54 protein-coding genes (1 of these 54 cut by a window edge) are annotated in these 57,671 nt (G+C 36.8%); 52 read left to right on the top strand and 2 right to left on the bottom strand.

Annotation, left to right across the window (positions count from 1 at the left end; all coding sequences use genetic code 11):
* Positions 1-877, bottom strand: partial view of an Rqc2 family fibronectin-binding protein gene (locus tag NCCP28_RS08955; protein WP_248561142.1) — the 5' portion only. The gene continues 836 nt to the left of window position 1, outside the view; only the first 877 of its 1,713 coding nucleotides appear in the window; it begins with the start codon at positions 875-877; its stop codon lies beyond the left edge, outside the window.
* A gap of 301 nt (positions 878-1,178) precedes the next feature.
* Between NCCP28_RS08955 and NCCP28_RS08960 the strand changes: the two genes are divergently transcribed.
* The 16 genes from NCCP28_RS08960 to spoVM all read left to right on the top strand — a co-directional run bounded on the left by NCCP28_RS08960 (position 1,179) and on the right by spoVM (position 18,634).
* Positions 1,179-3,857 carry a calcium-translocating P-type ATPase, SERCA-type gene (locus NCCP28_RS08960; RefSeq protein ID WP_248561038.1) on the top strand — a complete coding sequence of 893 codons (2,679 nt, stop codon included), beginning with the start codon at positions 1,179-1,181 and terminating at the stop codon, positions 3,855-3,857.
* A 209-nt stretch (positions 3,858-4,066) separates the two neighbouring features.
* Entirely contained in the window at positions 4,067-4,942 is an 876-nt protein-coding gene (locus NCCP28_RS08965; protein WP_248561039.1) for a YicC/YloC family endoribonuclease, read from the top strand.
* A 59-nt stretch (positions 4,943-5,001) separates the two neighbouring features.
* Positions 5,002-5,265, top strand: coding sequence for an extracellular matrix/biofilm regulator RemA (gene remA / locus NCCP28_RS08970; protein ID WP_101175543.1), 264 nt, complete (start codon positions 5,002-5,004; stop codon positions 5,263-5,265).
* 9 nt (positions 5,266-5,274) lie between these two features.
* The gene (gmk, locus tag NCCP28_RS08975) at positions 5,275-5,889 is read left to right on the top strand and encodes a guanylate kinase (protein WP_248561040.1); all 615 of its coding nucleotides are present in this window, start codon (positions 5,275-5,277) and stop codon (positions 5,887-5,889) included.
* A gap of 2 nt (positions 5,890-5,891) precedes the next feature.
* Positions 5,892-6,104: a DNA-directed RNA polymerase subunit omega gene (rpoZ, locus tag NCCP28_RS08980; RefSeq protein WP_248561041.1), complete on the top strand. Its 213-nt coding sequence runs from the start codon at positions 5,892-5,894 to the stop codon at positions 6,102-6,104.
* A gap of 249 nt (positions 6,105-6,353) precedes the next feature.
* Positions 6,354-7,562 carry a bifunctional phosphopantothenoylcysteine decarboxylase/phosphopantothenate--cysteine ligase CoaBC gene (gene coaBC / locus NCCP28_RS08985; protein WP_248561042.1) on the top strand — a complete coding sequence of 403 codons (1,209 nt, stop codon included), beginning with the start codon at positions 6,354-6,356 and terminating at the stop codon, positions 7,560-7,562.
* The gene (gene priA, locus NCCP28_RS08990; protein ID WP_248561043.1) at positions 7,559-9,967 is read left to right on the top strand and encodes a primosomal protein N'; all 2,409 of its coding nucleotides are present in this window, start codon (positions 7,559-7,561) and stop codon (positions 9,965-9,967) included. The genes coaBC and priA overlap by 4 nt, the downstream gene beginning before the upstream one ends.
* Before the next feature lie 162 nt (positions 9,968-10,129).
* Positions 10,130-10,612 carry a peptide deformylase gene (def, locus tag NCCP28_RS08995; RefSeq protein WP_248561044.1) on the top strand — a complete coding sequence of 161 codons (483 nt, stop codon included), beginning with the start codon at positions 10,130-10,132 and terminating at the stop codon, positions 10,610-10,612.
* Positions 10,613-11,557: a methionyl-tRNA formyltransferase gene (gene fmt, locus NCCP28_RS09000; RefSeq protein WP_248561045.1), complete on the top strand. Its 945-nt coding sequence runs from the start codon at positions 10,613-10,615 to the stop codon at positions 11,555-11,557.
* Positions 11,558-11,560: 3 nt separating this feature from the next.
* Positions 11,561-12,907: a 16S rRNA (cytosine(967)-C(5))-methyltransferase RsmB gene (gene rsmB, locus NCCP28_RS09005; RefSeq protein ID WP_248561046.1), complete on the top strand. Its 1,347-nt coding sequence runs from the start codon at positions 11,561-11,563 to the stop codon at positions 12,905-12,907.
* 2 nt (positions 12,908-12,909) lie between these two features.
* Positions 12,910-13,998: a dual-specificity RNA methyltransferase RlmN gene (gene rlmN, locus NCCP28_RS09010; protein WP_248561047.1), complete on the top strand. Its 1,089-nt coding sequence runs from the start codon at positions 12,910-12,912 to the stop codon at positions 13,996-13,998.
* Between the two features lie 6 nt (positions 13,999-14,004).
* Positions 14,005-14,763 carry a Stp1/IreP family PP2C-type Ser/Thr phosphatase gene (locus NCCP28_RS09015; protein WP_248561048.1) on the top strand — a complete coding sequence of 253 codons (759 nt, stop codon included), beginning with the start codon at positions 14,005-14,007 and terminating at the stop codon, positions 14,761-14,763.
* Positions 14,760-16,742, top strand: coding sequence for a Stk1 family PASTA domain-containing Ser/Thr kinase (gene pknB / locus NCCP28_RS09020; RefSeq protein ID WP_248561049.1), 1,983 nt, complete (start codon positions 14,760-14,762; stop codon positions 16,740-16,742). Before NCCP28_RS09015 ends, pknB begins: the two co-directional genes overlap by 4 nt.
* A 13-nt stretch (positions 16,743-16,755) precedes the next feature.
* Positions 16,756-17,640 carry a ribosome small subunit-dependent GTPase A gene (gene rsgA / locus NCCP28_RS09025; RefSeq protein WP_248561050.1) on the top strand — a complete coding sequence of 295 codons (885 nt, stop codon included), beginning with the start codon at positions 16,756-16,758 and terminating at the stop codon, positions 17,638-17,640.
* 176 nt (positions 17,641-17,816) lie between these two features.
* Positions 17,817-18,464 carry a thiamine diphosphokinase gene (locus NCCP28_RS09030; protein ID WP_248561051.1) on the top strand — a complete coding sequence of 216 codons (648 nt, stop codon included), beginning with the start codon at positions 17,817-17,819 and terminating at the stop codon, positions 18,462-18,464.
* A gap of 89 nt (positions 18,465-18,553) precedes the next feature.
* Entirely contained in the window at positions 18,554-18,634 is an 81-nt protein-coding gene (gene spoVM / locus NCCP28_RS09035; protein ID WP_032088878.1) for a stage V sporulation protein SpoVM, read from the top strand.
* A gap of 239 nt (positions 18,635-18,873) precedes the next feature.
* Here the strand turns inward: spoVM and rpmB are convergent, their stop codons facing one another.
* Positions 18,874-19,062 carry a 50S ribosomal protein L28 gene (gene rpmB / locus NCCP28_RS09040; protein WP_007087786.1) on the bottom strand — a complete coding sequence of 63 codons (189 nt, stop codon included), beginning with the start codon at positions 19,060-19,062 and terminating at the stop codon, positions 18,874-18,876.
* Positions 19,063-19,515: 453 nt separating this feature from the next.
* Between rpmB and NCCP28_RS09045 the strand changes: the two genes are divergently transcribed.
* From NCCP28_RS09045 to codY, 36 genes are all read left to right on the top strand, one after another.
* Positions 19,516-19,881 carry an Asp23/Gls24 family envelope stress response protein gene (locus NCCP28_RS09045; protein ID WP_101175530.1) on the top strand — a complete coding sequence of 122 codons (366 nt, stop codon included), beginning with the start codon at positions 19,516-19,518 and terminating at the stop codon, positions 19,879-19,881.
* 17 nt (positions 19,882-19,898) lie between these two features.
* Positions 19,899-21,578, top strand: a complete 1,680-nt coding sequence (locus NCCP28_RS09050) for a DAK2 domain-containing protein (RefSeq protein WP_248561052.1) — start codon at positions 19,899-19,901, stop codon at positions 21,576-21,578.
* A gap of 200 nt (positions 21,579-21,778) precedes the next feature.
* On the top strand, positions 21,779-22,441 hold the full coding sequence (sdaAB, locus tag NCCP28_RS09055) for an L-serine ammonia-lyase, iron-sulfur-dependent subunit beta (protein WP_248561053.1): 663 nt from the start codon (positions 21,779-21,781) through the stop codon (positions 22,439-22,441).
* Positions 22,442-22,495: 54 nt separating this feature from the next.
* Entirely contained in the window at positions 22,496-23,374 is an 879-nt protein-coding gene (gene sdaAA, locus NCCP28_RS09060) for an L-serine ammonia-lyase, iron-sulfur-dependent, subunit alpha (protein WP_248561054.1), read from the top strand.
* A 1-nt stretch (position 23,375) separates the two neighbouring features.
* A complete protein-coding gene (gene recG / locus NCCP28_RS09065) occupies positions 23,376-25,424 on the top strand; it encodes an ATP-dependent DNA helicase RecG (protein WP_248561143.1) in 2,049 nt (682 codons plus the stop codon).
* 266 nt (positions 25,425-25,690) lie between these two features.
* The gene (fapR, locus tag NCCP28_RS09070) at positions 25,691-26,254 is read left to right on the top strand and encodes a transcription factor FapR (protein WP_248561055.1); all 564 of its coding nucleotides are present in this window, start codon (positions 25,691-25,693) and stop codon (positions 26,252-26,254) included.
* A gap of 19 nt (positions 26,255-26,273) precedes the next feature.
* Positions 26,274-27,254: a phosphate acyltransferase PlsX gene (plsX, locus tag NCCP28_RS09075; protein ID WP_248561056.1), complete on the top strand. Its 981-nt coding sequence runs from the start codon at positions 26,274-26,276 to the stop codon at positions 27,252-27,254.
* A gap of 66 nt (positions 27,255-27,320) precedes the next feature.
* Positions 27,321-28,265 carry an ACP S-malonyltransferase gene (fabD, locus tag NCCP28_RS09080; protein ID WP_248561057.1) on the top strand — a complete coding sequence of 315 codons (945 nt, stop codon included), beginning with the start codon at positions 27,321-27,323 and terminating at the stop codon, positions 28,263-28,265.
* Between the two features lies 1 nt (position 28,266).
* Positions 28,267-29,010, top strand: coding sequence for a 3-oxoacyl-[acyl-carrier-protein] reductase (gene fabG / locus NCCP28_RS09085; RefSeq protein ID WP_248561058.1), 744 nt, complete (start codon positions 28,267-28,269; stop codon positions 29,008-29,010).
* A 106-nt stretch (positions 29,011-29,116) separates the two neighbouring features.
* The gene (locus tag NCCP28_RS09090) at positions 29,117-29,347 is read left to right on the top strand and encodes an acyl carrier protein (protein WP_101175522.1); all 231 of its coding nucleotides are present in this window, start codon (positions 29,117-29,119) and stop codon (positions 29,345-29,347) included.
* A gap of 181 nt (positions 29,348-29,528) precedes the next feature.
* Positions 29,529-30,293: a ribonuclease III gene (gene rnc / locus NCCP28_RS09095; protein WP_248561059.1), complete on the top strand. Its 765-nt coding sequence runs from the start codon at positions 29,529-29,531 to the stop codon at positions 30,291-30,293.
* Positions 30,294-30,455: 162 nt separating this feature from the next.
* Complete coding sequence (smc, locus tag NCCP28_RS09100) at positions 30,456-34,022, top strand: chromosome segregation protein SMC (protein ID WP_248561060.1); 3,567 nt, start codon at positions 30,456-30,458, stop codon at positions 34,020-34,022.
* 31 nt (positions 34,023-34,053) lie between these two features.
* Entirely contained in the window at positions 34,054-35,046 is a 993-nt protein-coding gene (gene ftsY / locus NCCP28_RS09105; protein WP_248561061.1) for a signal recognition particle-docking protein FtsY, read from the top strand.
* 308 nt (positions 35,047-35,354) lie between these two features.
* Positions 35,355-35,564, top strand: a complete 210-nt coding sequence (locus tag NCCP28_RS09110; protein WP_248561062.1) for a hypothetical protein — start codon at positions 35,355-35,357, stop codon at positions 35,562-35,564.
* Between the two features lie 461 nt (positions 35,565-36,025).
* Positions 36,026-36,358 carry a putative DNA-binding protein gene (locus tag NCCP28_RS09115; RefSeq protein WP_248561063.1) on the top strand — a complete coding sequence of 111 codons (333 nt, stop codon included), beginning with the start codon at positions 36,026-36,028 and terminating at the stop codon, positions 36,356-36,358.
* A gap of 12 nt (positions 36,359-36,370) precedes the next feature.
* On the top strand, positions 36,371-37,723 hold the full coding sequence (gene ffh / locus NCCP28_RS09120; protein ID WP_248561064.1) for a signal recognition particle protein: 1,353 nt from the start codon (positions 36,371-36,373) through the stop codon (positions 37,721-37,723).
* Positions 37,724-37,854: 131 nt separating this feature from the next.
* On the top strand, positions 37,855-38,127 hold the full coding sequence (gene rpsP / locus NCCP28_RS09125) for a 30S ribosomal protein S16 (RefSeq protein ID WP_248561065.1): 273 nt from the start codon (positions 37,855-37,857) through the stop codon (positions 38,125-38,127).
* A gap of 13 nt (positions 38,128-38,140) precedes the next feature.
* Entirely contained in the window at positions 38,141-38,371 is a 231-nt protein-coding gene (locus NCCP28_RS09130; protein ID WP_248561066.1) for a KH domain-containing protein, read from the top strand.
* A gap of 249 nt (positions 38,372-38,620) precedes the next feature.
* Entirely contained in the window at positions 38,621-39,007 is a 387-nt protein-coding gene (locus tag NCCP28_RS09135) for a YlqD family protein (RefSeq protein WP_248561067.1), read from the top strand.
* A 10-nt stretch (positions 39,008-39,017) separates the two neighbouring features.
* Complete coding sequence (gene rimM, locus NCCP28_RS09140; RefSeq protein WP_248561144.1) at positions 39,018-39,533, top strand: ribosome maturation factor RimM; 516 nt, start codon at positions 39,018-39,020, stop codon at positions 39,531-39,533.
* Positions 39,533-40,270 (top strand): tRNA (guanosine(37)-N1)-methyltransferase TrmD, encoded by a 738-nt coding sequence (gene trmD / locus NCCP28_RS09145; protein ID WP_248561068.1) that lies wholly within the window; start codon positions 39,533-39,535, stop codon positions 40,268-40,270. Before rimM ends, trmD begins: the two co-directional genes overlap by 1 nt.
* 149 nt (positions 40,271-40,419) lie before the next feature.
* Positions 40,420-40,764 (top strand): 50S ribosomal protein L19, encoded by a 345-nt coding sequence (rplS, locus tag NCCP28_RS09150; protein WP_248561069.1) that lies wholly within the window; start codon positions 40,420-40,422, stop codon positions 40,762-40,764.
* A gap of 452 nt (positions 40,765-41,216) precedes the next feature.
* The gene (lepB, locus tag NCCP28_RS09155; protein WP_248561145.1) at positions 41,217-41,771 is read left to right on the top strand and encodes a signal peptidase I; all 555 of its coding nucleotides are present in this window, start codon (positions 41,217-41,219) and stop codon (positions 41,769-41,771) included.
* A gap of 175 nt (positions 41,772-41,946) precedes the next feature.
* Entirely contained in the window at positions 41,947-42,819 is an 873-nt protein-coding gene (gene ylqF, locus NCCP28_RS09160) for a ribosome biogenesis GTPase YlqF (protein ID WP_248561070.1), read from the top strand.
* Positions 42,820-43,200: 381 nt separating this feature from the next.
* Positions 43,201-43,986 (top strand): ribonuclease HII, encoded by a 786-nt coding sequence (locus NCCP28_RS09165; protein ID WP_248561071.1) that lies wholly within the window; start codon positions 43,201-43,203, stop codon positions 43,984-43,986.
* A gap of 64 nt (positions 43,987-44,050) precedes the next feature.
* Complete coding sequence (locus NCCP28_RS09170; RefSeq protein WP_248561072.1) at positions 44,051-45,328, top strand: hypothetical protein; 1,278 nt, start codon at positions 44,051-44,053, stop codon at positions 45,326-45,328.
* The gene (locus NCCP28_RS09175; protein ID WP_248561073.1) at positions 45,325-45,648 is read left to right on the top strand and encodes an EscU/YscU/HrcU family type III secretion system export apparatus switch protein; all 324 of its coding nucleotides are present in this window, start codon (positions 45,325-45,327) and stop codon (positions 45,646-45,648) included. Before NCCP28_RS09170 ends, NCCP28_RS09175 begins: the two co-directional genes overlap by 4 nt.
* 392 nt (positions 45,649-46,040) lie before the next feature.
* Complete coding sequence (gene sucC, locus NCCP28_RS09180; protein ID WP_248561074.1) at positions 46,041-47,210, top strand: ADP-forming succinate--CoA ligase subunit beta; 1,170 nt, start codon at positions 46,041-46,043, stop codon at positions 47,208-47,210.
* Position 47,211: 1 nt separating this feature from the next.
* A complete protein-coding gene (gene sucD, locus NCCP28_RS09185) occupies positions 47,212-48,114 on the top strand; it encodes a succinate--CoA ligase subunit alpha (protein ID WP_248561075.1) in 903 nt (300 codons plus the stop codon).
* Positions 48,115-48,325: 211 nt separating this feature from the next.
* Positions 48,326-49,183 carry a DNA-processing protein DprA gene (gene dprA, locus NCCP28_RS09190; protein ID WP_248561076.1) on the top strand — a complete coding sequence of 286 codons (858 nt, stop codon included), beginning with the start codon at positions 48,326-48,328 and terminating at the stop codon, positions 49,181-49,183.
* A gap of 774 nt (positions 49,184-49,957) precedes the next feature.
* Positions 49,958-52,033: a type I DNA topoisomerase gene (topA, locus tag NCCP28_RS09195; RefSeq protein WP_248561077.1), complete on the top strand. Its 2,076-nt coding sequence runs from the start codon at positions 49,958-49,960 to the stop codon at positions 52,031-52,033.
* 352 nt (positions 52,034-52,385) lie between these two features.
* Complete coding sequence (gene trmFO, locus NCCP28_RS09200; protein ID WP_248561078.1) at positions 52,386-53,699, top strand: FADH(2)-oxidizing methylenetetrahydrofolate--tRNA-(uracil(54)-C(5))-methyltransferase TrmFO; 1,314 nt, start codon at positions 52,386-52,388, stop codon at positions 53,697-53,699.
* 60 nt (positions 53,700-53,759) lie between these two features.
* Positions 53,760-54,665: a tyrosine recombinase XerC gene (gene xerC / locus NCCP28_RS09205; RefSeq protein WP_248561079.1), complete on the top strand. Its 906-nt coding sequence runs from the start codon at positions 53,760-53,762 to the stop codon at positions 54,663-54,665.
* Between the two features lie 27 nt (positions 54,666-54,692).
* Positions 54,693-55,244, top strand: a complete 552-nt coding sequence (gene hslV / locus NCCP28_RS09210) for an ATP-dependent protease subunit HslV (protein ID WP_248561080.1) — start codon at positions 54,693-54,695, stop codon at positions 55,242-55,244.
* 14 nt (positions 55,245-55,258) lie between these two features.
* The gene (gene hslU / locus NCCP28_RS09215) at positions 55,259-56,668 is read left to right on the top strand and encodes an ATP-dependent protease ATPase subunit HslU (protein ID WP_248561081.1); all 1,410 of its coding nucleotides are present in this window, start codon (positions 55,259-55,261) and stop codon (positions 56,666-56,668) included.
* Between the two features lie 121 nt (positions 56,669-56,789).
* Positions 56,790-57,569: a GTP-sensing pleiotropic transcriptional regulator CodY gene (gene codY, locus NCCP28_RS09220; RefSeq protein WP_248561082.1), complete on the top strand. Its 780-nt coding sequence runs from the start codon at positions 56,790-56,792 to the stop codon at positions 57,567-57,569.
* Positions 57,570-57,671: the final 102 nt, after the last annotated feature.

The following is a 57,671-nucleotide window of genomic DNA, read 5'->3' on the forward strand; positions in this document are numbered from 1 at the left end:
CATTGCTTTGCTGTTTTACCCGATCCCGTTCCGCTTTGCCAAAATAAAAACGATCAAGCATTTTGCTTAAGGTGGAAAAATTTTTGCTTTCCCCTTTTAAATGGAGCAAATTTTGAAAATAGAAATATTCTTTGTCTTCTGTTTGTATAATAGAAGGATTATGGTGTGCCTCTTTTATTTCCTTCATTTTAGCAAGAAAGGCCTCGGGCAATGTATCTCGATTAGCCAAACCCGCTTGAAAAACAATTTCTTTTGCCAACAGTGGAGAAATGCCCGAAAACTGCTGTACAATTTGTTTATCTAGTTTCCCGCTGTTAAAGTCCAGTGCTTTTAAAATATCTTCTTTTTCTGCGGAGAGGGGGTCTTTTTTATCCTGTGCAGGCGGCGCTTTGTATTCGTAGCCTGGCAGAATAGCCCGATGGCTGTTAACGGCATAAGAAACATGTTTGATGCTGTCAAGAATCGTATTTTTTTCTTGATCCACTAAAATAATATTGCTGTGGCGTCCCATGATTTCGATCATTAATTTTTTATAGGAAGTATCCCCAATCTCATTTCTGCCTCTTACTTCCAGGACAATAATTCGGTCATGGCCAATCTGATACAAGTTATCAATAAAGTAGCCTTCTAAATGTTTGCGCAAAAGCATACAAAACATTGGAGGCTCTTTTGGGTTTTCATAGGTTTCTTCTGTTAATTGAATGCGAGCATAACTAGGGTGGACAGAAAGCAAAAGTTTTTGATTTTTTCCATTTGCCCGAACAACAAGGACAATTTCATTAGTAAAGGGCTGCTGGATTTTTGTAATGCGGCCGCCTTTTAAATTTTCTAGCAACTCAGCAGTCATTGCTTTTGTAAATAATCCATCAAATGACATGTTTAACATCCTTTTCTTTAATGTATCTATTTGTTTTTCATTAACTATCTTTTTTATTCCTTCTCTTATATTGGCTAAAGATTTATGCTTTGTCAAAAAGAAGTGATCTCTTTCTAGCATTTTTTTTAATTTGGCTGAATATGATTTGTTAAGAGTGGTGTTGGGACAACTTTGCAGTTTAGTTTTGCTTATGCTTTGTTCAGAACAACTACGATTTTTTTCATCGCCAATAGGAAGAACAAAATGTTTGCTTTTTTGATTTGGCGAGCTTGAATTGAAAAGGGGGAAGTGAGATGGCCGGATGAATTATCATGAAATGAACGAAAAAGAAGTAGAACGAACATTAAATACGGATTTTTCGGCTGGACTGACAAATGAAGATGCTAGTAAAAGGCGCAAACAGTTCGGAAAGAATGAACTGGATGAAGGAGAGAAGCAATCAGCACTGCTTTTATTTTTTAGTCAATTTAAAGACTTTATGGTTCTGGTGCTGTTGGCGGCAACATTAATTTCTGGACTTCTCGGAGAATATATTGATGCAATTGCAATTATTGCAATCATCATTTTAAATAGTTTTTTAGGATTTTTTCAAGAAAGACGAGCAGAAAAGTCCTTATCCGCATTAAAGGAGCTTTCACAGCCGCAGGTGCAAGCATTAAGAGACGGGGAATGGGTCAAGATTTTATCAAAAGAATTAGTTCCTGGCGATATTATTAAGTTTGCCAGTGGCGACCGCATTGGGGCAGATGTCCGCATTATTGAATCAAGAAGTTTAGAAGTGGAAGAATCTGCATTAACAGGAGAATCAGTGCCTGTTCAAAAAACGGTATCACCAATAAAAAATGCAAATCTAACACTTGGAGATATGGAAAATATGGGCTTTATGGGCACAATGGTGTCAAGAGGAAGCGGAGTGGGTGTCGTTATTGCCACGGGAATGAAAACGGCGATGGGACAAATTGCAGACCTGCTGCAAAATGCTGAATCACAAACAACGCCGCTGCAGCGACGTTTAGAGCAGCTTGGAAAAATATTAATTGTGACGGCTTTATTGCTAACCGTTCTCGTTGTCGCTATTGGTGTTATTCGAGGAAATGATTTATATGAAATGGTGCTAGCGGGTGTATCACTTGCTGTTGCGGCTATTCCAGAAGGATTGCCAGCCATTGTTACCATTGCTTTATCATTAGGTGTGCAAAAAATGATTCGGAAAAATGCGGTTGTCCGCAAATTGCCAGCTGTTGAAACATTAGGCTGTGCAAGTGTCATCTGTTCTGATAAAACCGGCACATTAACACAAAATAAAATGACCGTTACAAAGGTTTGGAGCGGTGGGAAAACATGGACAGTAGATGGCATTGGTTACGAGCCTCAAGGGAAATACTATCAGGATAAGGAAATCATTGATCCTAAAAAAGATAAAGTGCTGCAGCAGCTATTAACATTCGGCATGCTTTGCAATCATGCAGAAATTCTCCAAAAGGACGATGAATTTGTTTTAAATGGAGATCCAACAGAAGGAGCAATGCTTGTTGCCGGTATGAAAGCAGGATTTACGAGAAAAAAGCTGTTAACTCAATTTGAGATTGTTAATGAATTTCCCTTTGATTCTACAAGAAAAATGATGAGTGTTGTGGTGAAAGATCCTTCTGGAAGACAGTTTATTGTAACAAAAGGGGCACCAGATGTATTAGCGGGAAAAAGTATCTCTATTTTAATGGGAAATAAAACACAAGTTTATGGAAAAGATATAAAAAATATGGTGCAAGAAGCAATTAATGGACTTGCCTCCCAAGCTCTAAGAACCATTGCGATTGGTTTTAAAGAAATATCGCCAAATACGCTTATACTGCATGAACAAGAAGCAGAAAAAGATTTAACCTTTATCGGTCTTCAAGGGATTATTGATCCCCCAAGGCCAGAAGTGAAACAAGCAGTAAAAGAATGTAAAGAAGCAGGCATTAAAACTGTTATGATCACAGGAGACCATGTGATTACAGCAAAAGCAATTGCAACAGAACTTGGCATTGCCAACAAGCGCTCCAAAGTATTAGAGGGAAAAGATTTAGCTAATATGAATTTAAAGGAATTGGAAGGCGTAGTAGATGAAGTCAGTGTGTTTGCAAGGGTATCCCCTGAACATAAGCTGAAAATTGTGCAAGCATTCCAAAATAGAGGCCATATCGTTGCAATGACAGGTGATGGTGTCAATGATGCACCAGCAATTAAAACAGCAGATATAGGCATTGCAATGGGCATAACCGGTACAGATGTTGCCAAGGAAGCTTCTTCTCTTGTACTGATGGATGATAATTTTGCAAGCATTAAGGCTGCAATTATTGAAGGAAGAAATATTTATGAAAATATTCGCAAGTTTATCCGTTATTTATTGGCTTCAAATGTAGGAGAAATATTGGTAATGCTGTTTGCCATGCTTTTGGCGCTGCCTTTGCCGCTTGTTCCTATTCAAATACTGTGGGTTAATTTAGTGACAGATGGCCTTCCGGCGATGGCGCTAGGATTGGATAGACCGGAAGATAATGTGATGAAGCGGAATCCGCGGAACCCAAGCGAAGGAGTATTTGCAAGAGGTTTAGGCTGGAAAGTCATTTCCCGAGGCATCTTAATTGGATTAGCCACCATACTTGCGTTTATATTTGCATATGACAACAATCCTGAAAATTTGCAATATGCACAAACAGTTGCTTTTATTACATTAGTATTGGCCCAGCTGATTCATGTATTTGACTGTCGTAGTGAAAAATCTATTCTTTCCCGTAATCCTTTTGGCAATATATACCTAGTATGGGCAGTTATTTCTTCCTTAGTGCTTGCCCTTATTGTTGTCTATGTACCATTTTTGCAAGAAATTTTCCATACAGTTCCGATTCTTGCAAAAGATTGGCCAATGATTATCGGACTTGCCTCTGTTCCAACTTTTTTACTTGCAGGATCATTTTTGTTAAGTAAATCAAAATAAAATATGTTATAATCCAAAAGGTACTAGAGACAATTTCTATTACCTTTTGTTTTTGTATTAGGTATTATTTATATATACACGGTAAAACATATTTGGAAGCCTTGGATGAAGTTGTTGTGTAGTTAATAGATATGCATAGCAGTTTATTGGATTGTTAAGATTCATGTTAACAATTGCATGGCGAGTTTTAAATAAATGGATGTGTGATTATGGTTAAAAGTATGACTGGATTTGGAAAAAGCGGGAAACAAGGAGATGGTTTCACTGTAAATGTGGAAATAAAAACGGTAAATCATCGTTTTTGTGAACAATTGATTAAACTGCCTAAGCAGTTTTTAATAATAGAAGAACAAATCAAAAAGAATATTTTAAAATATATACATAGAGGCAGAGCAGAAGTATTTATTGCAGTAGAAGGAAATGAGCTGAACAACCAAAAAGTAGAAGTAGACTGGCTGCTGCTTGATCGTTACCACCAATTATTAACCGATATAAAAAATAGATATTCTATACAACAAACAATAACAATCGATGATCTTCTTCAAAATAAAGATTGTTTCCAGCTGGTAGATGCTGAATTAAATAAGGAAGAAATAGAAACAATGATTCTTTTGGCAGTAGAGGATGCTGTTTTGGAATTAGATAAAATGCGAGAAAAAGAAGGAGAAGCTCTAAAAAAGGATATTCTTTTTCTTTTAGAAGGTTTTAAGCAGTCCATCGGCATTCTAGAAAAACTAGCACCCCAAGTTAGTGTCATGTACCGAGAGAAAATCAAAGCAAGAGTAGAAAGTTATTTGCAGGATGTTATGGATGAATCAAGGCTTGCTTCTGAGGTTGCTGTTTTTAGTGAAAAAGCAGATATTAACGAAGAACTTATCCGTCTTAAAAGCCATCTTCAGCAATTTTATGAAATTCTCGAAGAGAAAAAAACGATTGGGCGAAAGCTGGACTTTTTGCTGCAGGAAATGAATAGAGAAGTTAACACAATTGGTTCGAAAGCAAATTCTGCCGAAATCGGCAAAGAAGTAGTCGAAATGAAAAGTTATCTAGAAAAAATAAAAGAACAAATTCAAAACATGGAGTAATATGGGTTTAGAAAGATGCTGACCCGTTAAAAATAAAATAATATGATTGGGGAAAGAACATGTCCATCAAGTTAATAAATATCGGTTTTGGCAATATTGTCTCTGCCAATCGAATTATATCGATTGTAAGTCCTGAATCGGCTCCAATTAAACGTATTATCCAAGATGCACGGGATCGAGGCTCGCTAATTGATGCCACCTATGGAAGAAGAACAAGGGCCGTGATTGTAACAGACAGCGACCATGTTATTCTTTCTGCGGTTCAGCCAGAGACAGTTGCACACAGGCTAAATGATCGCGATGAAATTATGGATGAAGGGTAGGAGAAGACCTTGATAGAAAAAGGGCTGTTAATAGTATTGTCAGGACCTTCCGGTGTAGGAAAGGGAACTGTAAGAAAAGAAATTTTCTCTCAAAAAAATAATGCATTTGAATATTCTATTTCCATGACAACAAGACTTCCGCGTGAAGGGGAGATAGACGGAACGGATTATTTTTTTAAAACCAGAGAAGAATTTGAAGCATTAATCGAACAAGGGAAATTGCTTGAATATGCAGAGTTTGTCGGCAATTATTATGGCACTCCTGTTGATTATGTAAGAGAAACAACAGATAAAGGAAAAGATGTTTTTTTAGAGATCGAAGTAGAAGGAGCTAAACAAGTTCGGGACAAGTTCCCTGACGGGCTATTTATCTTCTTAAGTCCTCCAAGTTTATCGGAATTGAAAAATAGAATTGTAACAAGAGGAACGGAAACAGAAGAAATTATCAATAATCGTATGAATGTAGCAAAAGAAGAGATTGAAATGATGCATCTATATGATTATGTGGTAGAAAATGATACAGTAGAAAATGCATGTGAAAAAATTAAAGCAATTATTATTGCAGAACATTGCAGAAGAGAACGTGTTGAACCAAAATACAAAAAAATGCTGGAGGCAAATTAATTATGTTATATCCATCTATTGATTCATTATTAACAAAAATCGATTCTAAATATTCACTGGTTTCGGTAGCAGCAAAAAGAGCTAGAAAAATGCAATTAAATGCAAAACCGCAGTTAAACAAATATGTTTCCCATAAAAATGTAGGCAAAGCTTTAGAAGAGATTCATGCAGACCAATTAACATACCGTGTGAATTTGGCAGAAGGCGAAGAATAAAAGCACCTTAAAGAATTAGATAATATTATCAGGAAAGGATTGATCGAACAAAGAATTTTTCTTTATCTTCGATCAGTCTTTTTTCATGAAAATAAAAACTGCCTTAGCTGGGAAAAAGACCAGTATATTCAAAGAATCGACTATCTATTATCCAAGCGTTTATGGTAATGTACTGTTATTGAATAATAGGAGCAAAATTATTTTTTGCAGAATAAAAGCAGCTTTCAGTAGGGAGAAAGGAGAAGCGTGATGTTAAAGGGAAAAAAAATATTATTATGTATAACAGGAGGAATTGCTGTTTATAAAATGTGTGCTTTAACAAGCAAATTAACACAAAAGGGTGCACATGTAAAAGTAGTCATGTCAGAGTCGGCAACAGAGTTTGTTGCTCCTTTAACCTTTAAAGCATTATCAAAAAATGAAGTGTATACAGATACTTTTGATGAAAAAGATGCAAGGGTTATTGCGCATATTGATTTGGCAGATTGGGCGGATTTGATTTTAGTAGGACCTGCAACAGCGAATACAATCGGCAAATTGGCAAATGGCATTGCTGATAATATGGTGACAACTACATTGCTTGCGGCAATCTCTGATGTTTGGATTGCTCCTGCAATGAATGTACATATGTATGATCACCCAGCCGTACAAAAAAATATTCAAACATTGTATGATTATGGATACCGATTTATCAATCCAGGGGAAGGCTATCTTGCTTGCGGATATATTGGAAAAGGAAGATTAGAAGAGCCAGAGAAAATCATTGCACATATGGAAGAATATTTTTCGAAAGAAAACCAATTTTTAAAAAATCAAAGGGTACTTGTAACAGCAGGACCAACGAGAGAAAAAATAGACCCAGTACGTTTTATTTCGAACAGTTCAACAGGAAAAATGGGCTATAGCGTAGCGCAGCAAGCACTGAATTTGGGAGCAGAGGTTATCCTTGTAACAGGCCCAAGCCATCTGACGCCACCAAAAGGGGCGAAAGTGATTCGTGTTGAAAGTGCAGAGGAAATGTATGAAGCAGTTATCGATCAGTACGATAAGACAGATATTGTCATTAAAACAGCAGCAGTCAGCGACTATAAGCCTGCTTTTGTTTATGAACATAAAGTAAAGAAACAAGAAGGAAAAGAATCTATTGAGTTTGTGCGGACAAAAGATATATTGCTAGAACTAGGCAAAAGAAAAAAGCATCAACTATTAATTGGTTTTGCTGCAGAAACAGAAAATATGGAACAATATGCAAAAGATAAATTGACCAAAAAAAATGCAGATATGATCGTTGCCAATAATGTGAACAGCAAAGATTCTGGATTTGGCACAGATACAAATCGTGTTAGTTTATATTTGAAAAGTGGAGAATCAATAGAATTGCCTCTATTATCAAAAGAGGAAGCAGCTTTTAAAATTTTAGAACAAGCGTACCAGATGAAGGGTATGGTAAATAAATGACAGTAGCAAAAGTGATTGTGGATGTTCCTGCAAAACAAACAGATAGACCGTTTGATTATCTTGTTCCAGATCATTTAGAAGAAATGATCCAGCCAGGCATGCGAGTAATAGTTCCTTTTGGTCCAAGAAAGGTGCAAGGATTTGTTGAAAGATTGGAAAGCGAATCTTCTTTTGCCTCTTTACGAAAAATTAGTGAACCAATGGATCTTGTTCCTGTATTAAATAAGGAATTGCTTGATTTAGCAGAATGGTTGTCCATTCATACACTTTGCTATAAAATATCGGCTTTTCAAGCCATGCTGCCTCCAGCTTTAAAAGCAAAGTATCAGCGGAAAATCAAACTGCTTGCTCAAAAAAAGGCTATTTCAGAATCGCTCCATCCTTTATTTTCTGAACGTTCAGAGATACTGTGGGAAGATGCATTAAAAACAGTTTCCCTTTCTTCTATTCAAAAGGAAGTGAAAAATGGAAATTTAGAAGTAATCTATGAAGTCCAATCCCGTGCCAATAAAAAAAAGATAAAGCATATTTATTCCCGTTTAGATGAGCATGAGCTGAAAATGGCATTAGAATCTCTTAATAAGCAGGCAAATAAGCAGCGAACCGTCATTGAATATTTTTTGAAATATAACCAATCAATCGAACAAAGGCTTTTATTAAGTGAATTGAACACATCTAGTGCTGTAATAAAAGGATTAATAGAAAAGGGCATTTTAGGGGAACAAGAGGTAGAGATGTACCGTGATCCTTATAAAGAAAGAGAATTTGAAAAAACGTTCCCGTTAACTCTGACAGAGGAGCAAATGAAGGTCATTAAACCTATTCATGGTTCGATTGAGGATAAAGAGCACGAAGTTTTTTTATTATATGGTGTGACAGGGAGCGGAAAAACAGAAGTATATTTACAGTCAATTGATAAAGTGCTAAAAAAAGGGGAAGAAGCGATTGTACTCGTTCCAGAAATTGCTTTAACTCCACAAATGGTCAATCGCTTTAAAGGCCGTTTTGGCGATAAAGTGGCTGTCCTTCATAGTGGTCTTTCTGTTGGAGAAAAATACGATGAATGGCGTAAAATCCAGCGTAAAGAAGTGCAAGTAGTAGTTGGAGCACGATCTGCCATTTTTGCCCCATTTGAAAATTTAGGAATTATTATTATTGATGAAGAGCATGAAATGACATATAAACAAGAAGAAAACCCAAAATATCATGCAAAAGATGTTGCCGTTAAAAGAGGATTGACTCATCGTTGTCCAGTTATATTAGGGAGTGCAACACCTTCTTTAGAAAGTTTCGCTAGGGCGCAAAAGGGAGTTTATACCCTGTTGACATTGCAAAAAAGAATGAATAATAATCCCCTTCCACCTGTTGATATTGTTGATATGCGGGAAGAACTTCGCGAAGGCAATCGGTCGATGTTTTCAAGGCTGCTATTAGAAAAGCTTGCTGATCGACTGAAAAAAAAAGAACAGACAGTGTTGTTTTTAAACAAACGGGGCCATTCCTCATTTGTTATGTGCCGAGATTGCGGATATGTTATGAAATGCCCCCATTGTGATATTAGTTTAACGTATCATCAATATAATAACCTGATGAAATGTCATTACTGCGGCTATGAGGAGCCTACAGCAAAAATTTGTCCAGAATGTTCAAGCGAACATATTCGCTACTTTGGAACAGGAACACAAAAGGTAGAAGAAGAATTGACAAAAATCATGCCAGAGGCTCGTGTTATTCGCATGGATGTAGATACAACAAGCCGCAAAGGAGCCCATGAAAAATTATTAAAGCAATTCCAAGAGGGCAACGCAGATATTCTTTTAGGAACACAAATGATTGCAAAAGGCTTGGATTTTCCGAGAATTACGCTTGTTGGTGTGTTATCTGCCGATACGATGCTTCATTTGCCAGATTTTCGCTCCTCAGAAAAAACATTTCAATTGTTGACCCAAGTAAGCGGCCGTGCTGGAAGGCATGAATTAGCAGGAGAGGTAATATTTCAGACATACACTCCGGAGCATTATAGTATTGAGCTGAGCAGCCAGCAAAATTATGATTTATTTTATTCGCGGGAAATGATGATAAGAAAATCTCACTCCTATCCTCCTTATTACTATATTACGCTTATTACCGTCAGTCATGAACAGTTAACAAAGGCAGTCAGTGTAACAGAGCAAATCACAAGAGTCGCCAGACAAAAACTGCTTCCAAATACGGTTGTGCTCGGACCAGTTGCTTCCCCAATTTCCAGAATAAAAAATAGATATCGGTATCAGTGTCTGATAAAATACAAACAGGAGCCTAACTTAAAAACAGTGCTGAAATCTATTTTAGATCATTATCAAGGTGAGATTTCGTCAAATGGACTGCAGATTTCCATCGATGTTAATCCCTTTTTATTAATGTAGAAAAGGTGCCGTCCACTAGGCAGGTTTTGCACTATTGGATTGCCTTTTTTATATGTTGAGACAGCCTCTTTTCATCACAATGCTTGTATTATCCCTTTATTAGGTTTAAAATAGATCGTTATGTGATGAAATAGATAGACATAAATGTTTGGAGGAAATGAAGTGGCAGTAAAAAAAATTGTAATGTTTCCAAATGAAGTATTAGAACGTTCATGTGAAACAGTTACAGTCTTTGATAAAAAATTAGCAAAACTATTAAATGATATGTATGATACGATGATTGCGTTTGATGGAGTAGGTTTAGCTGCACCGCAAATCGGCATAGGAAAAAGAATTGCAGTTGTGGATATAGATGATGAAATGGGAACGATTGAGCTGATTAACCCGATATTGCTTTCTTTTTCAGGTGAACAAATTGGGCCAGAAGGCTGTTTAAGTTTTCCAGGATTGTACGGAGAAGTGAATCGTCCTTTCTCTATTAAAGTACAAGCACAAAACCGCAGAGGAAAAACATTTATTCTGGAAGCAGAAGACTTTTTAGCAAGAGCCATTTTACATGAAATGGATCATTTGGATGGAGTGCTGTTTACATCAAAAGTCATTCGTTATTTAGAGGAAGAAGAGTTAGAAGGAGTGGAATCTTAAATGACAAAAATCGTATTTATGGGGACTCCCGATTTTTCTGTGCCAGTATTGCAGCGAATTTTAGAAGATGGTTATGAAGTAATTGCCGTTGTAACACAGCCAGATCGACCTGTTGGCAGAAAAAAAACGTTAACACCCCCACCTGTTAAAGTGGAAGCAGAAAAACACAATATCCCTGTATATCAGCCAGAAAAAATTCGGCAATCGGAAGAATTAACAGCCATTATTAACTTGCAGCCAGATTTAATTGTAACAGCAGCATTTGGTCAAATACTGCCTAAAGAGTTATTGGAAGCGCCGAAGTTCGGCTGCATCAATGTTCATGCATCTTTGCTTCCTGAACTTCGCGGCGGAGCTCCAATTCATTACAGCATTATTCAAGGAAAAGAAAAAACAGGAATCACTATTATGTATATGGCGGAAAAATTGGATGCAGGCGATATTTTAACGCAAGCAGAAGTTGTCATTGAAGAAAATGATACAGTGGGAACCCTGCATGATAAATTAAGCATAGCGGGAAGCGACCTTCTTTCCGAAACATTGCCAAAGCTTTTAAGTGGATCATTAATTCCTATTCCACAAGATGATGCTCTTGCAACATTTGCCTCTAATATAAAAAGAGCAGATGAACAGATCGATTGGTCAAAAAACGGGGAAGACATATATAATCAGGTGCGGGGAATGAATCCGTGGCCAGTTGCTTTTACAATGTACAAAAAGGAAGTAATGAAAATCTGGTCTGTAAAAAAGGTAGCAAAAGAAAACCATGGCGCTCCTGGAACAATCATTGGGATTGAAGAAGATGGGTTTATCATTGGAACAGGCAATGATACAGCAATCAAAATTATCGAACTTCAGCCTGCGGGCAAAAAGAAAATGACAGCAGAAGTATACTTAAGAGGCGCTGGAGCAAAAATGGAACTACAAGAAACTTTAGGAGCTTAAGAAATGACAAGTAAAAAAAATGTTCGGGAATCAGCTTTAGATATTTTAGAGACGATAAACAATAATCAAGCATACAGCAATCTACTGTTAAACAATGCGATTAAAAAAAATGAAATTCCAGCGAAAGATGTTGGTTTATTAACAGAATTGGTATATGGAACGCTGCAAAGAAAAATGACCTTAGCGTATTATTTGCAGCCGTTTTTGAAAAACAGCAAAAAAATGCAAAGCTGGGTAGTAACATTATTGCAGCTGACACTTTACCAAATTGTTTATTTAGACCGCATTCCCGATCATGCAGCCATTCATGAAGCTGTAGAAATTGCAAAAAAACGTGGGCATAAGGGCATTTCAGGTTTAGTTAATGCCGTTTTAAGAAACATACAAAGACAAGGATTGCCAAAAACAGAATCAATAGAAGATTCAATTGAGCGTATTGCTGTTGAAACAAGCCATCCAAATTGGCTTGTGAAACGATGGGCAGAGCAGTTTGGATTAGAAGAAACACAAAAAATGTGTCAATTAAACTTAACGCCGCCAATACAAACAGCAAGGATTAATACAACAAAAACAACAGTAGAAGAATGTATACGTCTATTGGAAGCAGAAGGCTATAATGTGAAAACTAGTGAGATCATTCCAGAAGGAGTCCACTGTTTAAAAGGAAATTTAGCCAATTCCCGTTGTTTCCAAGATGGACTTTTAACGATACAAGATGAAAGTTCGATGCTTGTCGCCTATGCATTAAATGTGAAAGAACCTTTATCTGTGTTAGATGCATGTGCAGCTCCTGGCGGAAAATCGACTCATATTGGGGAGAAAATGGGCAATAAAGGAAATATCCTATCTGTTGACCTTCATGAACATAAAGTAAAGCTGATCCGACAAAATGCCGAAAGACTTCATCTGGACAATATTGAAACAAAAGCAATGGATGCAAAAAAACTGGCAGATATAGTGGAAGCCAATTCTTTTGATCGAATCCTTATTGATGCCCCTTGTTCTGGTTTAGGTGTTATGAGAAGAAAACCGGATATTAAATATACAAAAGACGAAAAAGATATGGACCGTTTGCAGACGATTCAACTGAAACTTTTAGAAGAAGTCTCTCCTTTATTGAAAAAAGGTGGTTTGTTAATCTATAGCACATGCACCGTTGATCGCAAAGAAAATGAAGAGGTCGTAGCAAGTTTTTTGGCACAACATCAAGAATTTACAAAAGATACAACATTGGCTAGCCGCCTGCCAGAAAGTGTACAAAGTTTTGCAGAAGGTTATCAATTACAAATATTGCCCCAACATTTTGGGTCAGACGGCTTTTATATTGCCGCATTAAAAAAAGAGGTGTAAAAATGGAACAAGTAAGAACATCAAAGAAAGAAGCAGCAACTGAAACATTGCCGTCTATTTATTCTTTGCAATTAGATGAGTTAAAAACATGGCTAAAAGAAAATAATGAAAAAGCATTTAGGGCAGATCAAATATTTGAATGGTTATATAAACAAAGAGTAACGTCTTTTGAAGATATGTCCAATCTGTCGAAAAGTTTGCGTCAATTATTGACAGATAACTTTACGATTACAACATTAAAAACAATTATTGAACAAACTTCAAGTGATGGCACTATTAAATTTTTATTTGAACTTCATGATGGATATTCCATTGAAACGGTATTAATGAGACATGATTATGGCAATTCTGTATGTGTAACAACACAAGTAGGCTGCCGCATTGGCTGTACATTCTGCGCATCTACCCTTGGTGGATTAAAAAGAAACTTAGAAGCAGGAGAAATCGTTGCACAAGTCGTAAAGGTACAACAAGCTCTTGATAAAACGAATGAGCGTGTCAGCTCAGTCGTTATTATGGGAATTGGAGAGCCGTTCGATAATTTTAATAATATGCTGGGGTTCTTAAAAATTATCAATCATGATCAAGCTCTAAATATTGGAGCAAGACATATTACTGTCTCTACAAGTGGAATTGTTCCAAAAATTTACGAATTTGCCGATCAAAATATGCAAATTAATTTTGCTGTATCCCTTCATGCTCCAAATACAGAATTAAGAAGCAGATTAATGCCAATTAATAGAGCATATAAACTGCCTCAATTAATGGAAGCAATCCGCTATTATGTAGAAAAAACAGGCCGCCGTGTAAGTTTTGAATATGGTTTATTCGGAAATGTAAATGACCAAGTAGAACATGCGGAAGAATTGGCTAAACTGGTAAAAGGAATTAAATGCCATGTTAATTTAATTCCAGTAAACTATGTGCCAGAAAGAGACTATGTTCGCACACCAAAGGATCAAATCTTCTTATTTGAAAAAACGTTGAAAAACCATGGAGTAAATGTAACCATTCGCAGAGAGCAAGGCTCCGATATTGATGCTGCTTGTGGCCAGCTTCGTGCTAAGGAGAGACAAGAAGAGACGAGGTGACAAGTTTTGAAACAAGTGTTTAAAACAGATAAAGGAAAAGTACGCCAGCATAATGAAGACAATGGAACTATATGCTTTAATCAAAACGGCCAACGCCTTGCCATCGTAGCAGATGGCATGGGCGGACACCGTGCTGGTGATGTAGCAAGCCGCTTAACGGTTGATAAATTATCAGAGTTTTGGCTGGCTAATGATAAAATTGAGTCAGCAGACGATGCAGAGAATTGGCTGAAAGCAAAAATCCTGGAAGTGAATCAATATGTTTATCAATATTCTGTAAACCATCCTGAATGTGACGGAATGGGCACCACCGTTATTGCTTGTATATGTACAGAAAATTTTTCTACCATTGCACATGTTGGCGACAGCCGCTGCTATCTTTACAATGAAGATGGCTTTAAACAAGTGACAGAGGATCATTCATTAGTAAATGAGTTGGTGAGAATGGGAGAAATATCAAAAGAAGATGCAGAGCATCATCCAAGAAAAAATGTTGTTCTCAGAGCATTAGGTACGGATGAAAATTTAAATGTAGATATTATGACGATTATGTTTGAAGAGGGAGATGTTATTTTAATCTGCTCTGATGGCTTATCGAATAAAGTACCAGAAGTCGAATTAATGACTGTTCTAACAAAACAAGCTTCCCTTGATGAAAAAGCATCCATGCTGATTCAGTCAGCCAATGACAGCGGCGGTGAAGATAATATTACAGTTATTATCTTAGAGCATTTGGATATCCATCAAGCAGGTGAAGCCCCATGATGGTTGGCAAAAGAATAAACGGCCGCTATAAAGTAATGGATATGATTGGCGGCGGTGGAATGGCGAATGTCTATCTGGCTCACGATATGATCTTGGATAGGGATGTTGCTGTAAAAATGCTTCGTCTAGATTTTGTAAACGATGAAGAGTTTATTAGACGCTTTCACAGGGAAGCGCAATCTGCTACAAGCTTAACCCATCCTAATATTGTCACTATTTATGATGTAGGGGAAGAAGGTTCCATCTATTATATCGTGATGGAATATGTAGAAGGCTACACATTAAAACAATACATACAAAAACACTCCCCTATACCTGTTGAAACAGCAATTGAAATGATGAAACAGCTAACTTCTGCCATAACCCATGCTCATCAAAATAATATTGTTCATCGGGATATTAAGCCCCATAATATTTTGGTTGATAAACAGGGAAATGTAAAAATTACTGATTTTGGCATTGCGATGGCTTTAAGTGCAACAAGTATTACACAAACAAATTCTGTTCTCGGTTCTGTTCATTATCTATCTCCAGAGCAAGCCCGAGGAGGAATGGCCAATAAAAAGTCTGATATTTATTCCCTTGGAATTGTCATGTTTGAATTGTTGACAGGAAGGTTGCCGTTTTCAGGAGAATCAGCTGTCTCTATTGCGCTAAAACATTTGCAGTCAGAAACACCGAGTGTAAGACGGTGGAATGAAACAATTCCTCAATCTGTTGAAAATGTTGTATTAAAAGCGACAGCAAAAGATCCGTTTCATCGTTATGCGAGCGTGGAAGAAATGGAAGAGGATTTAAGGACTGCACTTAATCCAGAAAGAAAAAACGAAAAAAAATTCGTGGAGCCAATTGATGAAGAAGCTACAAAAGCGATCCCGATTATAACAAATGATATATCTTATCAAAATTTAGAAGAAACCATTGTTCATGGCAAAGAAGAGAAAAATCCTCAAGGAAACAAACAAGAAGGACAAGAAAAAATTCAAGCTGCTCCAAAAAAGAAAAAGAAAGATGGAAAAAAGCTGACGGTTGTATTATTGTCTGTTTTTTTTACCCTTTTGTTAGTTGGAGTGCTTGTAATTACTGTTCTTCCAGGACTGTTGCTCCCTAAAGACGTGACTATTCCAGATGTAAGCGGCGAGGAATTAGAAGTTGCTGTTGAATCATTAGAATCAGCAGGATTTGTAATTGGAAAAACAATTCCATTAAACGATGAGGAAATAGACGCCGGCCTAATTATTCGTACAAGTCCTAAAGCAGGAAGAAAAGCGAAAGAAGGCGCTGAAATTGACCTTTATGAAAGTTTAGGAAAAGAAAAGTTCGAGTTGGATAATTATGTTGGAAAACAGTATGAAGATGTTGTGGACCAGCTGACGAAAGAAGGATTTAAAAACATTGATAAACTTGAACAGTTTGATGAAAATGAGCCTGCTGGAACCATTATCGCCCAAAATCTAACTAGCGGACAAGAAGTAGTGCCAGAAGATGCTGAATTGGAACTTACCGTCAGCAAAGGGGCTGAACTTATCTCTTTGCAGGATTTAACTGGATATAATAAAAAAGGTGTGACTGAATACGCTAGTTCGAATGGTATTGTAGTAAACTTTACGGAAGAATACAGTGATACCGTCGGAGAAGGACTAGTAATTTCGCAATCGCCAGTTGCTGATACCAATATAAGAGTAGGCTCTACTCTGGATGTCGTTATTTCAAAAGGGGCAAAAGAAATTCCAACGAAAGAGGTAACTGAGGAGATTACGATTTCCTATGAGCCATTAGTTGAGGGAGAATCTCAAGAAGTATTGATTTATGTACAAGATTTAGATAACAGCATGACAGAACCGTATGAAACGTTGACGATAACGGAAACAACGAAAAAAACATTAACTTTGCGAATAGCAAAAGGAGAAAAAGCAGGCTATAAAGTTATTCGCGATAAAAGTGTTATTATTGATCAAGTAGTGCCATATCCAGATTAAGGAGAGTTAAAGCATGCCAGAAGGCAAAATCGTTAAAGCATTAAGTGGTTTTTATTATGTATTAGATGAAGGCGGAAGTGTGACACAGTGCCGAGGCCGTGGCGTGTTTCGCAAGAATAAAATTACTCCCCTTGTAGGAGATGAGGTAGTTTTTCAAGCAGAAAATGAAACTGACGGCTATATTTTAGAAGTAAAGCAAAGAAAAAATGAATTGGTGCGCCCTCCTGTTGCTAATGTTGACCAAGCAATTCTTGTGTTTTCTAGTGTAGAGCCAAACTTTAGCACCGCTCTTTTAGACCGATTTCTTGTGTTGGTGGAATTTAATCATATTAAACCGATTATCTGTATAACTAAAATGGACTTAGCAACAAAAGAAGAAGGAAAAAAGATGGAGGAATACGCCGAGCATTACCAAAAAATTGGCTACTCTGTTATTCTGACATCATCGGAAACAGATGAAGGAATCCATGATTTAGCTCCTTTTTTGGCGGGGAAAATATCTGTTTTTGCAGGACAATCAGGTGTTGGAAAGTCTTCTTTGCTAAATGCTATTCGTCCAGATTTAGCATTAAAAACAGATGAAATATCGACACATCTAGGCAGGGGAAAGCATACAACAAGACATGTGGAACTTATAACAATTGACAACGGTTTAGTTGCGGATACCCCAGGATTCAGCTCTTTAGAGTTTAGCGATATAGAGCTGGAAGATTTAAATTATTGTTTTCCAGAAATCGAAAAAGCGAGTGAAGACTGTAAATTTAGAGGCTGTCTTCATTTGTCAGAGCCAAAGTGCAAAGTAAAAGAAGAAGTCGCGGCTTTTAGGATTCCAGCTTATCGCTATGAACATTATACAGAATTTATTCAAGAAATAAAGGATCGAAAACCTAAATATTAGGATTTTATCCCAAGGTTTGCTTGCATTAAAGACATATTTATGAAGCGCAGATGGCTGATAAAAGGAAAATCTTCGTTTTTATTTTTGGAGCATGGGGGAGCTGTCCCATGCTTTTTTTTAATACTATAGAGCAATAAAATGCTTGGATGAAAAGGAGAAAGAGAGGGGCGAGGAAAATGAATATATATATTATGGCAGGTGGACCCGAGCAATATGTGCCAGACCTTGGCCGATATACAAATGAGGAATGCATCTGGATTGGAGTTGATAAAGGCGTGCTTTATTTAATCAACCGATCTATTCCCGTGGAGGCAGCTTTCGGTGATTTTGATTCTGTAAGTGAGGAAGAGTGGCAGACAATTTGTGAGCATTCTGCAAATATAAAACAATTTAAACCAGAAAAAGATGAAACAGATATGGAGCTGGCACTAAATTGGGCCATCAAACAGCAGCCAAAAAGAATAGGGTTGTTTGGGGCGACAGGTGGCCGACTTGATCATACAATTGCAAACATGCAGCTGCTATTAAAAGAACGGCTTAGAAATGAGCAAATTCACATAGAGTTAATCGATAATAAAAATAAAGTTCATATTGCAACAAGTGGTGTACATATAATAGAAAGAGAGGAAATATATCCGTATATCTCCTTTTTTCCCTATAGTGAAGAGACTGTAGGTTTAACTTTAGAAGGCTTTAAATATCCTTTAAAGGATAAATATCTTCCGGTCAGCAGTACACTTTGTATCAGCAACGAACTTATTAGTGAATATGGTACTTTTTCTTTTGCTAAAGGCATACTATTGGTAATAAGAAGTCATGATTAACAATAAAAATTCAAGTACTATTTTGCATGTTTTGAATAGGATGTAAATGGTGTTACTGGTTAATTCGCTTTTAAGGAGGGACAGTATTCATGAGATTCTATACCATTAAACTGCCAAAATTTTTAGGAGGACTTGTCCGCGCAATGTTAGGAACATTTAAAAAAGAATAGGATGAATGTTTTTTGCCTTTTTTTGACGTACAACCTTTAAAAGATGAGGCGATAAAGGGGAAAGGAAAGCTTTTTCTTTTCTCTTTTTGAAACAATAATTAGCAGGCGCTAAAAATTAGCAAAAAATAAAAAAGGACATAAGCATGTCCTTTTTTATTTTGTCCAGTTTAGTGATTCCGCCTTTTGTTTTTTCAGCGTGTGTTAACGAACGCTAAAAGACAAGGCGAAAAGCGTGTTAATTAAACGCGCTCTACTTTACCAGATCTAAGTGCTCTAGCAGAAACCCAAACACGTTTAGGTTTTCCATCTACTAAGATACGAACCTTTTGAAGGTTTGCTCCCCAAGTACGCTTGTTAGCATTCATGGCATGGGAACGAGCATTACCTGTAGTTGTTTTTTTACCAGTTACAACACATTTACGTGGCATGTATATTTCCCTCCTTATAACCAAAACTCTTAAATAAAGAGTTTCCAAATTCCTAGTTAACGTTTTAATCCCTTAGAAAATCATAAATAATCCTCATAAAGATACTTTAATAATTTATCATACAACTACTTTGAATGCAATAGTTGTGATAAAACCTTTCAAGAAAATTTCCTTGACATGTTTTTTTTGCATACCTTATAAATAAGATACGGCTTTTCATATATAATAGAAATAGATAGGCGGTAATTCAGTTGAAAATCAAGGAGGCATGAAGCTCTTTGCTATATTAAAGATTTCTTTTTATTTTGTCGAATGCTTTAGGAAGGGGTTTCTTCTGAAAAAGCAAATAATATAAGAGGACAATCGCAGTCTAATTCAACTATCGCTTTTAAAAATTATTATGTTATAGTAAAATATCAGTAGTCAAGGAGCAATTCCAAAGGGGGAAGACTCATGTCCATCGAACTAAAAACAAATTTCGGGCAAATAGATATTTCAACAGAAGTTATTGCAACAATTGCAGGAGGAGCAGCGGTAGACTGCTACGGCATTGTAGGAATGGCGTCGAAGCATCAAATTAAAGATGGTTTGACGGATATTTTGCGTAAAGAAAACTTCACACGTGGAGTAATTGTTCGAAAAGAGAATGAAGAAGAGGTACATATTGATATGTATATTATTGTAAGTTACGGAACGAAAATTTCCGAAGTTGCGCACAATGTTCAATCAAAAGTGAAATATACACTCAATAAGACAGTTGGACTTGCCGTTGACTCGGTTAATATTTACGTTCAAGGAGTTCGTGTGACGAACCCGTAGTGAGGAGGAAACGAATAGTGTCGATTACAGTTTTAGAAGGAAAGAGATTTGCCGAAATGGTTATCCAAGGAGCAAACCATTTATCCTCTAATGCTAAATATGTAGATGCGTTAAATGTTTTTCCAGTACCAGATGGAGATACTGGGACAAATATGAATTTGTCGATGACATCAGGTGCCAAGGAAGTTCAAAATAATATTCAATCACATATAGGTAAAGTAGGGCTAAGTTTATCGAAGGGCTTGCTAATGGGAGCAAGAGGGAATTCTGGAGTTATTCTTTCACAATTATTCCGCGGATTTTCTAAATCGATTGAACAAAAAGAAAGCATTACAGGCAAAGATTTTGCTGAAGCTTTGCAATTTGGAGTGGAAACAGCTTATAAAGCAGTAATGAAGCCTGTGGAAGGAACAATTTTGACGGTTGCAAAAGACGCTGCAAAAAAAGGGCTTCAAGCAGCTGAACAACATGATGATATTATTGTAATATTGGAAGAAGTGGTAAAAGAAGCAAACGCCTCATTAAATCGTACTCCAGATCTGCTTCCTGTTTTGAAAGAAGTGGGAGTAGTAGACAGTGGAGGCCAAGGCTTGGTGTTTGTATATGAAGGATTTCTTGCAGAACTTAAAGGGGAAAAACTGCCGGATAGCATGAAAGCGGTTGTTTCCATGAATGAGCTTGTTAATGCAGAGCATCATAAAAATGTTCATAGTGTGATCAATACAGAAGATATTGAATTTGGCTATTGTACAGAATTTATGGTGCGTTTAGAAGAAGAAAAGTTGGGGAATAAAGCTTTTTCGGAAGAAGAATTCAGAAAAGATTTAAGTTCATATGGAGATTCTCTTTTAGTAATTGCAGATGATGAAGTGGTGAAAATACATATCCACTCCAATGTGCCCGGCGAAGTGTTAACATACGGCCAAAAATACGGCAATCTGATAAAAATGAAAATTGAAAATATGCGGGAGCAGCACAGCACGTTAGTGGAAAATGCAGAAAAGGAAATGCCAGCAGCACATTCAGCTCCAACGGAACAAAAGGAGTATGGAATCGTAACGGTTTCCATGGGCTCTGGAATTGCTGAACTGTTTACAAGCATTGGTGCTCATTATGTAATTGAAGGCGGACAAACAATGAATCCAAGTACGGAGGATATTGTCAATGCCATTCAAAAAGTGCATGCAAAAAAAGTGTTTATTCTTCCCAATAATAAAAATATTATTATGGCGGCAGAACAAGCAGTGGATGTACTAGGCGATCATGTGGTTGTAGTCCCTTCTAAAACGGTGCCGCAAGGGATGGCTGCACTCCTTGCATTTAATCCGAGCGCAGAAATGGATGCTAATACAAAAAGTATGACAAGTGCAATGGAGCATGTAAAAACGGGGCAGATAACATATGCTGTCAGAGATACAAATATTGATGGCCTTACTATTGAAACAGGCGATTTCATGGGGATAGCAGATGGCAAGATTGTTGTAAAAAGCAAAAAAAAGCTTGAATCTGCACAAAAATTATTAACTTCGATGATAGATGAAGATGCAGAAATTTTAACGATCATTAAAGGGGAAGATGCATCTGATGAAGATGCAGCAGCGCTTGCTTCCTTTGTCGAAGAAGAATTTGCTGATGTTGAAGTAGAAATTCATGATGGAAATCAACCTTTATATGCGTTTATTTTTTCTATTGAATAATTAATTTATGTAAACTGTATGCTTAAATAGGAGCATGCAGTTTTTTATTTTGAGAAATAAAGAAAAATGCTACAATATCACATCATGTGATAAGATGAAAGAATAGCTATTTTTAAATAGAAATTTATATTAATATAATGAAATAAAATAAAAGTTAATGGATTACGGTAATAAATAATGAAAAGGGAGCGTATCTAAGTATGAAATTCAAGAGTGTTTTCGATATTATCGGGCCTGTGATGATTGGGCCTTCAAGCTCTCACACAGCAGGAGCGGCCAGGATTGGCAGGGTGGCAAGAAACCTTTTTGATCGACAGCCTAAAAGAGCATCGATTCATTTATATGGTTCCTTTGCACAAACATATAAAGGACATGGAACAGATGTAGCAATTGTTGGCGGTTTGCTTGATTTTGATACATTTGATGAAAGAATTAAAAATTCGCTGACACTTGCCCGAAAACTTGGAATGGAAGTATCTTTTCATGTAGAAGAGGCAATTCCTGAACATCCAAATACAGCAAAAATTGTTTTATCAGACGATCAAGGAGAGCTAGAGCTTGTGGGCATCTCTATAGGCGGAGGAAAAATAGAGATAACAGAATTAAATGGTTTTAAACTAAGATTATCTGGACATCATCCAGCAATATTGGTTGTTCACAATGACAAATTTGGTGCAATTGCAAAAGTATCTAATATTTTAGCAAAATATGAAATCAATATTGGCCATATGGAAGTAAGCCGAAAAGAAAAGGGCATGCTTGCTCTTATGACGATTGAGGTGGATCAAAATATAGATGAAGCAATTTTAAAAGAAATTGAAAATCTTGAGGCAATTGAAAAAGTAACCACAATAGTCGAATAATAAAAGTAGGTTGCTATTTATATTAAGGAGTAGAGAGAAAGGAAGGAACTTGGTATGTTTCGTAATGTGGCAGAATTAGTGGAAATGGCAAAAACAAAAGGGTTGCCGATATCAGAGTTGATGATTTTACAGGAAATCGAAGTGACAGGGAGAAAAAGAGAAGAAATTATCGCTCAAATGGATATTAATTTAACAGTAATGGAGCAAGCGGTTGAACGGGGGTTAAGTGGAGTGTCGTCTCATTCTGGATTAACAGGTGGGGATGCTGTTCTGCTTCAGAATTATATAAAAAAAGGCAATTACTTATCTGGTGAATTTATTTTGGACGCTGTCAGCAAGGCAGTTGCAACAAATGAAGTGAATGCAGCAATGGGGACAATCTGTGCAACGCCAACAGCTGGATCTGCTGGTGTGGTGCCTGGAACATTATTTGCAGTGAAAAATAAATTGAATCCGACAAGAGAACAAATGTTGGCATTTTTATTTACAGCAGGCGCATTTGGCTTTATAGTTGCTAATAACGCTAGCATTTCTGGTGCTGCTGGCGGCTGCCAAGCGGAAGTAGGCTCTGCTAGTGGAATGGCTGCAGCAGCGATTGTTGAAATGGCTGGCGGGACTCCAGAACAAAGTGCCCATGCGATGGCAATTACTTTAAAGAATATGTTGGGACTTGTGTGTGATCCTGTAGCAGGATTAGTAGAAGTGCCGTGTGTCAAAAGAAATGCAATGGGGGCAGCAAATGCCATGATAGCATCAGATATGGCCCTTGCAGGCATTACAAGCCGCATTCCTTGTGATGAAGTAATTGACAGCATGTACCGTATTGGACAATCGATGCCGAACTCGTTAAAAGAAACTGCACAAGGAGGGTTGGCGGCAACACCAACTGCACGGAAATTAGAAGCAGAAATCTTTGGTAAAGCTGCATTATAAAGTGAATGAACACTTAAACAAAAGTCTAGATAACCTAAAAGGAATTGGACCTGAAACAAAAAAGCAGCTAGAAGAAATGAATATTAATACGATTTATGATCTGCTCGAATACTTCCCTTATCGTTATGAAGACTATCGGCTGCGTAATTTAGAAGAAATCAAACATGAAGAAAAAGTGACGGTAGAAGGGAAGGTTCATAGTGAACCATCCCTTGTTTTTTACGGGAAAAAAAGATCCCGTTTAACCATTAAGCTATTAGTAGAAAACTATTTAATAAGTGTTGTCTTTTTTAATCAGCCTTATTTAAAAAGCAAATTGGCTGTGAATGAACTAATTACTGTTACTGGAAAGTGGGACCAGCATCGGCAAACCATTACTGCGAATCATTTGCAGGTTGGCAGCAATCAAAAAGCACAGGATTTTGAACCTGTTTATACGGTAAAAGGGAATATCAAGGTAAAAGCATTAAGAAAGTTTATTTCCAATGCATTGTCCCAATATGAAGGGGAAATAGAAGAAATTTTCCCCGATTCTTTACTGACGAAATATCGTCTCCTTAGAAGACAAGAGGCGCTGCGCATTATTCATTTCCCTAAAAACAGGGAAGATTTAAAACAAGCCAGGCGCCGATTTGTGTATGAAGAATTTTTATTGTTTCAGCTGAAAATGCAAGGCTTGAGAAAATATGAAAGAGAACATTCAAAAGGAATTTCACAAAATCATGATGTCGATCGACTAAGAGCATTTATCGACTCTTTGCCATTTCCTTTAACTTCTGCACAAAAAAGAGTCGTAAATGAAATCATAAAAGATATGAAATCTCCATATAGGATGAATCGTCTTCTTCAAGGGGATGTAGGGTCAGGTAAAACAGTTGTAGCGGCTGTGGTGTTATATGCAACTATTTTAGCTGGTTTTCAAGGGGCGCTAATGGTCCCGACAGAAATACTTGCAGAACAGCATGCAGATTCGCTTCAGAAATTGTTTGAGCCTTTTGGCATTACATGCGCATTGCTTACTAGTTCAGTAAAAGGAAAAAAAAGGAAAGAATTGTTGACGCATTTGCAAGAAGGAAAGATTGATGTATTAATCGGCACACATGCACTAATCCAAGAGGATGTGGAATTTAAAGCATTAGGGCTTGTCATTACAGATGAACAGCATCGGTTCGGAGTTAATCAAAGGCGAATTCTTCGGGAAAAAGGCGCAAATCCTGATGTTTTATTTATGACTGCCACTCCTATTCCAAGAACGCTTGCTATCACTGTTTTTGGAGAAATGGATGTCAGCATTATCGATGAGATGCCTGCAGGAAGAAAAACAATCGAAACATATTGGGCAAAACATGATATGCTGACAAGAATTCTGCAGTTTATGGAAAAAGAATTATCGCAAGGCAGACAAAGTTATGTTATTTGCCCGCTTATTGAAGAATCAGAAAAACTTGATGTGCAAAATGCAATGGATGTTCATGCAACACTCTCGCAGTTTTTTCAAAACCGCTATCAAGTTGGTTTGATGCATGGAAAACTTCATCCAGATGAAAAAGATGCCATTATGAAACAGTTCAGCGACAACAAGATTCAAGTTCTTGTCAGTACAACTGTTGTGGAAGTAGGCGTTAACGTGCCCAATGCCACCTTTATGCTTGTTTATGACGCAGAACGATTTGGATTATCTCAGCTGCACCAGCTTAGAGGCCGCGTGGGGCGAGGAGATGCTCAATCTTATTGTGTGCTGATTGCCGATCCCAAAACAGATGTCGGCAAAGAGCGGATGAAAATTATGACAGAAACAAATGATGGTTTTGTATTAAGTGAAAAAGACTTGGAATTGAGAGGTCCAGGAGACTTTTTCGGCAAAAAGCAAAGCGGCATGCCGGAGTTTAAGATGGCAGATATGGTTCATGACTATAGAACGCTGGAGACAGCTAGAAATGATGCAACAGTGCTTATTGAGTCTCCGATATTTTGGGAGGGAGAAGAATATAGGCACTTGCGGCATCAGCTGACTAATACAGGGATTTTATCAGGAGAAAAATTAGATTAGAGTATTTTTCTTATGAAAAGACTATGTTAGAACTCCTTGCTGATTGGATCGGATGTGTGAGACTCTTGCGGGAGAGGCGGATCAAAAGGAACTCCCGCAAAAAGTGAATGCCTGGAGCGGAAATCTTTAATAGAGTTTATAAAAAGGTGAACAAAATGTACTTTGTTTATACTCTAAAAGGTAGGTGCAATATTCCTTGCAATCTACCTTTTTTAATTATATACTACTATTAGTACCTAGTCTTAATATCACGGACGGTGTTGCAAATGAGAAGAAACAAAAAAGAGCGCCAAGCATTATTGGTCGCCACAATCAAAGAAACACCTTTTATTACAGATGAAGATTTGGCGGAAAAATTTTCTGTTAGCGTACAAACCATTCGTCTTGATCGTTTGGAATTATCGATTCCGGAATTAAGAGAGCGAATAAAAAATGTGGCAGAAAAAACATTTGATGATGAAGTAAAATCATTGCCGCTGGATGAAGTAATAGGGGAAATTATCGATATGGAATTGGATCATTCCGCTATATCGATTTTTGAAGTAAAAGAAGAGCATGCTTTTAAACGGAACGGCATTGCAAGAGGCCATTATTTATTTGCACAGGCAAATTCATTGGCTGTTGCTCTTATAAATGATGATTTTGCTCTGACTGCTAAAGCGAATATTCATTTTACCAGATCAGTTAAATTAGGCGAAAGAATCATAGCCAAAGCAAAAGTGGTAAATATAAATACCGAGACCGGCAGAACATTTGTAGAAGTAAAGAGCTTTGTTAATGCAGAATTAGTTTTTGTTGGAGAATTTGAAATGTATCGCGCAAAAAAATAAGGAAAGCAGGAACACGTTTATGAAGATCGCAATTGATGCAATGGGCGGAGATCATGCACCAAAAGAAATTGTATTAGGTGCGATGAAAGCTGTACAAGCATTTCCAGATATCGAGATCTTGCTTATCGGAAATGAAGAGAAAATCACTCCCTACTTAACAGATAAAAATAGAATGGAAATTTTACATACAGAAGAAATGATTCTGGCAACAGATGAGCCAGTTCGTGCAGTTCGCAAAAAAAAGAATGCCAGCATGGTGCTTGGAGCAAATGAAGTAAAAGAGGGAAGAGCAGATGCTTTTATTTCAGCAGGAAATACCGGTGCTTTAATGGCAGCAGGATTATTTGTCGTTGGTCGAATTGACGGCATTGAACGTCCTGCTTTGTCTCCAACGCTGCCAACAATTGGTGGAGATGGTTTTCTCTTATTGGATGTAGGCGCAAATGTGGATGCAAAACCTAATCATTTAGTGCAATATGCCATTATGGGAAGCATTTATACGGAAAAAGTGCTTGGCATTAAAAATCCAAGAGTCGGTTTATTAAATATTGGATCAGAAGAAAAAAAAGGAAATGAATTAACGAAAAAAACATTTGAATTATTGCAAGAGGAAAAAATTAATTTTATCGGCAATGTAGAAGCAAGGGATCTGCTAAGTGGCGTTTGCGATGTTGTTGTGACAGATGGCTTTACAGGTAATATGGTTTTAAAATCAATTGAAGGCACGGCTCTTTCCATTTTCAAAATGCTGAAGGCGACACTGATGAGCAGCATGAAGTCAAAACTTGCCGCGGCAGTTTTAAAGCCTGATTTAAAAGGATTAAGCGCTAAACTGGATTATTCAGAATATGGTGGTGCTGCTCTGTTTGGATTAAATGCACCAGTGATAAAAGCGCATGGATCATCAGACAGCAATGCTATTTATAATGCAATTAGACAGGCAAGAGATGTGGTGCAGTCAGAAGTGATTCAAACAATAAAAAAGGCGATTGAATCATAAACAAGAATTTTTAGCAGCCGGACTTGGCTGCCGAAGAGATTAGCAAATAAAGAAAGGAAGATGAAAATGGGCAAAATTGCATTTGTATTTCCTGGACAAGGCTCACAATCCGTGGGTATGGGAAAAGAATTGGCTGCTAATTTTGAACAAGCGCAAGCATTGTTTAAAAAAGCCGATGAGAAATTAAATTTTCCTTTAAGTCAATTAATATTTGAAGGACGGAAAGAGGAATTGACTTTAACACATAATACACAGCCGGCGCTGCTTACAACAAGCATAGCACTACTTTCTCATTTTGAGCAGTCTGGCATAAAAGCTGACTATGTTGCAGGACACAGCTTGGGAGAATATTCTGCACTTGTTGCAAGCGGTGTTTTATCTTTTGAAGATGCAGTGTATGCTGTGCGAAAAAGAGGAGAATTTATGCAAGAGGCGGTTCCGCCAGGTGAAGGGGCCATGGCCGCAGTGTTGGGGCTAGACAGACAAGCATTGACTTCTGTTGCAGAGGAAATAACAAATGAAGGCTTTGATGTGCAGCTTGCAAATTTAAACTGTCCAGGGCAAATTGTGATTTCTGGTACAGCTAAAGGGGTGGAGCTTGCAAGTGCAAAAGCGAAAGAAGCTGGAGCAAAAAGAGCGCTTCCTCTTGAAGTAAGCGGTCCTTTTCATTCCGAGCTGATGAAGCCGGCAGCAGAGAAGTTTTCAAGTGTTTTGGATGCAATAACGATGAATGATGCCAAAATTCCTGTTATTGCTAATGTCACAGCAAAATCAGTCAGCAAAAAAGAAGAAATAAAAGAACTGTTAATTGAACAATTATATTCTTCTGTGCTTTGGGAAGATTCTGTGCAAAATCTAATTGGTTTAGGCGTTGATACATTTATTGAAATTGGACCTGGAAAAGTATTGGCGGGTTTAATCAAAAAAATAGATCGCAAAGTAAAAATTTATTCTGTGTATGATGAAGAAACAAGTTCAGCTGTTGCGAATGCATTAAAGGAGGAAAACTAAGATGAAACTACAAGGAAAAGTAGCTCTAGTTACAGGAGCCTCCCGCGGCATCGGCAAATCTATTGCCATTGAGCTTGCAAAACAAGGTGCAAATATTGCTGTAAACTATGCAGGAAGCGTAGATCGCGCTAATGAAGTAGTAGCAGAAATTAAAAGCTTAGGAAGAGAAGCTGTTGCCATTCAATGTGATGTGGCAAATGCTGATTCTGTCAGCGAAATGATAAAAACAACGCTTGATGCCTTTGGCACGATTGATATTCTCGTGAATAATGCCGGCATTACAAAAGATAATTTATTAATGCGCATGAAAGAAACAGAATGGGACGATGTTATTAATACGAACTTAAAAGGAGTATTTCTTTGCACAAAAGCAGTTACTCGTCCAATGATGAAACAAAGAAAAGGCCGAATTATTAATATTACTTCTATTGTAGGCGTTACAGGCAATCCTGGTCAGGCCAACTATGTGGCAGCAAAAGCAGGAGTAATTGGCTTTACAAAAACAACTGCAAAAGAATTGGCGCAAAGAAATATTACTGTTAATGCGATTGCCCCAGGTTTTATTACAACAGATATGACAGATAAACTGACAGATGAAGTAAAACAGGCGATGCTTGGCCAAATTCCATTAGGAGCATTTGGCAACCCTGAAGATATTGCAAATGCTGTTGTATTTTTGGCATCGGAAGAAAGCGGGTATATTACCGGCCAGACTCTGCATATAGATGGCGGTATGTATATGTAAAACAGATATTATTTTAGATTTTTGCTGATTTAATGCAACTGTAAAAAAAAGAGCATTTATTATTTGGCGAAAATACACTATAATGCATTGAGGGGAGGTGAAAAGAATGGCAGATGTTTTAGAACGTGTAACAAAAATCGTTGTTGATCGTCTTGGTGTAGAAGAATCTGAAGTGACACTTGAAGCTTCTTTTAAAGATGATTTAGGTGCAGATTCTCTTGATGTAGTGGAACTTGTTATGGAATTAGAAGATGAGTTTGACATGGAGATCTCTGACGACGACGCTGAAAAGATTGCTACAGTAGGTGATGCTGTTAATTACATAAGTAATCGATAAGTCGCAAACACTAAAGCTCCGATTATTCGGAGCTTTTCCGGTGTGTTGATTCAAGATTTTAACATATCGGCACCTATAGAAATGCTTGGAAAGAAAAAAACTTTCCAAGTTTCTTTGCGTTTTTTATCTTTTTTACTTAAACTTGATATTGATTGTAAACTTAGCTTAAGGTGGAGGCAAAATGCGAGGCAACGGAAAAGACAAACGAACTATTCGTCCAAATGAAAAAAAATTAAAAGAACTACAATTAAAACTTGGTATAGAATTTCAAAATGAAAAATTGCTAAAACAAGCTTTTACCCATTCATCATATGTGAATGAGCATCGAAGAAAGCCGCATGAAGATAATGAAAGACTTGAATTTCTTGGAGACGCTGTTCTAGAACTGACGGTTTCCCAATTTCTTTTTAAAAAATATCCACTGATGTCAGAAGGAGAATTGACGAAATTAAGAGCGGCTATTGTATGTGAGCCTTCCCTTGTGGCTTTTGCAAACGACCAATTATTTGGCAGTTTTGTGCTACTAGGAAAGGGAGAAGAAATGACTGGAGGAAGAACAAGGCCAGCATTGCTTGCCGATGTTTTTGAAGCATTTATTGGTGCCCTGTATTTAGATCAAGGAATGGATACCGTAATTGCCTTTTTAGATAAAGCAGTCTTTCCAAAAATAAATGCCGGTGCTTTTTCTCATGTGATGGATTTTAAAAGCCAACTTCAAGAGTATGTGCAAAGAGATGCGTATGGATCTATTGAATATCGAATTCTAATGGAGAAGGGGCCTGCCCATAATAGAGAGTTTATTTCTCAAGTGCTGTTGAATAGCAAGGAACTTGGCACTGGGACTGGGCGTTCCAAAAAGGAAGCAGAGCAGCATGCCGCCCAAATGGCGCTTGCCTTGCTGAAAGCAGACTTAAATAAAGAACTTGTGCAAAAAAAAGAAAAATAAACAAAAGAGATAAAAAACAGAGTGTAGACAAAGTCAAAACGCAAACTTTCAGGCTGATCGAAAACATTTGTCGGCAGTCTGAGATAAAAACAATATTAGTTTTACAATCACCTTTTGATGCAGCAGGAAATAAACAAAATAATAAAACTTGGGGGTGAGGATATGTTTTTAAAACGGTTGGATTGTTTAGGCTTTAAATCTTTTGCAGACCGTGTTTCTGTTGATTTTGTTCCAGGGGTAACAGCAGTCGTCGGCCCAAATGGGAGCGGAAAAAGCAATATTATTGATGCAATACGTTGGGTGCTTGGAGAACAGTCTGCAAAGTCACTTAGAGGAAGCAAAATGGAAGATGTTATATTTGGGGGAAGCGATACAAGAAATCCCGTAAACTTTGCAGAAGTGACATTAACATTAGAAAATGAGGATCATTTTCTCCCTCTTGATTTTCACGAAGTAAGCATTACGCGCAGAGTCTATCGTTCTGGAGATAGTGAGTACCTTATTAATAAACAAACATGCCGTTTAAAAGATATTGTTGATTTGTTTATGGATTCTGGTTTGGGAAGAGAAGCATTTTCGATTATTAGTCAAGGGAAAGTAGAAGAAATTTTAAATAGCAAAGCTGAAGAGCGACGCTCGATTTTTGAAGAAGCTGCTGGTGTTTTGAAATATAAAACAAGAAAAAAGAAAGCAGAAACGAAGCTGGTAGAAACACAAGGGAATTTAAATCGAGTCAATGATATTTTGTCTGAACTAGAAGGACAAGTGGAGCCCTTAAAAATTCAAGCGTCAATAGCGAAAGACTATTTAGAACAAAAAGAGAATTTGGAGCAAATTGAAGTAGCTTTAATGGTTTATGATATTGAAGAAGCTCATCAAAAATATCAAGAAGCTACTAATCACCTGGAAAAATATAAGCAAGAGGAATTGACGCTATCTTCTTTATTGCAAGGCAAAGAAGCAAAGATGGAAGAAATCAAAAATCATATTTCGGCGCTAGATGAATCAATTGATGATCTTCAAGCAGTATTGCTTCTGGTCAGCGAAGAGCTTGAAAAATTAGAGGGCAAAAAAGAAGTCCTTAAAGAAAGAAAAAAGAATGCTACGCAAAATAGGGAACAGTTGGAGAAAAATGAACTGGAACTAAAAAATCGTGTAGATGAGCTAGAGAAAGAAAAAAACAAACAGCAGCATCTTGTAAGCAACTTGCAAGTAGAAGCAGCACAAATTGAGAAGAAGCTGAAAAAAAATGAGCAAAACTTACAATTGTATAGTGAAAATTTAGAAGAAAAGCTTGAAACACTAAAAAGCGACTATTTCGAGCTTCTCAGTGAACAAGCTGCCGCTAAAAATGAAAGCAATTATATTAAACAACAGTTAGACACACAAACCCGCAGAACAACGGAACTTGAAGCAGATAATGAAAAATATATCCGAGAACGACAAATTATTTTTGACCAAAAACAGGAGATAATGAAGAAGATAGAAAAATTGTCCCTGGAATTAGAAGAAATAAACAGTTTTTTTAAAGAAAAGCTAGCAGTTGTCAATCAAACAAAAGGAAAGCTTGAAAAAATTGAAAAATCCATGTATCAATCCTATCAGTTTATTCAACAGGCAAAGTCGAGAAAAGAAATGCTTGAGGAATTAGAAGATGATTATGCAGGTTTTTTTCAAGGTGTTAAAGAGATATTAAAAGCACGGGGCAAATCATTAATGGGCATTCACGGGGCGGTTGCGGAATTAATGCAAGTGCCGAAAATGTACAGTGTCAGCATGGAAATTGCCCTTGGCGGCAGCATGCAGCATATTGTGGTAGAAACAGAGGCAAATGGTCGAGAAGCTATTAATTTCTTAAAGAAAAATGGATACGGTCGAGCAACCTTTTTGCCGATGAATGTAATTAGAGGAAAAATGCTGGCAGAATCTCAGCGCCATTTAATAGAAAAACATCCTTCTTATATTGGAGTAGCCGCAGATCTTATCAGCTATGATTCTAAATATAAAGAAATTATTGGGAGTCTACTCGGAAATGTTGTGATTACAAAAGATTTAAAAGGCGCCAATGAAATGGCGAAGCTTCTGCAATATCGTTCCCGCTTTGTTACATTAGATGGAGAAATAGTCAATCCAGGCGGTTCTATGACAGGTGGTGCCATTAAACAAAAATCTGCATCCATTCTAACACGAAAAGGAGAATTGGAAGAGCTGAAACAAAAGATTTTTGAAATGGAAAAAACATCTTTGAAATGGGAAGATCAATTAAGAAATGGCAAAGAGCTTCTTGCTACAGAAGAAGCTAGTTTAGAAAAACTTCGTTTGCATGAAGAAGATCTTCGTTTTCAAATGCAAGGAAAAAAAGATGATTTAAAAGAGATAGAATTTGCAGAAAGAACAATGAATGAAAAATTAACTCAATATGACCGCAATAAAACAGATTTTCAAAAAGAAAAAGAGACAATAGAAACAAGGCAAAAAGAGCTGCTTTTTTTATTAAATGAGCAAAAGAAAAAAATAGTTGTATTAGAGGAAGAAATTTCGGAATTAACTGAGCAGAAAAATGAACAAAGTGTCTCAAAAGATGCTGTGGCAAAAGAAATTGGGGAATTAAGAGTTCAAGATGCAGCAAAAAAAGAGCAATTGGCTCATGCAGAAGAAAAACTTGCAGCACTAACGCTGGAATGGAATGAGAATCAAAAAAAATGGGGCAGTGTAACAGAGGATTTAGAACTGCTTTCTTCTGAAATGACATCCAGCAATTCTGGAGAAGAGTATTTAGAAACTGCAGCGAGTCAAAAATCTGGAGAGAAAAAGGAAACAATCCAACTGATTTCCAGTAGAAGAGAAGAGCGTTTAAAACTGCAAACAGTTCTTGAAGACCTAGAAATGGAGACGAAGGAAAATCGCCGCATTCATCGTGGAATGGTGCAAGCTCTAAAAGATGAAGAGATTAAATTAAATCGTATTGATGTAGAACTGGATACAAGACTTTCTCAGCTTCGAGAAGAATATTTGCTGACATATGAAGGTGCAAAAGTAGATTATCCGCTTACAATGGAAGTAGATGTGGCGCGCAAAAAAGTGAAATTAATCAAACTTGCCATTGAAGAGCTTGGCACCGTTAATTTAGGAGCCATTGAAGAATACGAGCGGGTTTCAGAACGTCATGACTTTTTATTAGAACAAAAAACAGATCTAGAAAATGCAAAAGATACTTTGTACCAAGTTATTGATGAAATGGACGATGAAATGAAAAAACGATTTAAAGAAACATTTGATGGAATAAGAATCCACTTTGAGCCTGTTTTCCAAAGTTTATTTGGTGGGGGACGAGCGGATTTGCGTTTAACGAACCCAGAAGACCTATTAAATACAGGAGTCGAAATTGTTGCACAGCCTCCTGGGAAAAAACTGCAAAATCTTGGGCTTTTATCAGGTGGGGAAAGAGCGCTGACTGCAATAGCTTTGTTATTTTCCATTCTAAAAATTCGCCCTGTCCCATTTTGCATTTTGGATGAAGTAGAGGCTGCTTTGGATGAGGCAAATGTATTTCGATTTAGTTCCTATTTAAAATCATACAGCTCAGAAACACAATTTATTGTGATTACACACCGCAAAGGAACAATGGAAGAAGCGGATGTTTTGTATGGAGTGACAATGCAGGAGTCTGGTGTATCCAAATTAGTATCTGTGCGCATAAGCGAAATGGATAAACTTGTTGCAACATAATTTTACTTAAGATAGAGAGAGAAGGGTAACTATGAGCTTTTTTAAGAAATTGAAGGAAAAGATGTCTCATCAGACAAATGCAGTGACCGAAAAATTTAAAGAAGGTTTATCGAAAACAAGAAATAATTTTTCTGAAAAAGTAAATGATCTTGTATCACGCTATCGCAAAGTGGATGAAGATTTTTTCGAAGAGCTGGAAGAAATTCTAATTGGTGCAGATGTTGGTTTCGATACAGTAATGGAATTAGTGGATGAATTGAAAAAAGAAGTAAAACGAAAAAATATTCAAGACCCAAAAGAAGTGCAGGCCGTTATTTCTGAAAAATTGATTGCTATTTATCAGCAAGATGGCAATGAATCGATGTCTTCCATTAACGTGCAAAAAGATGGCTTAACGGTTATTTTATTTGTTGGCGTAAATGGCGTTGGTAAAACTACTACAATTGGGAAATTAGCACATTTTTATAAATCTGAAGGTAAAAAAGTGCTTATGGCTGCAGGAGATACTTTCCGTGCTGGTGCAATTGAACAGCTTGAAGTATGGGGAGAACGTGTTGGAGTCGATGTGATCAAGCAAGTGGCTGGCTCTGATCCGGCAGCTGTTATGTATGATGCTATTCATGCAGCTAAATCCCGTCAAGCGGATATTTTATTATGTGATACAGCAGGCCGTCTGCAAAATAAAGTGAATTTAATGAATGAGCTAGAGAAGGTTAAAAGAGTAATAGAACGAGAAGTTCCAGGAGCGCCTCATGAAGTATTGTTAGTGTTGGATGCAACGACAGGGCAAAATGCATTAGTGCAGGCAAAAACTTTTAAAGAAGCGACAAATGTAAGCGGCATTGTCTTAACTAAATTAGATGGAACGGCAAAAGGTGGAATTGTGCTTGCCATCCGCAATGAATTAAAAATCCCAGTTAAACTAGTGGGCCTAGGGGAAAAAATGGATGATCTGCAAAGTTTTGATGCAGAGAAATATGTGTACGGATTATTTTCTAATCTTGTGGAAGAAGCTGACGAATAAAGTGAAGTTTCAATCAGTGGAGTTTTCTTTATCCCCACTGATTGCTAGTGGAACCAATCAGGTTTTTATGGGCAAGGTTCTGCTTGCCTAGAGTTTTTGTTTTTTTCTTATTATCTAAAAATCTGTTTATGCGAAAAAGCAGAGCAATGCATTTTTCTGCTTTTTTCAAAAGTTAAATTTTACCAATATGTTAAAGAGGATAAATATAAAAAAAGGATTCATACTAAAAACAGAGCAAAGAGTAGGGAGGGATTCCCATTTTTCTGCAAATGTTTATATCCATTTTTATTGTTATTGGCATTCTTTTTTTGGTAAAAGGCCATCTTATTCAGCATAAAGCTTATTATCATTTAGGCAATCTCCTGAATAGCCCTAGTTATGTGACAAATGAAGAAAATATTTTAACAGTGGAAGCCGAAACATTATTTTTAACTAGTCTTTCTGGTGTCCGCCTAAAAATCATTGGCGTTTTGCTGATCGCCATTCCAAGCAGTATTTTGATATTAGTGAATATTTAAAGCAAAAAGAGAGGAGGGTTACATTTCCTCTCTTTTTGCTTTAATCTTGATTGGTTCCATATAAAGAAGAATTTTTTGCAACAAAGCCTTATGAGATACGGGCTTACCAGCAGATACTTTAAATAGCGCCTTAACCGCAGAGAAATTCAGCTGTTTTAAAGATAAGTGTAAAGGGCTCTTTCGTAAAATTTGTTTTTTACAGCAAATTAATAGGATGAAGCGGCTATTCGTTTGCCCACCGGAAAGCGAATAGCAAGGAAAAAAGGCTTTTGTTTAGACAAAAATAATCATTTCTGCAAAATTGGAAAAGCTTAAAACAGCACCGTATAAAGCCCTCTATTATCTTCCTGCAAAAAAATGATATAATAATATTCTTGTAAAGATAAAATCTTGACATATATATATACACTGTGTAAAATATTCAATGTAAAGGCTTTTGACTTAACACGGAGGTATTTTCGATGCTTGAAAAAACAACACGCATGAATTATCTTTACGATTTTTATCAATCGCTGTTGACACCGAAGCAACGAAGTTATATGTCTCTTTATTATTTGGATGATTATTCTCTTGGTGAAATTGCAGACGAATATGATGTAAGTCGTCAAGCGGTGTATGATAATATTAAACGTACAGAAGCAATGCTTGAGGAATATGAGAATAAATTATTATTGCTCCAGAAGTTTCAAGAGCGCACTGCACTTTTGCTACAGATGAAAGAAATGCTTGATAAAGGCAATTATTCTGTTTCTGCGCTGCAAAAGGCAATTATTGAGCTGGAGAAATTAGATTAAGGAGGCTGACGTATGGCATTTGAAGGGTTAGCTGACCGACTGCAGAATACAATTCAAAAGATTCGTGGAAAAGGCAAAGTTAATGAAGCGGATGTAAAAGAAATGATGCGTGAAGTTCGCCTTGCCTTATTAGAAGCGGATGTTAACTTTAAAGTAGTGAAAGAGTTCGTGAAAAAAGTTGGCGAACGTGCAGTTGGACAAGAAGTGCTGAAAAGTTTAACTCCTGGTCAGCAAGTTATTAAAGTAGTAAAAGAAGAGCTGACAGAACTGATGGGTGGGGAACAAAGCAAAATTGCCGTTTCCAATCGTCCGCCAACTGTTATTATGATGGTTGGATTGCAAGGGGCAGGGAAAACCACTACAACTGGAAAATTAGCTAATTTATTGCGCAAAAAACATAATCGAAATCCTCTTCTTGTTGCAGCGGATATTTATCGTCCCGCAGCCATTAAACAGCTGGAAACTTTAGGAAAGCAATTGGATTTTCCCGTTTTTTCTCTTGGTGATCAAGTCAGTCCTGTTGAAATTGCCAAACAAGCAATTGCAAAGGCAAAAGAAGATCATCATGATTATGTTTTAATTGATACAGCAGGCCGTCTCCATGTAGATGAAGCTCTAATGGATGAATTAAAACAAATAAAAGAACTAACAAAACCTGATGAAATTTTCCTTGTGGTTGATGCAATGACAGGGCAAGATGCTGTTAATGTTGCTGGCAGCTTTAATGAACAGCTTGGATTAACAGGTGTTGTATTAACTAAACTTGATGGAGATACACGAGGCGGAGCAGCTCTTTCTATACGCTCTGTTACCCAAACGCCGATTAAGTTTGTCGGTTTAGGGGAAAAAATGGATGCGTTAGAGCCTTTTCATCCAGAACGTATGGCATCCAGAATACTTGGAATGGGCGATGTTTTAAGCTTAATTGAAAAAGCGCAGCTTAATGTAGACGAGGAAAAAGCAAAAGAATTGGAGAAGAAGATGAAAACTGCTTCTTTCACTTTTGATGATTTCCTTGAACAATTAGGACAGGTGAAAAATATGGGGCCGCTTGATGAACTCCTAAAAATGATGCCTGGGGCGAATAAAATTAAAGGCTTAAATAATTTGCAAGTAGATGAAAAACAAATTGCCCATGTGGAAGCGATTATCCGTTCCATGACAAAAGAGGAAAAAGAACATCCAGAAATTATCAATGCCAATAGAAGAAAACGTATTGCAAAAGGAAGCGGGAGAACCGTTCCTGAAGTAAACCGACTTCTAAAACAGTTTGAAGACATGAAAAAAATGATGAAACAAATGACCAATATGGGTCAAAAAGGCAAGAAAAAAGGTGGCTTTAAATTACCTTTTAATCCATTTTAAACAGGAAAAAACCGCAAGATAAAAAGAAATTGCTGAGAATCTAAAGTCTGACAAGAAAAAACACTTTACAAACCGGCAAACAATTGATAATATACTATCTTGTGTGAAACTATTCGGAGGTGCAATTTTAAATGGCAGTAAAAATTCGTTTAAAACGTATGGGAGCAAAAAAATCTCCTTTTTATCGTATCGTAGTAGCAGATTCTCGTTCACCACGTGATGGACGTTTCATTGAAACAGTAGGAACTTACAATCCAGTAGCAAACCCTGCTATTGTGGACATCAACGAAGAAAAAGCTCTACAATGGTTACAAAATGGTGCAAAACCATCTGATACAGTTCGTAACCTATTATCAAGCCAAGGTATTATGGAAAAATTCCACAATATCAAAAACGGCAAGTAATTAGTTCTGGAGAATGAAAGAGCTAATAGAGACGATTGTTAAGCCCCTTGTTGATTTTCCAGATGAAGTAACGGTACAAGTTACGGAAGAGGATAATCGCATCATTTATTTGCTTTCTGTCAACAAGAGCGACATCGGAAAGGTAATTGGAAAGCAAGGGAGAGTTGCAAAAGCGATTCGAACGATTGTTTACTCGGCAGGATCATTACAACAGAAGAAGCTGATTGTCGAAATAGGCAAATGAGAGGAGGAGGGGAAACCCTTCTCCTCTTTTAAAATAGAGAAATAGATATTTTTTGCCAACTTTCAGGGTGAGCGAAAGCGGTTGTCTTTCGAGGCACGCAGTCTTTTAGGAGGAGCGGAGTTACCATAGAGGGTAATGAGCATCCGACTGAAGACAAGTAACGAAGAAAGCGAGCGCTTGTCGACAGCCTAAGAGGAGGGGAAACCCTTCTCCTTTTTTAATAGAATAGATCTGTTAAGGAGGAAAAAGATGAAAATACTCCAGTCCGTTATTGTAAAGCAGATACTAACAGAAAAAACGAAAGCCAGGTTGACTGAAAAATATAACAAGGAAATAATGCAGCTAGATAAAGAGTGTGAACAATTGCTTTTTGAAGAGAAAAAGCAATTGCGCAAATCTGTATTGCAAGAAGCAAAGATAAAAAGCTATTATAAAAATGAACGAAATAAAAGAATGAAAAAAAAGACAGCGATTGAGTTTCAATTGGAACAAATACATATACTACCACTAGGCAGTGAAATAAAAGAACGAGAAGCAACTGCGGTTGTCGAGATTAAAGAAGGCGATAACTGGGAGGATCAGACTGCTGCGAAAACGATTATTCTAAAAGACGGAATCGTTCATGAAATTCATTAGAGGTGAAGACATGCAAAAATGGTTTAATGTTGGGAAAATAGTTAATACACATGGTATTAGGGGAGAAGTTCGTGTGGTTTCACGTACTGATTTTCCAGAAGAACGCTATAAAGTAGGCAATAAAATTTACTTTTTTCAAACAGATAAAAGTGATCCGCTGGAACTTGTAATTAAAAGTCACCGTGTACATAAAAATTTTAATCTGTTGACTTTTGTTGGATTCGATAATGTGAATCAAATAGAGTATATGAAAGGCGGATTACTGAAAGTTCCAGAAAGCCATTTAGGAGAGCTTGCAGAAAATGAATACTATTTTCATGAAATTATGGGCTGCAAGGTTCAAACAATAGAAGGAAATGAGCTTGGAGAGATTATAGAAATTTTAACGCCTGGCGCCAATGATGTATGGGTTGTGAAAGGGAAAAACAAGGAGGAAATCCTTATACCTTATATTGAAGAAGTGGTAATGAAGGTAGATGTAAAAGAAAAGCTAGTGATTATTGAGCCGATGGAAGGGCTGTTTTAATGAAAATTGATGTATTAACACTATTTCCAGAAATGTTTGATGGAGTTTTTAATAGTTCTATATTAAAAAAAGCAAAAGAAGCAGAAAAAGTTTCCTATAATATCGTTAATTTTCGAGGTTACTCTGATAACAAACATCAATCTGTTGACGATTATCCGTATGGAGGAGGCGCTGGCATGGTTTTAAAGCCTCAGCCTATCTTTGATGCGGTTAGTGATCTGAAAGGCGAAGGAGACGCCTCTCCGCGCGTTATTTTAATGTGCCCACAAGGAGAAAGATACTCTCAGAAAAAAGCAGAAGAGCTTGCTGAAGAAGATCATTTAATATTTATTTGCGGCCACTATGAAGGCTATGATGAAAGAATCAGAGAGCATTTAGTAACAGATGAGATTTCTATTGGCGATTATGTTCTTACTGGCGGAGAGCTTGGCTCTATGGTTGTGATAGATAGTGTTGTCCGCCTGCTTCCTGGGGTGCTCGGCAAAGTTGCATCACATGAAAATGATTCTTTTAGTACAGGGCTGCTTGAACATCCCCATTACACCCGTCCAGCAGATTTTAGAGGGATGAAGGTGCCTGACACGCTTCTTTCTGGCAATCATGCTTATATTGAAGAATGGCGAGAGAAGGAATCTTTTAGAAGAACACTAAAGAGGCGCCCTGATCTGTTGGAAAACTATCCTTTAACAGATAAACAGAAAAAAATGCTAGAAGAATTGAAAAAAATGCTAGATTAGATATTGATGTTGCATATCTTTTATGTTAAGATAACACTTGTGACTTAAGCAGAATTTATTTCTGAACTTTTGTCTTATAAACGATGTTCCGCTGCAAGAGTTCTCTTAGATATGAGTGCAAGAGCGTCCGTTGGAAGGAGTTGAAAACGATGCAAAAATTAATAGAAGAAATCACAAAAGAACAACTTCGTTCAGATCTTCCTGCGTTCCGTCCTGGTGACACTGTACGTGTACACGTGAAAGTTGTTGAGGGTACTCGCGAGCGTATTCAGGTATACGAAGGTGTTGTGATTAAGCGTCGTGGTGGTGGAATCAGCGAAACTTTTACAGTGCGTAAAGTTTCTTACGGAGTAGGCGTTGAACGTACTTTCCCTGTTCATACACCAAAAATTGCGAAGCTTGAAGTTATTCGCCGCGGTAAAGTTCGCCGTGCTAAACTTTACTACCTACGTAACCTACGTGGTAAAAAAGCTCGTATTAAAGAAATTCGATAATCGCAATCAAAAAAGAGCTTGTGCTTACAGCAAGCTCTTTTTTATTTTCTAAATTACTATTCTGCATTTATTGCGCATTAATGGATTTTTGACATCCACCTAAGAGATGATAAGAAAAAACGGGAAATGTAATCTAGGTAGGAGGAACTTGCCGCAAAAGCTTAATTGAAGTTTCATTTTATCTAGCAATAGCTTGCTTCTATAAAAAAATAGTCCCAGTGGTTAAAAGCGTTTGTCTTTTGCAATAATGACGTAAAGTTTACTTTAACATAGCGTTTCGATTAAAATAGAGATGGCTTTAGTATGCATTCATAAAAACAGAAACCATTCCTTTTAATAATCAAGTACTGCAGTTTTGATAATGATGGGATAAGAGAGGTTTGATTATAAAAGGATTGGATCAAGGAAGTATACAAAAAGTAAGCATACATGGACAAGGATCGGTGAATAAAATGGCTGAAAAGAAGAAAAACGAAGTGTGGGAATGGAGCAAAGCACTTATTATCGCTGTGTTATTGGCGTTTGTTATTCGCTACTTTTTATTTGCGCCAATTGTGGTAGATGGGGAATCAATGATGCCGACACTTCATGATCAAGACAGGATGATCGTCAATAAGCTGAACTATAAAATTAGTGATCCAAAACGCTTTGATATTATTGTTTTTCATGCACCAGAAGGAAAAGATTATATAAAAAGAATTATTGGGCTTCCAGGAGATGCACTGGAGTATAAAGACGATGTTCTTTATATCAATGGAAAAGCCTATGAAGAGCCTTATCTAGAGGAATATAAAAAACAAGTAGTGGATGGCCCACTGACAGAATCGTTTACACTAGAAGAAAAAACAGGCAAAAAGACTGTGCCTGAAGGGGAATTATTTGTAATGGGAGATAACAGACGAGACAGCAAAGATTCCAGGCATATTGGAACAGTTTCTTTTGAAAAAGTGCTGGGAAATACAAGTGTGATTTACTGGCCAGTATCGGATATCCGCATTATTAAATAAAGGCTGTTTTCGCATACTTTGTTGTTTTTTATATAGTCAAGTTTAAAAAAAAGAAATTCGTTCCATTCCACTAAGTTTTTTAAAATAGTATTCAAAAGCAACAATCTTTACGAAAACAGCCTAAATAAAAAAAATAGAACAAACAGGCAAACCAAGCAGAGATAGGTGGTTAATGATGACAATTCAATGGTTTCCAGGCCATATGGCTAAAGCAAGGAGACAAGTAACAGAAAAGTTGAAACTTGTAGATATTATATTTGAATTAGTAGATGCGAGAATTCCGCAATCTTCCCGCAATCCAATGATTGATGAGATTATTCAGCATAAACCAAGATTAGTGCTTTTAAATAAGGCAGACATGGCGGATAAAGAGAAAACAAAAGAGTGGATAGCTTATTTTCAAAAGCAAGGCATAAAAGCAATTGCCATTAATTCTCAAGCTGGTGTCGGGATGAAAGAAATTACAGCACTGGCGAAAGAAGTTCTGGCAGAAAAATTTGACCGCATGAGGGCAAAAGGTGTTAGACCGAGGGCGATTCGTGCTATGATTGTCGGCATTCCAAATGCGGGAAAGTCAACTTTGATTAATCGCCTTGCCAAAAAAAATATTGCAAAAACAGGTAATACTCCCGGAGTAACAAAAGCGCAGCAGTGGATCAAAGTAGGCAAAGAGCTTGAACTTTTAGATACACCAGGAATATTGTGGCCGAAATTTGAGGATCAAAATGTGGGACTGAAGCTTGCGTTGACAGGGGCAATTAAAGACACGATTTTAAATTTGCAGGATATTGCAATTTATGGTTTGCGTTTCTTAGAAAAAGAATATCCAACTCGTTTAAAAGAAAGATATCAGCTAAAAGAGATTCCAGAAGATATTGTAGAACTGTTTGATCAAATTGGTCAAGTTCGCGGATGTTTAACAGGCGGTGGAATCGTCGATTATGATAAAGTCACAGAGCTTGTCATTAGAGACATCCGCAGTGAAAAATTAGGACCGCTGACATTGGAAAATGCAGGCGAGCTAGAGGCAGCAGGCAGCACACAATAATGAATAAGCAAGCATAAGAGGGGATTTGTCTGCAGATGGCAGATCCCCTTTTTCTTTGTATATAAGAAAAGACTGTTTTCTAAAAGTTTGCTGTTTGTTGAAAAAACCATTTAGAATTATTGAACAGGCTGCATAAACATATACTCTTATGGGATTAGAGAGAAGAGACCTTGCAGGAGTAAAATAACGAAGAGCGGTTCAGGTGCCCCTATTCAAGGAAAGTGTACGGGTAAAGTAGCAATAATCTATATGAAAGCAGTCTAATAAAAAAGCAGAAAACTATTGCTTTAATCAGAAACTAGTTAAGACGATATAAAGGAAAACACCAATAGCAGAAAAGAAGCATTAGCGCTGCGAAATAAAAAAAGGAGTCGGCTTATATTGAGCACAACAACAATAAAAGAAATAAAAACAAAATTAGCATTGATAACAACAAACGATGATCCATTTATTGAAGAAATAGCAAAGGATGAACGAAAAGGGGTCCAGTTGCTTTTAAAAGCATGGAAAAATAAACGGGAAAAAGAGTTATTGCTTCATGAAAAGTTTTTGGCTTTAACATCATATGAACAAGATTTGCGCAGGAAGGGATATCGATACATAGCAGGGATAGATGAAGTCGGCAGAGGCCCCCTTGCAGGTCCTGTTGTAACGGCTGCTGTGATACTTCCTGCTGATTTTTATTTGCCAGGAATTGATGACTCAAAAAAGCTTTCCGAACAGAAACGAGAAGAATATTTTGCAATCATCCAAAAAGAAGCGATTGCAATAGGCATTGGCATGTTGGATGCAAAAGAAATAGACAGAATTAATATTTATGAAGCAACAAAACAAGCGATGCTAATGGCAATCGAGGAATTACCAGCTAAACCAGATTATTTATTAATAGATGCAATGAAGCTAGTTACCCAAATTCCCAGCACTTCCATTATTAAAGGAGACAGCAAAAGCGTGTCTATTGCAGCAGCAAGCATTATTGCCAAGGTAACAAGAGATCATTTGATGAAGGAACTGGATAAAGAGTTTTCAGCTTATGGTTTTGGAAAAAATATGGGTTATGGAACAAAAGAACATATAGAAGCATTAAAAAAAGAGGGAATAACAAAGTATCATCGCAAAAGTTTTTCGCCAGTAAAGGAAATGGCTCTTTCCTCAAACAATGGCTAATAATCATTTATGAATAGCAAAAAAATTATTTTATTTTTCTACAAACAAATTGAGGAGGAAAAAGATGAATTATTTTGCCAATATTTCTTCGTTTTTTAAACAAGAATTACCAATAAATCAGCCCCTTAGTTTAAGACAAGGACAAATTATTTTTGGGAAAATCAACAAAATTTTTCCAAATCAAATGGCTGAAGTGCAGATTGGACAGAACAAGCTCTTAGCAGAGTTGTCGATTCCCTTATCTGTTGATAGCAATTATTGGTTTCAAGTGCAAAAAGGAGAGAAAAAACCGCAGCTGAAAGTGCTGACATCGATAAAAACCACCGCAAGTGCTCAACAAAATCAAACAGAAGCTCTCCTTGAACAGCTATCCTTGCCAAAAACAACGGAAAGTCGAGCCGTTATCGCTTCATTTGTACATAATAAACTTCCATTAACGAGTGAAATTTTAGAACAGGCGGCAAGCTGGCTCAAAAACAGCAAGGAACTAAAACAAGATATAGCAATTATTAAAGAGATGGCAGATAAAGAACTGCCTTTTACAAAAGAGGTATTTATAAGCCTTTCTGCTGTGCAGTCTGGAAAATCATTTCCTAAGCTGCTTGAACTATTGCAAAACGAATTAACTGCACATTCGGTGAAAAATAATCCATTAACAGAATTGTTGGCAGCAATTAATGGAAAAGAATTTCTCGATTTAGAAGACGGCAGGGAGATAAAAAACTTTTTAAGCCAAGTCCTCCGAAATTTAGGATTTTCCTATGAAGCAGAATTGGCAGGGCATCTTATATCAAATAAGGAAATAAAAGAAGGTGTTCAGCAATTAAAACCACTTTTGCTGGATTTGTTAAAAGCAGATATTTCTTCTTCTATCAAAGAGCCGGCACAGCAGCTAGTAGATAAAATAACAGGTCTGCAATTATTATCCCAAGAAGCAGGTCCCGTAACACAAATGATTATGCAATTCCCGTTTTCTTTTGAGGGGCATGCAGTAGAAGCAAGTCTTCAATTTACCGGCAGAAAAACAAAAGACGGCAAGATAGATAGTGATTTTTGCCGAATTCTTTTTTATTTGGATTTGCTGCATATAAAAGAAACCGCTATTGATATGCAAATCCAAAATAGAGTAATGAATGTAACCGTTATGAACGATCAGCCTTTTCTAGGAGAGATAGTCCAAATGTTTGCAAAAGGACTAAAAGAAAAAATGCAAGAAGCGAATTATACATTATTGTCGATTGTTTGCAAACCATTTTCCGACAAAAAAGAGAACGAAAAAAGGCCTTTTGCTGGCTATCAATTAGGATATTCTTCTTATAAAGGAGTAGATATCAAAATATGAAACAGGAGAAAAAGGAAAAGCGCCATGAAGCAGTTGCGTTAAGTTATGACAAGCATACACAAGATGCCCCGATAGTTGTTGCTAAAGGAGGAGGTCTAGTTGCTGAGGCCATTATTAAAAAAGCAAAAGAAAATGGTGTGCCGATACAGGAAGATCCTTCTTTGGTAGAACTTTTATCCAAACTAAATATACAAGAAAAGATACCAGAAGATTTATACCAAGCAGTAGCAGAAGTTTTTGCTTTCATTTATAAAATAGAGCAAGAATATGAGCAGGTGAAGAAAAACAGTAATGAAACTATTTTAATGAAGGATAGATAATGCTGGAATAAAAATAGTATGTTATAGACTATATTGTAAATGAACTTTTCACGGATACATGGATAAAAAATGACAGGGATTCAGCTTATGCCAGCTTGTATTTTCATCTTGATAAGTTTTTCTCCTATTAGGAGAAAATAATTTTCTTAAACCTCAAGCCTTTTTTGTGGACAAAGGCTGAAGTTTTTTTATAAAATGAAAGCGTGAACATTTCTAAATTGTTGCATTATTCTTTTAAGAATATGAAAATTTTTTTGAAAAAAAGAATATTAGTAACTTGTTAACGATATTTTTAAAAGAAAAGATTTTCAAAAAGAAAGTAAGTTTTGAAATTGTGTAATGCAAAAATATGGTCTAGAAAAAAGAAAACGGGAAAGTTAGGGGTGTGGGAATTGAATATTCATGAATATCAGGGGAAAGAGCTTTTAGCGAAAAATGGTGTTAGTGTACCAAAAGGGAATGTAGCTTTTACTGTAGAAGAAGCAGTAGAAGGGGCTAAACAATTAGGTGGAGATGTTTGGGTAGTGAAAGCGCAAATTCATGCTGGAGGAAGAGGGAAAGCAGGCGGCGTGAAGGTAGCAAAATCTCTCGAAGAAGTAAAAGATTATTCAGAATCTATACTAGGAAGCACATTAGTTACCCATCAAACTGGACCCGAAGGCAAAGAGGTAAAGCGATTACTTATTGAAGAAGGATGCCATATTAAAAAAGAATATTACATAGGGTTAGTGTTGGACAGGGCAACAAGCCGGATTGTTATGATGGGGTCAGAAGAAGGCGGAACAGAGATTGAAGAAATCGCAGAAAATCAGCCAGAAAAAATCTTTAAAGAAGTAGTGGATCCAATTGTTGGATTAACAGCTTTTCAAGCAAGAAGACTTGCTTTTTCCATTAATATTCCTGCTAAGCAAATAAATAAAGCGGTTTCGTTTATGACTGGTCTTTATAATGTATTTGTGGAAAAAGACTGTTCCATCGCTGAAATTAATCCACTTGTGTTAACAGAAGAAGGAGACATTATGGCATTGGATGCAAAATTAAATTTCGATTCCAATGCGTTATATAAACATCCAGATATTGTCGCGTATCGAGATCTAGAGGAAGAAGATCCAAAAGAGCTAGAGGCGTCTAAATATGATTTAAGCTATATTGCATTAAGCGGCAATATTGGCTGTATGGTTAATGGAGCAGGACTTGCTATGGCAACAATGGATATTGTCAAACATTACGGAGGAGAACCGGCCAATTTCCTTGATGTTGGGGGCGGTGCTACACCGGAAAAGGTAACGGAAGCATTTAAGATTATTTTATCCGACCAAAATGTAAAAGGAATATTTGTTAATATTTTTGGCGGCATCATGAAATGTGATGTCATTGCAACAGGAATTGTGGAAGCCGCAAAACAAGTAAGCTTAAACGTTCCTCTTGTTGTACGCCTAGAAGGGACAAATGTTGAGTTAGGCAAACAAATTCTGCAAGAATCAAGCATTGATATTATTGCAGCAGAATCAATGGCAGACGGTGCAGAAAAAATTGTTGCGGCTGTACAGGAGGGGAAATAACATGAGTGTATTTATTAATAAAGAGACTAAAGTGCTTGTGCAAGGCATCACAGGAAAAACAGCATTGTTCCATACGCAGCAAATGTTAGAATACGGAACAAATATCGTTGCTGGAACATCCCCTGGAAAAGGTGGAAGTGAAGTAGAAGGAGTTCCTGTATTCAATACGGTGCAGGAGGCGGTTGCTGCGACTAATGCAACTGCTTCGGTTATTTATGTGCCGGCAAAATTTGCAGCGGATGCCATCTTGGAGGCAGTGGATGCACAACTTGATTTAGTTATCTGTATTACAGAACATATTCCGGTTTTAGATATGGTAAAGGTAAAGCGGTATATGGAAGGCAAAAAAACAAGATTAGTAGGACCCAACTGTCCAGGCGTCATCACTCCAGAAGAGTGCAAAATTGGCATTATGCCAGGATATATTCATAAAAAAGGCCATGTTGGCGTGGTTTCCCGTTCAGGCACTTTGACTTATGAAGCAGTTCATCAGCTTACCCAGGCAGGCATTGGACAATCAACAGCGGTTGGAATCGGGGGAGATCCTGTTAATGGCACAGACTTTATTGATACATTAAAAGCATTTAATGAAGATAAAGACACTTATGCAGTTATCATGATCGGCGAAATTGGCGGAACAGCAGAAGAAGAGGCTGCTAGATGGATTAAAGCTAATATGACAAAGCCGGTAGTAGGATTTATTGGCGGCAGAACAGCTCCTCCTGGAAAAAGAATGGGGCATGCTGGTGCAATTATTTCTGGAGGCAAAGGGACAGCCGACGAAAAAATCAGTGTATTAAATGAATGCGGGATTAAAGTGGCTGAAACTCCTGCGGTGATGGGCTCTACATTAATTGAAGTGCTTAAGGAGCAATCTCTTTACGATAAATGCAAAACGCATTAATAGATTTCAAATAAAAAAGGTGTGCACTATTTGTGCACACTTTTTTCTGCTCAAAATAAGAAGCTTTAGAATCATCTATTAAAAAAATATAAAAAGTTTTATAATATAGGTGTAATTCCTTATTTTTTCTAGGTTTAAATGTATGTATACTTATACAAATTTCTTCTATTAATATTTTTTTATTATTGTAAGAAAGGAAGAGAAAGGGAATTTGTATACATTAAATGAAAAACTAATCAAACTCCACCATTGTCGAAAAATAAGCTGGAAAACCATATTAACCCTTTTAAAAATGGATCCAGAGCTCCAAATCTTTTTTTCCACTCCAAATAAAAAACTTCCTTTGCCCATTGCCAAAGAAACAATGGAAGACTTTCATTCTACTTTTATTCAGGAGCAGATCAGCCAATATAAACATAATGGCATAACTGCAATCACCTATTTTGATTCTCGTTATCCGAAACTTTTAAAGGAGATTTATCAGCCTCCATGGGTATTATATACAAAGGGAGATGCTTCCCTTATGAATAGGCCTAAAAAACTTGCTGTTGTTGGTTCAAGGCTTGCAACAAACTATAGCCACCAAGCAATAGAAAAATTAATGCCCGATCTAGTGAAAAACGGAATTGTTATTGCTAGTGGTCTGGCGGCAGGTGTAGATACATTGGCACATAAAGCAGCAATGGCAAACGGGGGCAAAACAATAGCCGTAATTGCTGGGGGGCTTTTTCAAATCTATCCAAAAGAGAATATTCCTCTAGCAAGAGAAATGATGAAAAAACATCTTATCATATCTGAGTATCCTCCTTTATCTAAACCAATGAAATGGCAGTTCCCGATGAGGAATCGCATTATAAGCGGGATATGCAACGGAACATTAGTGATGGAAGCAAAAAGAAAAAGCGGATCATTAATAACCGCTAATTTTGCCTTAAACGAAGGAAGAGATGTTTTTGCTGTTCCTGGCAGCATTTTCAGCCCTTTTTCTGTCGGAGCAAATGAATTGATTAAAGCAGGTGCAAAACCAGTGCTCTCTGCTGAAGATATATTAGAAGAATGGCATTATTGAAGGGCCTAAATAAATTAAAGCAAATCAGCTGGTCCATTTGCATCCGCTATTTTTTCGAAGTTTGTAAAATAAAAAACAGGAGAAGTAAATCGGGAGCAGCCTGCATACGCGGAAGGCTAGAAAGACGAGACCTAAGCAGATGAGCAAAGCAACAAAGCGGCTCAGGCATGGCGCGCGGAAAGCGAAGTGTAGCAGAGCAATGATTTTAAGAGCCACAATCTATACGAAAACAGCCAACTAAAATGAAACGGTTTATGCAATAGAGCCAAAAAGAAGAAAATTTGTATTTTCTTTGTATAAAGTAAATGATACAGTATAGATATTGGAAAAAATAAGGAATTGCATTACTTGAGTTGTTTTCCATTAAACAGACAGTAGTTTATCCCCTAAAAAATTAGGAGAGAGTGTAAGAAATCGAGAGTTTAAGAAAACTCGATATAAAGTTCTGGTTGAAATATTAATCAGTAAAAAATGGATAAAATCCCCAATTATTGCAATTTTACTTTATAAAAAGAATAAAACATATGTATTTTTTTTGACTTTTTGTATATATAATAGAAAAAATAAATGTTTATTTTTAAGCAATAAAATAAAAAAGGGGTTGCTATTTTTTGAAATCTGTTATACATTGTGCAACAGATAAAAAAAATGGAAATAGAAAATTATCCGTATAAAAAATAGTTGAAAACGTTTACTTTTTATCGTATTATTTGACAAGTAGAAACATAGTATACAATAATCAATATTTAGAATCCCTCTTAAGGAGGACAGTTAATGTCAGAGTTTCTTGTAATCGTTGAGTCGCCAGCAAAGGCAAAAACGATTGAACGTTATTTAGGAAAAAAATATAAAGTAAAAGCATCTATGGGCCATATCCGTGATTTGCCTAGAAGCCAAACAGGTATTGATATAGAGCATGAATACGAACCTAAGTACATAACAATTCGGGGAAAAGGTCCCATTTTAAAAGATTTGAAGACGGCTGCCAAAAAAGCGAAAAAAATATACTTAGCGGCTGACCCCGATAGAGAAGGGGAAGCAATTGCTTGGCATCTTGCTCAAAGTTTGAAAGTGGACATTGAGTCCGACTGCCGTGTTGTTTTTAATGAGATTACAAAGGATGCAATCAAAGAATCCTTTAAACATCCGCGGCCGATAAATATGGATTTGGTAGATTCTCAACAGGCCAGAAGAATTCTTGATCGCTTAGTTGGCTATAATATTTCGCCACTGCTTTGGAAAAAAGTAAAAAAAGGATTAAGTGCTGGCAGAGTACAATCTGTGGCCGTTCGCCTGATTATTGATAGAGAACATGAAATAAAAAAATTTGTTCCAGAAGAATATTGGACAATCGAAGGCAGTTTTGTAAAAGGCAAATCATCTTTTGAAGCAGGATTTTATGGGATCAAGGGTGAAAGAGTCGACCTTAAATCAGAAGAAGAAGTAAATGGCATTAAAGCACAATTAGCAGGAAATAAATTTACGGTTTCAAAAGTGGCAAAAAGGGAAAGAAAAAGAAATCCAGCTGTGCCTTTTACTACATCTTCCCTGCAGCAGGAGGCAGCAAGAAAGTTAAACTTTAGAGCCAAAAAAACAATGATGCTTGCCCAACAGTTATATGAAGGAATTGATCTAGGCAAAGAAGGAACAATCGGGTTAATTACATATATGAGAACAGATTCAACCCGAATTTCGGAAGTGGCGCAAACAGAAGCATACGAGTTTATTACAAAAAATTATGGCAGTGAATATACAAAAGGCGATAAAGGGAAAGAAAAGAAAAACAGCAATATCCAGGATGCCCATGAAGCGGTTCGCCCAACAAGCACGGTCAGAGAACCGAATTCTTTGAAAGAGTTTTTATCAAGGGATCAACTTCGTCTGTATAAGCTGATATGGGAAAGATTTATTGCAAGTCAAATGAGTCCAGCAGTGATGGATACAATGAGCGTGGATTTAGTAAACGGAGATGTTGTATTTCGTGCTACTGGCTCAAAAGTAAAATTCCCTGGATTTATGAAAGTATATGTGGAAGGAACAGATGATGCTGTTGAAGAAAAAGATCGCATGCTTCCTGATTTACAAGAGGGAGATGTAGTAATCAATAAAGATATTGATCCAAAACAGCATTTCACTCAGCCGCCTCCTCGTTATACAGAAGCAAGACTTGTAAAAACTTTAGAAGAGCTAAGAATAGGCAGACCTTCTACTTTTGCACCAACATTGGATACCATTCAAAAACGGGGCTATGTGGCATTAGAGAATAAACGATTTGTGCCAACAGAGCTTGGTGAAATTGTTTTAGAGTTGCTACTGGAATTTTTCCCTGAAATATTAAATGTTGAATTTACTGCCAATATGGAACAAGATTTGGATAATATTGAAGCAGGAGAAGTAAACTGGGTAAAAATAATTGATCAATTTTACAAAGTATTTGAGCAAAGCTTAGCAAAAGCTGAAAAAGAAATGCAATCAGTCGAAATAAAAGATGAGCCTGCCGGTGAAGATTGTGAGCAATGCGGCAGTCCAATGGTATTTAAGATGGGGCGTTACGGCAAGTTTATGGCATGCAGCAATTTTCCAGACTGCCGCAATACGAAAGCAATTGTAAAAGAAATTGGAGTAAAATGCCCGAGCTGCAAAGAAGGAAACATCATTGAAAGAAAAAGCAAAAAACGGCGTATTTTTTATGGGTGCGACCAGTTCCCAACTTGCGAATTCATTTCTTGGGACAAACCAATTTCTCGTCCATGTCCAAAATGTGAAGGCATGCTTGTTGAGAAAAAGCTGAAAAAAGGGATACAAGTTCAATGTGTTAGCTGTGATTACAAAGAAGAGCCACAAAGCTAAAAAAAGGGTGAGCAAGCTGCTCACTCTTTTAGCTTTGGATAGGATAATTCAAAATTTATCCATAACTGTTGCTGTGTGGATGTGATAATTCCTTACAGATCTAAATAGCTAATAGATTGAAACTTTTTTCATAATTAAACGTAAAAGGATAGTAGCAAATTGCAGCTATTTCAATTAAAATATAATGTCCCATCCAAAAGCAGTCAGTCTGCTTTTGGATGGAGCACTGTATATATCAATCAAATATTTGTCATTTTGAAAAATCAAGAAAAAAAGACTTGATTATTGGAGTAGCCTTTTCTTGTCTATACTATTAAATGATTAAATTAGAATAAAACTTGGAGGATCAGCAATGCAAGAAAATCAAAAATATGTAAATGTAATAGGAGCAGGTCTTGCTGGAAGTGAGGCAGCTTGGCAATTGGCAAAAAGAGGAATCCATGTCAATTTATACGAAATGCGACCTGTTAAACAAACACCTGCACATCATACAGATAAATTTGCAGAACTTGTCTGCAGCAATTCTTTAAGAGGAAATGCTTTAACAAATGCTGTAGGAGTATTAAAAGAAGAAATGAGAAGATTAGATTCGGTAATTATTGAATCTGCGGACTTATGTGCGGTACCAGCTGGTGGAGCGTTAGCTGTTGACCGACATGAATTTGCGGCAAGAGTAACAGATACAGTGAAAAACCATCCTAATGTGACTGTTTTTAATGAAGAAGTAACTTCTATTCCAGAAGGTCCAACAATTATTTCGACTGGTCCTTTAACAAGCCAAGGTCTATCTGAAAGCTTAAAATCATTGACTGGAGAAGATTATCTTTATTTTTATGATGCAGCAGCGCCTATTTTGGAAAAAGATAGCATAGATTTAAATAAAGTATATTTAAAATCACGCTATGATAAAGGTGAGGCAGCGTATTTAAACTGTCCAATGACAGAAGAGGAATTTAATCGTTTTTATGAAGCGTTAATTTCAGCTGAAACAGTTCCTCTTAAAGAATTTGAAAAAGAAATTTATTTTGAAGGCTGCATGCCGATAGAAGTAATGGCTTCCCGTGGGAAAAAAACGATGTTGTTTGGCCCGATGAAACCTGTAGGCTTAGAGGATCCAAGGACAGACAAGCGTCCATATGCGGTTGTTCAACTGCGCCAAGATGATGCAGCGGGAACATTGTACAATATTGTCGGTTTTCAGACACATTTAAAATGGGGAGCGCAAAAAGAAGTGCTGCAATTAATCCCAGGACTTGAAAATGTAGAAATTGTGCGTTATGGAGTGATGCACCGCAATACATTTATTAATTCGCCAAAAGTATTGGAGCCTACTTATCAATTTAAAAACCGCCAAGATTTATTTTTTGCAGGTCAAATGACTGGTGTAGAAGGGTATGTAGAATCAGCTGCAAGTGGACTGGTCGCAGGCATTAATGCTGCACGTGTCATCAATGGGGAAGAGCCACTTGTTTTTCCTGCTGAAACAGCGATTGGAAGCATGGCAAGATATATTACATCAACAAACGCAAAAAACTTCCAGCCAATGAATGCTAATTTTGGACTATTCCCTGAATTGCCTGTTAGAATTAAAGGGAAAAAAGAAAGATATGAACAGCATGCTGCAAGAGCATTGGAAACAATTCAGAACTTTGTGAAGAATACGTAAATTAATTGCTTGTGTAAACAAAGTATGTTAATATAATGAAGCCGTCTGCGAGGTGAAGCAATGGATACGAAAGAAAACGCTTCTTTACAGCTTTTTGTCGAGTATTTGCAAATAGAAAAAAATTGCTCACCTTATACGATTGAATTTTATCAGCAGGATATAAAACAATTCTTTCTTTTTATGACAAATCAAGCAATAGTCGACTTAAATGAGGTAAATTCTTCTGATGTCAGAATATATTTAACAAAATTATTTGATGAACAATTAGCAAGAAAATCAGTTGCCCGGAAAATATCCAGTTTGCGCAGCTTTTATCGCTTTTTAGTAAGAGAAGAAGTAGTAGAGGCAAATCCCTTTTCTACTATATCAATTCCAAAGTTAGAAAAAAGGCTGCCAGGTTTTTTTTATGAAGAAGAGCTGCAGCAACTTTTTTTGTCATGTGATTCCTTGACGCCTTTAGGATTAAGAAATAAAGCACTTCTTGAATTATTGTATGCTACAGGTATTCGAGTTGGTGAATGTACGAAAATTCAGCTGAAAGATATTGATTTCAGCATTTCTACTATTTTAATAAAAGGAAAAGGTCAAAAAGAGCGGTATGTACCATTTGGAAGTTTTGCTCATGCCGCTTTGGAATCCTACATAAAAGAAGGAAGAATGAAAATAATGGGAAAAAATGGAAAAGATCATAATTTTCTATTTGTCAATTATAGAGGAGGCGCGTTAACAGATAGAGGCGTTCGAGATATTTTAGATAAAATGATGAACACTCTCTCTAGCGGCGACAAAATATATCCCCATAAGCTAAGACATTCATTTGCCACGCATTTATTGGCGAATGGAGCTGATATGAGGACTGTACAGGAACTTTTGGGTCATTCCTCTTTATCTTCTACCCAAATATATACACATGTTACAAATGAGTATTTAAAAAAAACATATATGTCCTATCATCCTAGGGCGTAGGGATAATTGCTAAAGGAGGAAGTTTACATGTCTGAATTACCACAATTTCATGCAACAACTATATTTGCCGTACAGCATAAAGGAAAATGCGCGATGTCTGGCGATGGTCAGGTGACTTTTGGGAATGCAGTTGTCATGAAGCATACAGCAAAAAAAGTCCGTAAACTCTTTAATGGAAAAGTAATTGCTGGATTTGCTGGATCAGTTGCTGACGCCTTTACACTATTTGAACTATTTGAAGGAAAATTGGAAGAATTCAATGGGAATTTACAAAGAGCAGCTGTTGAGCTTGCTAAACTGTGGAGAAGCGATAAAATTCTTCGCAAGTTAGAGGCAATGTTAATTGTAATGAATGAGACCGATCTATTATTAGTTTCTGGAACTGGGGAAGTAATAGAACCAGATGACGGAATTCTTGCAATTGGTTCAGGTGGAAACTATGCCTTATCTGCTGGAAGGGCGTTAAAAAAATACTCTGGCGAACAGTTGACAGCATACGAAATCGCTAAAGCTGCTTTAGAAATAGCAGGGGACATATGCGTATATACAAATAACAATATTATCGTAGAAGAGTTATAAGGAGGAGTTTTTTCATGCAAAAAAAAGCAGGTTTAACACCACGCCAAATAGTAGAACGACTTGATCAATATATTGTTGGCCAAAAAGATGCAAAAAAAGCAGTGGCTGTGGCGCTTAGAAATCGTTTTCGTCGAAGTTTATTAGATGAAAAGCTGCGAGATGAAATTAGCCCCAAAAATATTCTTATGATAGGACCTACAGGTGTTGGTAAAACAGAAATCGCAAGACGCATTGCTAAAATAGTAAGTGCACCTTTTGTAAAAGTGGAAGCAACAAAATTCACTGAAGTAGGATATGTCGGCAGAGATGTAGAATCAATGGTTAGAGATCTTGTAGAAACATCTGTACGATTAGTGAAAGAAGAAAAAATGCTAGACGTAAAAGAAAGAGCCGAAATGGCTGCAAATAGTCGTTTGGTTGATTTATTGGTTCCTTCTTCTGCAAAAAAACAGGCCAATTACAAAAATCCTCTTGAAATGCTTTTTGGAGGAGGAAGTTCGGATGCTGAAACAGAAGAGTCAACTGTTGAAGAAACAAGCAAAAGGGAAAAACGCAAAATAATCAAAGAAAAACTTGCTTTAGGCGAATTGGAAAATGAGCAAATCACAGTAGAAGTAGAGGAACAGCAAGCTTCTATGTTTGATATGCTGCAAGGTTCTGGCATGGAGCAAATGGGCATGAATATGCAAGATGCTTTAAGCAGTTTTATGCCAAAGAAAAAGAAAAAACGTAAATTGACAGTAAAAGAAGCTCGTATTGTGCTGACAAACGAGGAAGCTCAAAAATTAATCGATATGGATGAAGTGACTCAAGAAGCTGTACAGCGTGCGGAGCAAATGGGGATTATCTTTATTGATGAAATTGACAAGATTGCAAGCAAATCGAGCAGCGGTTCTTCACAAGATGTATCAAGAGAAGGTGTGCAGCGAGATATTCTGCCAATCGTTGAAGGATCTACTGTTGTAACAAAATATGGGTCTGTAAAAACGGATCATGTGTTGTTTATTGCAGCAGGGGCATTCCATATTACGAAGCCATCTGATTTGATTCCAGAACTGCAAGGGCGCATGCCGATACGTGTAGAGTTGACTAAATTGACGGTTGAAGACTTTTACCGTATTCTTGTAGAGCCGGATAATGCACTTGTTAAACAATATAAAGCTCTTTTATTAACAGAAGGTATAGAAATTGAATTTTCTGACGATGCTATTCGTAAGATTGCCGAAGTAGCATTTGAAGTTAATCAAAATACAGATAATATTGGTGCAAGAAGATTGCATACTATTTTGGAAAAATTACTGGAAGATTTATCATTTGAAGCACCAGATATTACAATGGATAAGATTACAATTACTCCTCAATATGTAGAAGAAAAACTTGGGGCAATCTCTCGTAACAAAGATTTAAGCCAGTTTATTCTATAGTCCAGTGCTTAGGATGCTTAAAAAGTAATAATCTCCTAAAAAGCAATTTTTGCGGATCAGTCTTAAAACGAAAAGAAATAGATTTAGAGTTATGGTTTTATTTATAGGAGGAAAAAAAAGAATGGATTTATTAACAAAAACAAGAAAAATTAATGCGATGCTTCAAAGAGCAGCTGGAAAACCTGTAAACTTCAAGGAAATGTCAGAAACGTTAAGTGAGGTTATTGAAGCAAATATCTTTGTTGTAAGCAGAAGAGGAAAGTTATTAGGATTTGCGATTAATCAGCAAATCGAAAATGATCGTATGAAAAAAATGCTTGAGGATCGCCAATTTCCAGAAGAATATACAAACAGCCTATTTAATATTCAAAATACATCCAGCAACTTGGATGTGGAAAGCGAATATACAGCATTTCCAATTGAAAACAAAGAATTATTTGAAAAAGGTTTAACTACAATTGTTCCGATTATCGGTGGTGGGGAAAGACTTGGCACGTTAATTTTGGCTCGACTTTCTGATCAATTCCATGATGATGATTTAATTTTGGCTGAATATGGAGCAACTGTAGTAGGAATGGAAATCCTTCGTGAAAAAGCAGAAGAAATCGAAGAAGAGGCAAGAAGCAAAGCGGTTGTGCAAATGGCAATCAGTTCTTTATCATACAGTGAATTAGAAGCGATTGAACATATTTTTGAAGAATTAAATGGCAGTGAAGGTTTGCTTGTAGCTTCAAAAATTGCAGATCGTGTTGGCATTACAAGATCTGTTATCGTAAATGCATTGCGTAAATTAGAAAGCGCTGGTGTAATTGAATCTCGTTCATTAGGAATGAAAGGCACTTATATTAAAGTGCTTAATGATAAATTCCTTTTAGAATTAGAAAAACTGAAAGCAAACTAAAAAGACGCTAGAATCTTATCTATAAAACAAGGGTAACTTTATATTAGATTTGTTCGGGAAATCACACTTTTGCATAAAAGAGGTGATAGCAGACAGATTTAA

This window comes from Niallia sp. NCCP-28 (genome assembly GCF_023168165.1).
In the GTDB taxonomy this organism is placed as follows: Bacteria; Bacillota; Bacilli; order Bacillales; family Cytobacillaceae; genus Niallia.

Coding starts and splice junctions, on each gene's coding strand:
- NCCP28_RS08960 (WP_248561038.1), top strand. CDS start 1,179: ATGAATTATCATGAAATGAACGAAAAAGAAGTAGAACGAACATTAAAT.
- NCCP28_RS08965 (WP_248561039.1), top strand. CDS start 4,067: ATGGTTAAAAGTATGACTGGATTTGGAAAAAGCGGGAAACAAGGAGAT.
- remA (WP_101175543.1), top strand. CDS start 5,002: ATGTCCATCAAGTTAATAAATATCGGTTTTGGCAATATTGTCTCTGCC.
- rpoZ (WP_248561041.1), top strand. CDS start 5,892: ATGTTATATCCATCTATTGATTCATTATTAACAAAAATCGATTCTAAA.
- coaBC (WP_248561042.1), top strand. CDS start 6,354: ATGTTAAAGGGAAAAAAAATATTATTATGTATAACAGGAGGAATTGCT.
- priA (WP_248561043.1), top strand. CDS start 7,559: ATGACAGTAGCAAAAGTGATTGTGGATGTTCCTGCAAAACAAACAGAT.
- fmt (WP_248561045.1), top strand. CDS start 10,613: ATGACAAAAATCGTATTTATGGGGACTCCCGATTTTTCTGTGCCAGTA.
- rsmB (WP_248561046.1), top strand. CDS start 11,561: ATGACAAGTAAAAAAAATGTTCGGGAATCAGCTTTAGATATTTTAGAG.
- rlmN (WP_248561047.1), top strand. CDS start 12,910: ATGGAACAAGTAAGAACATCAAAGAAAGAAGCAGCAACTGAAACATTG.
- pknB (WP_248561049.1), top strand. CDS start 14,760: ATGATGGTTGGCAAAAGAATAAACGGCCGCTATAAAGTAATGGATATG.
- rsgA (WP_248561050.1), top strand. CDS start 16,756: ATGCCAGAAGGCAAAATCGTTAAAGCATTAAGTGGTTTTTATTATGTA.
- NCCP28_RS09030 (WP_248561051.1), top strand. CDS start 17,817: ATGAATATATATATTATGGCAGGTGGACCCGAGCAATATGTGCCAGAC.
- spoVM (WP_032088878.1), top strand. CDS start 18,554: ATGAGATTCTATACCATTAAACTGCCAAAATTTTTAGGAGGACTTGTC.
- rpmB (WP_007087786.1), bottom strand. CDS start 19,062: ATGCCACGTAAATGTGTTGTAACTGGTAAAAAAACAACTACAGGTAAT.
- NCCP28_RS09045 (WP_101175530.1), top strand. CDS start 19,516: ATGTCCATCGAACTAAAAACAAATTTCGGGCAAATAGATATTTCAACA.
- sdaAB (WP_248561053.1), top strand. CDS start 21,779: ATGAAATTCAAGAGTGTTTTCGATATTATCGGGCCTGTGATGATTGGG.
- sdaAA (WP_248561054.1), top strand. CDS start 22,496: ATGTTTCGTAATGTGGCAGAATTAGTGGAAATGGCAAAAACAAAAGGG.
- fapR (WP_248561055.1), top strand. CDS start 25,691: ATGAGAAGAAACAAAAAAGAGCGCCAAGCATTATTGGTCGCCACAATC.
- plsX (WP_248561056.1), top strand. CDS start 26,274: ATGAAGATCGCAATTGATGCAATGGGCGGAGATCATGCACCAAAAGAA.
- fabD (WP_248561057.1), top strand. CDS start 27,321: ATGGGCAAAATTGCATTTGTATTTCCTGGACAAGGCTCACAATCCGTG.
- fabG (WP_248561058.1), top strand. CDS start 28,267: ATGAAACTACAAGGAAAAGTAGCTCTAGTTACAGGAGCCTCCCGCGGC.
- NCCP28_RS09090 (WP_101175522.1), top strand. CDS start 29,117: ATGGCAGATGTTTTAGAACGTGTAACAAAAATCGTTGTTGATCGTCTT.
- rnc (WP_248561059.1), top strand. CDS start 29,529: ATGCGAGGCAACGGAAAAGACAAACGAACTATTCGTCCAAATGAAAAA.
- smc (WP_248561060.1), top strand. CDS start 30,456: ATGTTTTTAAAACGGTTGGATTGTTTAGGCTTTAAATCTTTTGCAGAC.
- ftsY (WP_248561061.1), top strand. CDS start 34,054: ATGAGCTTTTTTAAGAAATTGAAGGAAAAGATGTCTCATCAGACAAAT.
- NCCP28_RS09115 (WP_248561063.1), top strand. CDS start 36,026: ATGCTTGAAAAAACAACACGCATGAATTATCTTTACGATTTTTATCAA.
- ffh (WP_248561064.1), top strand. CDS start 36,371: ATGGCATTTGAAGGGTTAGCTGACCGACTGCAGAATACAATTCAAAAG.
- rpsP (WP_248561065.1), top strand. CDS start 37,855: ATGGCAGTAAAAATTCGTTTAAAACGTATGGGAGCAAAAAAATCTCCT.
- NCCP28_RS09130 (WP_248561066.1), top strand. CDS start 38,141: ATGAAAGAGCTAATAGAGACGATTGTTAAGCCCCTTGTTGATTTTCCA.
- NCCP28_RS09135 (WP_248561067.1), top strand. CDS start 38,621: ATGAAAATACTCCAGTCCGTTATTGTAAAGCAGATACTAACAGAAAAA.
- rimM (WP_248561144.1), top strand. CDS start 39,018: ATGCAAAAATGGTTTAATGTTGGGAAAATAGTTAATACACATGGTATT.
- trmD (WP_248561068.1), top strand. CDS start 39,533: ATGAAAATTGATGTATTAACACTATTTCCAGAAATGTTTGATGGAGTT.
- rplS (WP_248561069.1), top strand. CDS start 40,420: ATGCAAAAATTAATAGAAGAAATCACAAAAGAACAACTTCGTTCAGAT.
- lepB (WP_248561145.1), top strand. CDS start 41,217: ATGGCTGAAAAGAAGAAAAACGAAGTGTGGGAATGGAGCAAAGCACTT.
- ylqF (WP_248561070.1), top strand. CDS start 41,947: ATGACAATTCAATGGTTTCCAGGCCATATGGCTAAAGCAAGGAGACAA.
- NCCP28_RS09170 (WP_248561072.1), top strand. CDS start 44,051: ATGAATTATTTTGCCAATATTTCTTCGTTTTTTAAACAAGAATTACCA.
- NCCP28_RS09175 (WP_248561073.1), top strand. CDS start 45,325: ATGAAACAGGAGAAAAAGGAAAAGCGCCATGAAGCAGTTGCGTTAAGT.
- sucD (WP_248561075.1), top strand. CDS start 47,212: ATGAGTGTATTTATTAATAAAGAGACTAAAGTGCTTGTGCAAGGCATC.
- topA (WP_248561077.1), top strand. CDS start 49,958: ATGTCAGAGTTTCTTGTAATCGTTGAGTCGCCAGCAAAGGCAAAAACG.
- trmFO (WP_248561078.1), top strand. CDS start 52,386: ATGCAAGAAAATCAAAAATATGTAAATGTAATAGGAGCAGGTCTTGCT.
- xerC (WP_248561079.1), top strand. CDS start 53,760: ATGGATACGAAAGAAAACGCTTCTTTACAGCTTTTTGTCGAGTATTTG.
- hslV (WP_248561080.1), top strand. CDS start 54,693: ATGTCTGAATTACCACAATTTCATGCAACAACTATATTTGCCGTACAG.
- hslU (WP_248561081.1), top strand. CDS start 55,259: ATGCAAAAAAAAGCAGGTTTAACACCACGCCAAATAGTAGAACGACTT.
- codY (WP_248561082.1), top strand. CDS start 56,790: ATGGATTTATTAACAAAAACAAGAAAAATTAATGCGATGCTTCAAAGA.